General features: G+C 69.5%; 59 protein-coding genes and 1 pseudogene (1 of these 60 cut by a window edge). 35 read left to right on the top strand and 25 right to left on the bottom strand.

What is annotated here, in order from left to right:
- The 3 genes in view from ACWD3C_RS27490 to ACWD3C_RS27480 are tightly spaced (at most 49 nt apart) and all read right to left on the bottom strand, a layout consistent with a single transcriptional unit that may run on beyond the window.
- On the bottom strand, window positions 1-356 hold the start of the coding sequence (locus tag ACWD3C_RS27490) for a hypothetical protein (RefSeq protein WP_451148424.1). 847 nt of this gene lie to the left of the window's left edge; the window shows 356 of its 1,203 coding nt (coding positions 1-356); it begins with the start codon at window positions 354-356; its stop codon lies beyond the left edge, outside the window.
- 10 nt (window positions 357-366) lie between these two features.
- Window positions 367-621, bottom strand: a complete 255-nt coding sequence (locus ACWD3C_RS27485; RefSeq protein ID WP_451148422.1) for a MoaD/ThiS family protein — start codon at window positions 619-621, stop codon at window positions 367-369.
- 49 nt (window positions 622-670) lie between these two features.
- Window positions 671-1,552: an alpha/beta hydrolase gene (locus tag ACWD3C_RS27480; protein WP_451148420.1), complete on the bottom strand. Its 882-nt coding sequence runs from the start codon at window positions 1,550-1,552 to the stop codon at window positions 671-673.
- A 305-nt stretch (window positions 1,553-1,857) separates the two neighbouring features.
- On the opposite strand from ACWD3C_RS27480, the gene ACWD3C_RS27475 reads away from it, so the two are divergent.
- Window positions 1,858-2,637, top strand: a complete 780-nt coding sequence (locus ACWD3C_RS27475; RefSeq protein WP_451148418.1) for a response regulator transcription factor — start codon at window positions 1,858-1,860, stop codon at window positions 2,635-2,637.
- 138 nt (window positions 2,638-2,775) lie between these two features.
- Window positions 2,776-3,798, top strand: coding sequence for a LacI family DNA-binding transcriptional regulator (locus tag ACWD3C_RS27470; RefSeq protein WP_451148416.1), 1,023 nt, complete (start codon window positions 2,776-2,778; stop codon window positions 3,796-3,798).
- 105 nt (window positions 3,799-3,903) lie between these two features.
- On the opposite strand, the gene ACWD3C_RS27465 is transcribed toward ACWD3C_RS27470, so the two are convergent.
- Window positions 3,904-5,721, bottom strand: coding sequence for a trypsin-like serine protease (locus ACWD3C_RS27465; RefSeq protein WP_451148414.1), 1,818 nt, complete (start codon window positions 5,719-5,721; stop codon window positions 3,904-3,906).
- A 273-nt stretch (window positions 5,722-5,994) separates the two neighbouring features.
- On the opposite strand from ACWD3C_RS27465, the gene ACWD3C_RS27460 reads away from it, so the two are divergent.
- The 4 genes from ACWD3C_RS27460 (at window position 5,995) to ACWD3C_RS27445 (ending at window position 9,798) form a co-directional block, all read left to right on the top strand.
- The gene (locus ACWD3C_RS27460; RefSeq protein WP_451148412.1) at window positions 5,995-7,251 is read left to right on the top strand and encodes a S1C family serine protease; all 1,257 of its coding nucleotides are present in this window, start codon (window positions 5,995-5,997) and stop codon (window positions 7,249-7,251) included.
- A 47-nt stretch (window positions 7,252-7,298) separates the two neighbouring features.
- Entirely contained in the window at window positions 7,299-7,499 is a 201-nt protein-coding gene (locus tag ACWD3C_RS27455; protein WP_451148410.1) for a hypothetical protein, read from the top strand.
- A gap of 95 nt (window positions 7,500-7,594) precedes the next feature.
- On the top strand, window positions 7,595-8,332 hold the full coding sequence (locus tag ACWD3C_RS27450; protein WP_451148408.1) for a response regulator transcription factor: 738 nt from the start codon (window positions 7,595-7,597) through the stop codon (window positions 8,330-8,332).
- Complete coding sequence (locus ACWD3C_RS27445; RefSeq protein ID WP_451148406.1) at window positions 8,329-9,798, top strand: sensor histidine kinase; 1,470 nt, start codon at window positions 8,329-8,331, stop codon at window positions 9,796-9,798. Before ACWD3C_RS27450 ends, ACWD3C_RS27445 begins: the two co-directional genes overlap by 4 nt.
- Here the strand turns inward: ACWD3C_RS27445 and ACWD3C_RS27440 are convergent.
- The 7 genes from ACWD3C_RS27440 to ACWD3C_RS27410 all read right to left on the bottom strand — a co-directional run bounded on the left by ACWD3C_RS27440 (window position 9,773) and on the right by ACWD3C_RS27410 (window position 12,256).
- On the bottom strand, window positions 9,773-10,132 hold the full coding sequence (locus ACWD3C_RS27440) for a hypothetical protein (protein WP_451148404.1): 360 nt from the start codon (window positions 10,130-10,132) through the stop codon (window positions 9,773-9,775). The genes ACWD3C_RS27445 and ACWD3C_RS27440 overlap by 26 nt on opposite strands.
- Window positions 10,129-10,476 carry a DUF6247 family protein gene (locus ACWD3C_RS27435; protein WP_451148402.1) on the bottom strand — a complete coding sequence of 116 codons (348 nt, stop codon included), beginning with the start codon at window positions 10,474-10,476 and terminating at the stop codon, window positions 10,129-10,131. The genes ACWD3C_RS27440 and ACWD3C_RS27435 overlap by 4 nt, the downstream gene beginning before the upstream one ends.
- A 47-nt stretch (window positions 10,477-10,523) precedes the next feature.
- Entirely contained in the window at window positions 10,524-10,772 is a 249-nt protein-coding gene (locus ACWD3C_RS27430; protein ID WP_451148400.1) for a hypothetical protein, read from the bottom strand.
- A 66-nt stretch (window positions 10,773-10,838) separates the two neighbouring features.
- Window positions 10,839-11,039, bottom strand: a complete 201-nt coding sequence (locus ACWD3C_RS27425) for a DUF397 domain-containing protein (RefSeq protein WP_451148398.1) — start codon at window positions 11,037-11,039, stop codon at window positions 10,839-10,841.
- Window positions 11,036-11,233 (bottom strand): DUF397 domain-containing protein, encoded by a 198-nt coding sequence (locus tag ACWD3C_RS27420; RefSeq protein ID WP_451148396.1) that lies wholly within the window; start codon window positions 11,231-11,233, stop codon window positions 11,036-11,038. Before ACWD3C_RS27420 ends, ACWD3C_RS27425 begins: the two co-directional genes overlap by 4 nt.
- On the bottom strand, window positions 11,230-11,433 hold the full coding sequence (locus ACWD3C_RS27415; protein WP_451148394.1) for a DUF397 domain-containing protein: 204 nt from the start codon (window positions 11,431-11,433) through the stop codon (window positions 11,230-11,232). Before ACWD3C_RS27415 ends, ACWD3C_RS27420 begins: the two co-directional genes overlap by 4 nt.
- On the bottom strand, window positions 11,417-12,256 hold the full coding sequence (locus ACWD3C_RS27410; protein ID WP_451148392.1) for a helix-turn-helix domain-containing protein: 840 nt from the start codon (window positions 12,254-12,256) through the stop codon (window positions 11,417-11,419). The genes ACWD3C_RS27415 and ACWD3C_RS27410 overlap by 17 nt, the downstream gene beginning before the upstream one ends.
- Before the next feature lie 136 nt (window positions 12,257-12,392).
- Here ACWD3C_RS27410 and ACWD3C_RS27405 point away from each other — a divergent pair, with 136 nt between their 5' ends.
- Window positions 12,393-12,677, top strand: coding sequence for a hypothetical protein (locus ACWD3C_RS27405; RefSeq protein WP_451148390.1), 285 nt, complete (start codon window positions 12,393-12,395; stop codon window positions 12,675-12,677).
- Complete coding sequence (locus ACWD3C_RS27400; RefSeq protein ID WP_451148388.1) at window positions 12,674-13,003, top strand: hypothetical protein; 330 nt, start codon at window positions 12,674-12,676, stop codon at window positions 13,001-13,003. Before ACWD3C_RS27405 ends, ACWD3C_RS27400 begins: the two co-directional genes overlap by 4 nt.
- A gap of 24 nt (window positions 13,004-13,027) precedes the next feature.
- Here the strand turns inward: ACWD3C_RS27400 and ACWD3C_RS27395 are convergent, their stop codons facing one another.
- On the bottom strand, window positions 13,028-13,768 hold the full coding sequence (locus ACWD3C_RS27395; protein ID WP_451148386.1) for an SDR family NAD(P)-dependent oxidoreductase: 741 nt from the start codon (window positions 13,766-13,768) through the stop codon (window positions 13,028-13,030).
- A 98-nt stretch (window positions 13,769-13,866) separates the two neighbouring features.
- Here ACWD3C_RS27395 and ACWD3C_RS27390 point away from each other — a divergent pair, with 98 nt between their 5' ends.
- The 4 genes from ACWD3C_RS27390 to ACWD3C_RS27375 all read left to right on the top strand — a co-directional run bounded on the left by ACWD3C_RS27390 (window position 13,867) and on the right by ACWD3C_RS27375 (window position 18,076).
- Complete coding sequence (locus tag ACWD3C_RS27390) at window positions 13,867-14,214, top strand: darcynin family protein (RefSeq protein ID WP_451148384.1); 348 nt, start codon at window positions 13,867-13,869, stop codon at window positions 14,212-14,214.
- Window positions 14,207-14,794, top strand: coding sequence for a TetR/AcrR family transcriptional regulator (locus tag ACWD3C_RS27385; RefSeq protein WP_451148382.1), 588 nt, complete (start codon window positions 14,207-14,209; stop codon window positions 14,792-14,794). The genes ACWD3C_RS27390 and ACWD3C_RS27385 overlap by 8 nt, the downstream gene beginning before the upstream one ends.
- Window positions 14,795-15,009: 215 nt before the next feature.
- On the top strand, window positions 15,010-15,882 hold the full coding sequence (locus tag ACWD3C_RS27380) for a hypothetical protein (RefSeq protein WP_451148380.1): 873 nt from the start codon (window positions 15,010-15,012) through the stop codon (window positions 15,880-15,882).
- A gap of 115 nt (window positions 15,883-15,997) precedes the next feature.
- Window positions 15,998-18,076 (top strand): pectinesterase family protein, encoded by a 2,079-nt coding sequence (locus tag ACWD3C_RS27375; protein WP_451148378.1) that lies wholly within the window; start codon window positions 15,998-16,000, stop codon window positions 18,074-18,076.
- Between the two features lie 114 nt (window positions 18,077-18,190).
- Here the strand turns inward: ACWD3C_RS27375 and ACWD3C_RS27370 are convergent, their stop codons facing one another.
- Window positions 18,191-20,002: a bifunctional metallophosphatase/5'-nucleotidase gene (locus tag ACWD3C_RS27370; protein WP_451148376.1), complete on the bottom strand. Its 1,812-nt coding sequence runs from the start codon at window positions 20,000-20,002 to the stop codon at window positions 18,191-18,193.
- Between the two features lie 286 nt (window positions 20,003-20,288).
- Here ACWD3C_RS27370 and mshD point away from each other — a divergent pair, with 286 nt between their 5' ends.
- The 8 genes from mshD (at window position 20,289) to ACWD3C_RS27330 (ending at window position 28,821) form a co-directional block, all read left to right on the top strand.
- Window positions 20,289-21,224 carry a mycothiol synthase gene (gene mshD, locus ACWD3C_RS27365; protein WP_451148374.1) on the top strand — a complete coding sequence of 312 codons (936 nt, stop codon included), beginning with the start codon at window positions 20,289-20,291 and terminating at the stop codon, window positions 21,222-21,224.
- Window positions 21,225-21,363: 139 nt separating this feature from the next.
- Complete coding sequence (locus ACWD3C_RS27360; protein WP_451148372.1) at window positions 21,364-21,780, top strand: GntR family transcriptional regulator; 417 nt, start codon at window positions 21,364-21,366, stop codon at window positions 21,778-21,780.
- On the top strand, window positions 21,777-22,679 hold the full coding sequence (locus ACWD3C_RS27355; RefSeq protein WP_451148370.1) for an ABC transporter ATP-binding protein: 903 nt from the start codon (window positions 21,777-21,779) through the stop codon (window positions 22,677-22,679). Before ACWD3C_RS27360 ends, ACWD3C_RS27355 begins: the two co-directional genes overlap by 4 nt.
- Window positions 22,676-23,692 (top strand): ABC transporter permease, encoded by a 1,017-nt coding sequence (locus ACWD3C_RS27350; protein ID WP_451148368.1) that lies wholly within the window; start codon window positions 22,676-22,678, stop codon window positions 23,690-23,692. The genes ACWD3C_RS27355 and ACWD3C_RS27350 overlap by 4 nt, the downstream gene beginning before the upstream one ends.
- Window positions 23,689-24,633: a hypothetical protein gene (locus tag ACWD3C_RS27345; protein ID WP_451148366.1), complete on the top strand. Its 945-nt coding sequence runs from the start codon at window positions 23,689-23,691 to the stop codon at window positions 24,631-24,633. The genes ACWD3C_RS27350 and ACWD3C_RS27345 overlap by 4 nt, the downstream gene beginning before the upstream one ends.
- A 345-nt stretch (window positions 24,634-24,978) precedes the next feature.
- Entirely contained in the window at window positions 24,979-27,204 is a 2,226-nt protein-coding gene (locus tag ACWD3C_RS27340) for an RNA degradosome polyphosphate kinase (RefSeq protein ID WP_451148364.1), read from the top strand.
- A complete protein-coding gene (locus ACWD3C_RS27335) occupies window positions 27,185-28,381 on the top strand; it encodes a CHAD domain-containing protein (RefSeq protein WP_451148362.1) in 1,197 nt (398 codons plus the stop codon). The genes ACWD3C_RS27340 and ACWD3C_RS27335 overlap by 20 nt, the downstream gene beginning before the upstream one ends.
- On the top strand, window positions 28,378-28,821 hold the full coding sequence (locus tag ACWD3C_RS27330; protein ID WP_451148360.1) for an NUDIX hydrolase: 444 nt from the start codon (window positions 28,378-28,380) through the stop codon (window positions 28,819-28,821). The genes ACWD3C_RS27335 and ACWD3C_RS27330 overlap by 4 nt, the downstream gene beginning before the upstream one ends.
- Before the next feature lie 70 nt (window positions 28,822-28,891).
- Here ACWD3C_RS27330 and ACWD3C_RS27325 read toward each other — a convergent pair whose 3' ends face one another.
- Entirely contained in the window at window positions 28,892-29,056 is a 165-nt protein-coding gene (locus ACWD3C_RS27325; RefSeq protein WP_451148358.1) for a hypothetical protein, read from the bottom strand.
- Between the two features lie 118 nt (window positions 29,057-29,174).
- Here ACWD3C_RS27325 and ACWD3C_RS27320 point away from each other — a divergent pair, with 118 nt between their 5' ends.
- Together ACWD3C_RS27320 and ACWD3C_RS27315 are read left to right on the top strand one after the other, a co-directional pair.
- Entirely contained in the window at window positions 29,175-30,002 is an 828-nt protein-coding gene (locus ACWD3C_RS27320) for a hypothetical protein (protein WP_451148356.1), read from the top strand.
- A 139-nt stretch (window positions 30,003-30,141) separates the two neighbouring features.
- A complete protein-coding gene (locus ACWD3C_RS27315) occupies window positions 30,142-30,333 on the top strand; it encodes a hypothetical protein (protein WP_451148354.1) in 192 nt (63 codons plus the stop codon).
- A gap of 118 nt (window positions 30,334-30,451) precedes the next feature.
- On the opposite strand, the gene ACWD3C_RS27310 is transcribed toward ACWD3C_RS27315, so the two are convergent.
- Window positions 30,452-30,808, bottom strand: a complete 357-nt coding sequence (locus ACWD3C_RS27310; protein ID WP_451148352.1) for a metal-sensitive transcriptional regulator — start codon at window positions 30,806-30,808, stop codon at window positions 30,452-30,454.
- 268 nt (window positions 30,809-31,076) lie between these two features.
- On the opposite strand from ACWD3C_RS27310, the gene ACWD3C_RS27305 reads away from it, so the two are divergent.
- Window positions 31,077-31,697 (top strand): DUF47 domain-containing protein, encoded by a 621-nt coding sequence (locus tag ACWD3C_RS27305; RefSeq protein WP_451148350.1) that lies wholly within the window; start codon window positions 31,077-31,079, stop codon window positions 31,695-31,697.
- Window positions 31,698-31,706: 9 nt separating this feature from the next.
- The gene (locus ACWD3C_RS27300) at window positions 31,707-32,705 is read left to right on the top strand and encodes an anion permease (RefSeq protein WP_451148349.1); all 999 of its coding nucleotides are present in this window, start codon (window positions 31,707-31,709) and stop codon (window positions 32,703-32,705) included.
- Window positions 32,706-32,862: 157 nt separating this feature from the next.
- Here ACWD3C_RS27300 and pstB read toward each other — a convergent pair whose 3' ends face one another.
- The 4 genes from pstB to pstS all read right to left on the bottom strand — a co-directional run bounded on the left by pstB (window position 32,863) and on the right by pstS (window position 37,049).
- Window positions 32,863-33,639: a phosphate ABC transporter ATP-binding protein PstB gene (gene pstB, locus ACWD3C_RS27295; protein ID WP_451148347.1), complete on the bottom strand. Its 777-nt coding sequence runs from the start codon at window positions 33,637-33,639 to the stop codon at window positions 32,863-32,865.
- A 75-nt stretch (window positions 33,640-33,714) separates the two neighbouring features.
- Window positions 33,715-34,779, bottom strand: a complete 1,065-nt coding sequence (pstA, locus tag ACWD3C_RS27290) for a phosphate ABC transporter permease PstA (RefSeq protein ID WP_451148345.1) — start codon at window positions 34,777-34,779, stop codon at window positions 33,715-33,717.
- Window positions 34,776-35,786, bottom strand: coding sequence for a phosphate ABC transporter permease subunit PstC (gene pstC, locus ACWD3C_RS27285; RefSeq protein ID WP_451148343.1), 1,011 nt, complete (start codon window positions 35,784-35,786; stop codon window positions 34,776-34,778). Before pstC ends, pstA begins: the two co-directional genes overlap by 4 nt.
- Before the next feature lie 135 nt (window positions 35,787-35,921).
- Window positions 35,922-37,049, bottom strand: coding sequence for a phosphate ABC transporter substrate-binding protein PstS (gene pstS, locus ACWD3C_RS27280; RefSeq protein WP_451148341.1), 1,128 nt, complete (start codon window positions 37,047-37,049; stop codon window positions 35,922-35,924).
- Between the two features lie 531 nt (window positions 37,050-37,580).
- On the opposite strand from pstS, the gene ACWD3C_RS27275 reads away from it, so the two are divergent.
- Window positions 37,581-39,131, top strand: a complete 1,551-nt coding sequence (locus ACWD3C_RS27275; RefSeq protein ID WP_451148339.1) for an FAD-binding oxidoreductase — start codon at window positions 37,581-37,583, stop codon at window positions 39,129-39,131.
- 266 nt (window positions 39,132-39,397) lie between these two features.
- Here ACWD3C_RS27275 and ACWD3C_RS27270 read toward each other — a convergent pair whose 3' ends face one another.
- The 3 genes and pseudogenes from ACWD3C_RS27270 to ACWD3C_RS27260 form a co-directional block, all read right to left on the bottom strand.
- The gene (locus tag ACWD3C_RS27270; protein WP_451148337.1) at window positions 39,398-40,126 is read right to left on the bottom strand and encodes a phosphatase PAP2 family protein; all 729 of its coding nucleotides are present in this window, start codon (window positions 40,124-40,126) and stop codon (window positions 39,398-39,400) included.
- A gap of 220 nt (window positions 40,127-40,346) precedes the next feature.
- On the bottom strand, window positions 40,347-41,291 hold the full coding sequence (locus tag ACWD3C_RS27265; protein WP_451148490.1) for a C40 family peptidase: 945 nt from the start codon (window positions 41,289-41,291) through the stop codon (window positions 40,347-40,349).
- Window positions 41,292-41,430: 139 nt separating this feature from the next.
- Window positions 41,431-41,799, bottom strand: a pseudogene (locus tag ACWD3C_RS27260) (ATP-binding protein); the annotation flags it as partial.
- Between the two features lie 215 nt (window positions 41,800-42,014).
- Between ACWD3C_RS27260 and ACWD3C_RS27255 the strand changes: the two are divergent.
- The 4 genes from ACWD3C_RS27255 to ACWD3C_RS27240 all read left to right on the top strand — a co-directional run bounded on the left by ACWD3C_RS27255 (window position 42,015) and on the right by ACWD3C_RS27240 (window position 44,426).
- A complete protein-coding gene (locus tag ACWD3C_RS27255) occupies window positions 42,015-42,860 on the top strand; it encodes a helix-turn-helix domain-containing protein (RefSeq protein ID WP_451148335.1) in 846 nt (281 codons plus the stop codon).
- 11 nt (window positions 42,861-42,871) lie between these two features.
- Window positions 42,872-43,129 carry a DUF397 domain-containing protein gene (locus ACWD3C_RS27250; protein WP_451148333.1) on the top strand — a complete coding sequence of 86 codons (258 nt, stop codon included), beginning with the start codon at window positions 42,872-42,874 and terminating at the stop codon, window positions 43,127-43,129.
- On the top strand, window positions 43,122-43,379 hold the full coding sequence (locus ACWD3C_RS27245; protein ID WP_451148331.1) for a DUF397 domain-containing protein: 258 nt from the start codon (window positions 43,122-43,124) through the stop codon (window positions 43,377-43,379). Before ACWD3C_RS27250 ends, ACWD3C_RS27245 begins: the two co-directional genes overlap by 8 nt.
- Before the next feature lie 63 nt (window positions 43,380-43,442).
- Window positions 43,443-44,426 carry an ArsR/SmtB family transcription factor gene (locus ACWD3C_RS27240; RefSeq protein ID WP_451148329.1) on the top strand — a complete coding sequence of 328 codons (984 nt, stop codon included), beginning with the start codon at window positions 43,443-43,445 and terminating at the stop codon, window positions 44,424-44,426.
- A 169-nt stretch (window positions 44,427-44,595) separates the two neighbouring features.
- On the opposite strand, the gene ACWD3C_RS27235 is transcribed toward ACWD3C_RS27240, so the two are convergent.
- Together ACWD3C_RS27235 and ACWD3C_RS27230 are read right to left on the bottom strand one after the other, a co-directional pair.
- Window positions 44,596-45,273: an SRPBCC family protein gene (locus tag ACWD3C_RS27235; protein WP_451148327.1), complete on the bottom strand. Its 678-nt coding sequence runs from the start codon at window positions 45,271-45,273 to the stop codon at window positions 44,596-44,598.
- Window positions 45,274-45,284: 11 nt separating this feature from the next.
- Entirely contained in the window at window positions 45,285-45,665 is a 381-nt protein-coding gene (locus ACWD3C_RS27230) for an ArsR/SmtB family transcription factor (RefSeq protein WP_451148325.1), read from the bottom strand.
- A gap of 454 nt (window positions 45,666-46,119) precedes the next feature.
- Between ACWD3C_RS27230 and ACWD3C_RS27225 the strand changes: the two genes are divergently transcribed.
- The 6 genes from ACWD3C_RS27225 to ACWD3C_RS27200 all read left to right on the top strand — a co-directional run bounded on the left by ACWD3C_RS27225 (window position 46,120) and on the right by ACWD3C_RS27200 (window position 53,392).
- Window positions 46,120-46,428, top strand: a complete 309-nt coding sequence (locus ACWD3C_RS27225) for a hypothetical protein (protein WP_451148488.1) — start codon at window positions 46,120-46,122, stop codon at window positions 46,426-46,428.
- Window positions 46,429-46,653: 225 nt separating this feature from the next.
- Entirely contained in the window at window positions 46,654-47,508 is an 855-nt protein-coding gene (locus tag ACWD3C_RS27220) for a hypothetical protein (RefSeq protein WP_451148323.1), read from the top strand.
- Window positions 47,498-48,877, top strand: a complete 1,380-nt coding sequence (locus tag ACWD3C_RS27215) for a hypothetical protein (protein WP_451148321.1) — start codon at window positions 47,498-47,500, stop codon at window positions 48,875-48,877. Before ACWD3C_RS27220 ends, ACWD3C_RS27215 begins: the two co-directional genes overlap by 11 nt.
- Complete coding sequence (locus tag ACWD3C_RS27210) at window positions 48,874-50,439, top strand: SCO6880 family protein (protein ID WP_451148319.1); 1,566 nt, start codon at window positions 48,874-48,876, stop codon at window positions 50,437-50,439. The genes ACWD3C_RS27215 and ACWD3C_RS27210 overlap by 4 nt, the downstream gene beginning before the upstream one ends.
- A 14-nt stretch (window positions 50,440-50,453) precedes the next feature.
- Window positions 50,454-51,878, top strand: a complete 1,425-nt coding sequence (locus ACWD3C_RS27205; protein WP_451148317.1) for an ATP-binding protein — start codon at window positions 50,454-50,456, stop codon at window positions 51,876-51,878.
- A gap of 14 nt (window positions 51,879-51,892) precedes the next feature.
- Window positions 51,893-53,392, top strand: coding sequence for a type IV secretory system conjugative DNA transfer family protein (locus ACWD3C_RS27200; RefSeq protein ID WP_451148315.1), 1,500 nt, complete (start codon window positions 51,893-51,895; stop codon window positions 53,390-53,392).
- Here the strand turns inward: ACWD3C_RS27200 and ACWD3C_RS27195 are convergent.
- Complete coding sequence (locus ACWD3C_RS27195; RefSeq protein ID WP_451148313.1) at window positions 53,381-53,965, bottom strand: GNAT family N-acetyltransferase; 585 nt, start codon at window positions 53,963-53,965, stop codon at window positions 53,381-53,383. The two genes, ACWD3C_RS27200 and ACWD3C_RS27195, sit on opposite strands and share 12 nt — an antisense overlap.
- Window positions 53,966-54,118 lie beyond the last annotated feature (153 nt).

Here is a 54,118-nt window from a genome sequence, read left to right as displayed (position 1 = left end):
GGAGGCTGGGCGGCAGCCTCGTACTGCTGCCGCCACGGCTGCTGGTGCGCCGACGGCTCCCCGTATCCCTGCAACGCCTGCGACCCCTGCGACCCCTGTGACGGCAGATACGCCGTCTCCGCCACGTTCGCCGCGGGGGCGACCGGCGCCTGGACCTGCGTCTCCCAGGTCTGGCCCTGCCACTGCTGGGTGTACTGGTCCTGCTCGCCGTACTGGTACTGCTGCTGAGCCGAGGCCGGGCTCTGCCCCTGGGCCTGGGCCGGGGCCGGGGTCTGGTCGTACCCCTCCCAGCCAGGCTGTTGCTGCTGATACGGGTCGTACCCGTCGTACGACGATCCGTACGGCTGGTTGCTCATGATCTGGGGGTCACCCTCCTGCGAACGGCGGGAGCACCTCGACCGTGCCGCCCTCGGCCAGCCGTACCGTCTCATGTTCACGCGTGCCCACGGGGTCACCGTCGATGAGGAACGAGCATCGCCGCAGGACGCGCGCGAGTTCGCCGGGGTGTCGCTCGCGGGCCGCGTCGAGCGCCTCGGCGAGCGTGTCCGCCTCGTACGGTTCCTCGGCGACCCCGGCGGCGGCCTTGGCGGCGGCCCAGTAGCGCACCGTGCCCTTTGGCATCTCTGGGTTCCTCAATCAATCGGCCGGACGGTAGTGAACACCGCCCAGGCTAGGCCCTGCTGCGGCCCGCCCGCGAAACAGCCCACTCCCCGATCCTGCGGAGCAGTTCGTCCTCCGCCGCGTGCTCGGCGTGGCCCATGCCCGGCTCCAGCCAGAGTTCGCCGTGGTCACCGGCGGCCTCGGCCAGCATCCAGGGGTGGTCGACCGGAAAGTAGCCGTCGAGTTCGCCGTGGACGATCAGCAGCGGGGTCGGGGCGATCATGGGCACCGCCTCGACCGGGGAGAGCGGCACCGGGTCCCACTCACGGTGGTGGATACGGGTACGGAAGCCGTAGCGGCCCACGAGACGGCCCTCGGGGCGGGTGACCAGCCAGTGGAGGCGCCGCATGGGGGCCGTACCCCGGTAGTACCAGCGGGCCGGGGCGCTGACGGAGACCACGGCGTCCGTTCCCCTGCCCGCTTCCGTGCGCCCCGCGTGCACCCGCCCGTGCAGTGCCGCGTGCCGGAGCACCACCGAGCCACCCATCGAGAAACCGACGGTCGCCACGCGCGCGTGCCCCAGTTCCCGTGCCCACGCCACCGCGGCGGCCACGTCGAGCACCTCGCGGTCGCCGACCGTGGAGCGGCCCCCGGAGGCGCCGTGGCCCCGGAAGGAGAATGTGACCACAGCCCCGTACTGCGCGAACGCGCTCGCGATTCGCCGCACGTGCGGGCGGTCCACGTCCCCCGTGAAGCCGTGCGCGACGACGAACACCGGGTGACCGGAAGGTGGCGCCCCGGCGTCGTATACGACCGCCCCCGGGTCGTATACGGCATCGATCGTCACTCCGTCGTCAGTGGTCAGAAACCTCCGCAGAGGGGTGTCGTTCACCGTCTCAGAGTTCGGGACGCCGGAAGATCGCGTCACATGACCTGCCGCACCAGTGCTCATGTGGGCTATTCTGCTGGGCAGAGGACTCGGGCAGCGTAGCCCCCGGGTCCTTTTGTGCTTTCGCAGGCGTTGTATACGACGCGGGAAACCGCAGGTGACGGGGCCGTCGGACGCATAGTGGCTCCTCCTCGGAGCCACGGCGGGTCCCAGGGGCGCGGGGGCCGCAACCGCACCAGTAGTACCGAGCAGTACCCGGCAGTACCCAGCAGTGCCGCAAACGTCCTCGCAGGGACCGAGGAGGAACCAGACGTTATGGGCGAGCGAACCGTGCACGAACGTATGACGACCCGGGCAGGTGGGGTGCGATGAGTTCTCTGCTGCTCCTGACCAATGCCCTCCAGCCGTCGACGGAGGTGCTTCCCGCCCTCGGCCTGCTGCTGCACAACGTGCGCGTGGCTCCGGCGGAGGGACCCGCTCTCGTCGACACCCCGGGCGCCGACGTCATCCTCATCGACGGCCGCCGCGACCTCCCGCAGGTGCGCAGCCTGTGCCAGCTGCTGCGCTCCACCGGACCCGGCTGCCCCCTCATCCTCGTCGTCACCGAGGGCGGCCTCGCGGCCGTCACCGCCGACTGGGGCATCGACGACGTGCTTCTCGACACCGCCGGTCCGGCCGAGGTCGAGGCCCGGCTGCGGCTCGCCATGGGCCGCCAGCAGATCGTCAACGACGACTCCCCGATGGAGATCCGCAACGGCGACCTGTCCGTCGACGAGGCGACCTACAGCGCCAAGCTCAAGGGCCGGGTCCTGGACCTGACCTTCAAGGAGTTCGAGCTCCTCAAGTACCTCGCGCAGCACCCGGGCCGCGTCTTCACGCGCGCGCAGCTGCTGCAGGAGGTCTGGGGCTACGACTACTTCGGCGGCACGCGGACCGTCGATGTCCACGTACGACGGCTGCGCGCGAAGCTCGGGCCCGAGCACGAGTCGCTGATCGGGACCGTACGGAACGTCGGTTATCGATTCGTTACGCCGGAGAAGGGCGACCGCGCCGCCGACGAGACGAAGACCCAGGCAACCCCGGCAAAGGCGGAGGATGCGGACGAGACGACCGCTCTGGACGCCACCGAGGTCACGGCCGAGGCCTGACCGAGGCCTGACCGAGACCTGAGGGGTCCGGCCGCGCGCAGGGCGTACACGGCTTCCGCACAAGGGAGCGACAGGGGAGCGGTAAGGAAGCTCCCGTACGCCCTGCCCAGAGCAGGTCCATCCGCGTAGACTCCGCGCGTGGCCAAGGTGACTCGGGATGATGTGGCGCGGCTGGCGGGGACATCCACCGCCGTCGTCAGTTATGTCATCAACAACGGACCCCGGCCGGTTGCCCCGGCCACGCGCGAGCGTGTCCTCGCCGCCATCAAGGAACTGGGGTACCGGCCCGACCGGGTCGCCCAGGCCATGGCGTCACGGCGTACCGAGCTCATAGGCCTGATCGTCCCGGACGCGCGCCAGCCCTTCTTCGGGGAGATGGCGCACGCGGTCGAACAGGCCGCCGCCGAGCGCGGCAAGATGGTCCTCGTCGGGAACTCCGACTACATCGCCGAGCGCGAGGTCCACTATCTGCGGGCCTTTCTCGGGATGCGCGTCTCCGGGCTGATCCTCGTCAGCCACGCGCTCAATGACAACGCTGCCGCCGAGATAGACGCCTGGGACGCCCGGGTCGTCCTGCTGCACGAGCGGCCCGAGGCCATCGACGACGTCGCCGTCGTCACGGACGACATCGGTGGCGCCCAGCTCGCCGTGAGCCACCTCCTGGAGCACGGCCACCCCTACGTCGCCTGTCTGGGCGGCATCGCGGAGACCCCCACCGTCGGCGACCCGGTCTCCGACCACGTCGAGGGCTGGCGGCGCGCGATGAGCGACGCCGGGATCTCCACGGAGGGGCGCCTCTTCGAGGCCCCGTACAACCGTTACGACGCCTACCAGGTGGGCCTGCGGCTGCTCTCCGGGCCGGACCGGCCGCCCGCCATCTTCTGCTCCACCGACGACCAGGCCATCGGCGTCCTGCGCGCCGCGCGCGAGCTGCGCATCGACGTGCCGGGAGAGCTGGCGGTGGCCGGGTTCGACGACGTCAAGGAGGCGGCGTTGACCGATCCGCCGCTCACGACTGTGGCTACGGACCGTACGGGGATGGCGCGGGCGGCCGTCGACCTCGTTCTCGATGACGGACTGCGCGTGGCTGGGTCCCGGCGTGAGCGGCTGAAGCTGTTTCCGTCCCGGTTGGTTGTGCGGCGGTCCTGCGGCTGCGCGTAGACAGACGCATGGGCTGAACGGCCGCGTGGGCCGGACAGCCGCGTGGGCTCGTACCGTACGGCTTGTACGGTACGAGCCCACGACAGAGCTCAGAAGCTCAGGTGCTCAGAACAGCAGGTTGTACTGGTTGTAGCCCGTGCCCAGCTTGATCCGGCTCGCGAAGATCTTGCTGGACGCCTTGCCCGTGCCCCGGTACAGCCACAGGTTGCCCTTCTTGTCACGGGTCATGACGTCGGCCTTGCCATCACCGTTGACGTCGCCGCTGGTGACGTACTGGGTGAAGTTCCAGCCCGTGCGGACCGTGAGCCGCGACATCCACGGCTTCTTCGTCTTACCGGTGCCGCGGTACAGGAACAGCTTGCCGCTACCGGAGCGGACCAGCAGGTCGGCCTTGCCGTCGCCGGAGAAGTCGCCGTGGCCCAGCAGCTTCGCGGTCTTCCATGCCTTGTTGACGACCTTGACCCTGGAGTTGAACTGGCCGTTGCCCTTGCCCGGGTACAGGTACACCGAGCCGTCCTTGGCCCGGGCGACCATGTCGGGGCGGGCGTCACCGGTCAGGTCGCCGGGGATGGCGTACGACTTGTAGCCGCCCCAGACGTTGACGCCCGTCCAGGCGAACTTCTGGGTGTTGTGGTTGAAGTAGCTGCGGCGCAGCTTGCCGTTGCGCTTGTCGCGCACGATCAGGTCCTGGTAGAAGTCGCGGTCCAGGTCGGCCTGGATGGCCCAGCTGAAGTTCTGCCAGCCGCTGCCCTGGGCCACGCGCCGCTTGAGCGAGGTGCCCTTGCTCGCACGCAGGAACAGCTTGCCGGCGGTCCCGCGGGCCATCAGGTCGGCGCGGCCGTCGAACGTCAGGTCGGTGTCGTCGATGCGCGGCTGGGCGGCCCAGGTGTACGACTTGACCTTGGTGAACACCGGGTAGGCGCCCTTGGCGGTGCAGCCCGCGACGCCCCAGGAGACGATGCCGGCGATCTTGCCGTTCACGACCAGCGGGCCGCCGGAGTCGCCGTTGCAGGGGCTCTTGGTGCCCCCGTCGGTGCCGGTGGCCGGGGTGCCCGCGCAGACCATCGAGCCCTCGATGAAGTAGTCCGCGCCGAGGAGCGACCTCATGGAGCTGTTGCAGGTCGAGTCCTTGACCATCGGCAGTCGGACCTTGCGCAGCTTCGAGGACAGCTGGGCGTCGTCGCCGCCGGAGGTCAGGCCCCAGCCGTACACCGTGCCGGTGGTGCCGGGGGTGTAGAGGGCGTTGTCGTTGCTGGCCGCGAGGCGCAGCGTGGGCCTCTTCATCAGGGGGGCGTTGAGAGTGAGGACCGCGATGTCGTTCCTGAGGGTCCGAGCGTTGTAGTTCGGGTGCTGCCACTTGCGATGGATACCGACGACCGTTCCGTTCACGTCGTCGTACAGGTTGGTGGCGCCGGCGAAGGCCACGCCGTTGGCGCGCCAGTTGAGGCCCGCGACGCAGTGGGCGGCGGTGAGGACCTTGTTCGGGGCGACCAGTGCGCCGCCGCAGAAGTAGCCCTCGTCGGTGGCCTCGTTGTAGTACCCGAGCTGGATCATCCACGGGGCGCGGGAGATCGTGGTCTCGGTGCCGCCGATGATGAACGGGGTCACCTTCGACGGCTCGCTGGACTCGCCCGACGCGCTCGACTCGGTCGAATCGCTGGACCCGGAGGAGTCGGAGGAGTCGGTGACCTCGGTGGCCTGGGTCTTCGCCGCCTTGACAAGGCGGTCGCGCAGTTCGGCCTCGGAGGCCTTGGGCGTCGGGGCCGCCTCCTCGGCGACCCCCGGCTCGGGCAGGGCAGGGGCGTCCGCAGCCGTCGCGGGCTGCGCCGCGAGGACGCCGGCGCAGCTCAGCACCAGCGCGAGAGCGGCCGCGGGCAGGGCTGTGACAGCACGTCTGTGACGGCCACGCAGGGCACGTATCACTGGAAAGCTCCTGAGATGGGTGTCATCGTCGGGCCCGAGAAGGGCGTACCGACGCGCAGGCCCGTCCCGAGCCGCGGAGCCCCCCTCCGGCCCCGCGAGCCTAGTTCCCAATTGCCCCGACACGCGCAGGATTTATAGAAGAGATACCAACTTTCGTTCGAAGCCTGCTGGGAGAAGCCGCGCGAGCGTCTTTATTTCGGGCATACGAGGTTCTGCTCGGCTTCTCAGGGAGGACTCAGGGAGCTCTCATGGACGGGGGACAAGCTCTGAGACATGACCGAGAGCATCCGCCGCAGCGGCGAGTACGAGAACCCCCAGGGTCACGGACACCAGCCCGCGTACCCCGAGCAGCAGCACGCCTCCTCCCCCGTGAACCCGGAGTGGCCGCCCCCGCCGGTGTACGAGCCGGTCGCCGAGCCCCAGACGCAGGTCCTGCCCCAGACACCGGACGCGCTCCGGACGGCAGCCGAGCCTCAGGCGGGAGCCGGGCGTCAGGCGTCAGCCGGGCCCCAAGCGACAGCCGAGCCCCAGATGGCAGCCGGGCCCCAGACGGCATACACGGCCCAGACGTCATACGCGGCCGACGGCGGCGGAGGCAACGGCGGCGATACGGCTCTCCTCACCGCCGCCCCCACCAACCCGGCGGAGCCGGCCCCCGCCCCCGTCGCCAAGAAGCGCGCCCGTGGTCCCGTGGCCCTCCTCGCCGCCGTGGCGATCGTGGCCGCGGCGATAGGCGGCGGCACCGCGTACGGCATCCAGGAGCTGACCGGCACCGACACGACCTCCACGTCCACCTCCACGAGCGTGGTGCCCACCAGCCAGAAGGGCACCGTCGCCGGGGTCGCCAAGGCGGTCAGCCCGAGCATCGTGGAGATCAACGCCAGGTCGAACACCGGTGAGGCCACCGGTTCCGGCGTGATCATCACCAGCGACGGCGAGATCATCACCAACAACCACGTCATCTCCGGCGCCTCCTCGATCACGGTGACGACGGACGACGGCAAGGAGTACACCGCGCAGGTCGTCGGCACTGACAGCGCGAAGGACCTCGCCCTCATCAAGCTGGACAACGCCTCCGGGCTGACGGCCGCGAGCCTCGGCGACTCGGACAACGTCCAGGTCGGCGACGAGGTCGTGGCGATCGGCTCCCCCGAGGGCCTGACCGGCACGGTCACCAGCGGCATCGTCTCCGCGCTCGACCGGGACGTCACGGTCGCCACGGACCAGGGGCAGCAGCAACAGCAGCAGGGCGGCGGCTGGCCGTTCGAGTTCGGCGGTCAGCAGTTCAACGGCGACACCGGCTCGTCCACCACGACGTACAAGGCGCTCCAGACCGACGCCTCGCTCAACCCCGGCAACTCCGGCGGCGCGCTGATCGACATGAACGGCAACATCATCGGCATCAACTCGGCGATGTACTCGGCGAGTTCGGCCTCGTCGGACGCCGGAAGCGTCGGCCTCGGCTTCGCCATCCCGATCAACACGGTCAAGTCCGACCTGAGCACGCTGCGGGCGGGCGGCAGCGACTGACGCCCTGCCCTCTTTCCCTCTCCCCTTGATCGACTCTGGAGGTCGACATGATCAAGCAGGTTTCCCACGAGAACATGACCGTCGGTGACCCGTCCGGCCTGACCCTCGCCCTCGCGGTGGCCGCCGAACTGCACCCGCCGGTGAAGCGGGCCCCCGAGGTGGCGGTCACCCGCGCCGCCGCCCGCCGGAACACCACCGCACGTATGCACCGCCGTACCGGCAGCCGTACCGCCGCCGCCAGAGGCTGATCCTTTCTGCCCGGCCCTGGAACGTGCGAGGCTGAAGCCCTCCGAGGCTTGAAACTCCCGTCCACGACCCATCGCACCCGAGGAACAACACCACCATGAGCCCCGCCGAAGGCGACCGTGACCCCCAGCGCATCCTCATCGTCGACGACGAGCCGGCGGTGCGCGAAGCACTTCAGCGCAGTCTGGCCTTCGAAGGCTACGACACCGAGGTCGCCGCGGACGGCGTGGAGGCGCTGGAGAAGGCCACGGCGTACCAGCCCGACCTGCTGGTCCTGGACATCCAGATGCCCCGCATGGACGGCCTGACCGCCGCCCGCCGCATCCGCGGCGCGGGCTCGACCACGCCCATCCTGATGCTCACGGCCCGCGACACGGTCGGCGACCGCGTGACCGGCCTGGACGCGGGCGCGGACGACTACCTGGTCAAGCCCTTCGAGCTGGACGAGCTGTTCGCCCGCGTCCGCGCCCTCCTGCGGCGCAGCTCGTACGCGGCGTCGGCCGGGGCGGACACGGACCAGGAGGACGACGCCCTCACCTTCGCCGACCTGCGCATGGACCTCGGCACCCGCGAGGTCACGCGCGGCGGCCGGCCGGTGGAGCTGACCCGTACGGAGTTCACACTCCTGGAGATGTTCATGGCCCACCCGCGCCAGGTACTCACCCGTGAGCAGATCCTCAAGGCGGTCTGGGGCTTCGACTTCGAGCCCTCGTCCAACTCCCTCGACGTCTACGTCATGTACCTGCGCCGCAAGACCGAGGCCGACGGCGAGCCCCGGCTCGTCCACACCGTGCGGGGCGTCGGCTACGCCCTGCGGGCGGGCGGCACGGAGTGAGAAGGGTCGTGCGCCGGTTCCGGTCCCTGCCCCTGCGGGCCCGGCTGTCGCTCCTGGTCGCGGCGGCTGTGGCGTTCGCGGTGGCGGCGGTTTCGGTGAGCTGCTGGTTCGTGGTGCAGGGGAAGTTGTACGACGAGGTCGACAGCGATCTGCAGAAGGCCCTCCACAAGAAACCGACGGTCACGACCGTCAACGCCCTCATCGAGAGCTGTCCCCAGGAGCCGGCCGACCAGTCCGGCGTCAGCGACTGGGGCCCGCCCAGATTCCAGTACTACCAGGTGGTCAGCGCGGACGGCACCGCGTGTGTCTTCTCGGACTCCGCGGGTGTCGTGAAGGTCTCCGACAGTGACAAGGAGGTCGCCGAGAACCCGGTGTACGACGAGGGGACCCTCCGCAACGGAACCGACGGTGAGGGCAACTCCGTACGGATCCTGACCACACCCCTGATGGCCAAGCAGGGCCCTCTGGGGGAGCCGATCCCGTACGAGGGCTATGCCTTCGTCGTCGCGACTCCCCTCGAAAGCACCACGAACACCCTCAACGAACTCGCCCTGCTCCTCCTCTTCGTCTCCGGTATCGGAGTCGTGGGCGCCGGAGCGACCGGTCTGTTCGTGGCCCGCGCGGCCCTGCGCCCCGTCGACAAACTCACCGAGGCCACCGAACACATCGCACGCACCGAGGACCTGACGATACGCATCCCGGTGGAGGACGACTCGGAGGACGAGATCGCGCGCCTGTCCCGTTCCTTCAACTCGATGACGTCCTCCCTGGCCAGCTCACGCGAGCTGCAGCAGCAACTCATCGCGGACGCGGGCCACGAACTACGCACCCCCCTCACCTCCCTGCGCACGAACATCGAACTCCTCACCCGCAGCGAGGAGACGGGCCGCCCGATCCCGGCGGCGGACCGCAAGGCCCTGATGGCCTCGGTGAAGGCCCAGATGACCGAACTGTCCTCCCTGATCGGCGACTTGCAGGAACTGTCCCGCTCCGAGGGCCAGCGGGGCGAACGCGTCCAGGTCGTGGCCCTGGAGGACACCGTCGAGGCGGCCCTCCGCCGCGCCCGCCTGCGCGGCCCCGAGCTGACGATCACGGCGGACATCCAGCCGTGGTACGTCCGCGCCGAACCGGCCGCACTGGAGCGCGCGGTGGTCAACATCCTCGACAACGCGGTGAAGTTCAGCCCGGAGGGCGGGACGATCGAGGTCCAGCTGACCAAGGGCGTCCTCACGGTCCGCGACCACGGCCCCGGCATCCCCGCCGAGGAACTCCCCCACGTCTTCGACCGCTTCTGGCGCTCCCCGAGCGCCCGGGCCCTGCCGGGCTCGGGCCTGGGTCTGTCCATCGTGGCGCGGACGGTGCAGCAGGCGGGCGGACAGGTGACCCTGGCCCGCGCGGAGAGTGGGGGGACGGTGGCGACAGTGCGGTTGCCGGGGGCGCCTACGGCTCCGCCGGAGGTTCCGTAGGAGGTTCGTAAACCTGCCAGAAGACCTCTACCACCAGGATCTGCGGATCCGCAGAGCGTCGAACGAAGGTGTAGACCAGCCAGCCATTGTGATTGTCGAAGTACACGATGCGCGGACCCTTGGGATCGCTGGACCGTACCGGCTCGACATACATGGTCTCCGGGAGGTCGCGATCGGTGTCGATCCCACGGAAATACGGGTCCTTCGCGGTGACCAGCTCGGCGCGAACCTCGTCAACCATCTTCCGCACATGCTCCGGCAGTGCATCACGGCTGGCGAGGGCATCGAGCCGCCAGTCCATCTGCCAGGGCGGTCCCATGAACTCGTCGGTCACTCGCCAGGGTCCAAGTCCCGCATGCTGTAGCGAATCTTCGCCACCTCTTCGAGGAGAGCCTTGGCCTCAGCGATGTCGGTCGCCTCTGCCGCACGGTGCTGAAGCTCGGTCACGTGAGCGTCGAGCTTCGGATCACGTGCAATTGCGTATTCGCACCACCAGCGGGCCAGGAACGCGGACACGGGACCAACGTCATACGTGTCGCCGATCGCCCGCCTCCAGTGCGCGTCGAAGTCGGGGAGGAGGTGGGGGGCGTCTTCGGCGATGGCCCTGCGCAGCGCCTTCGGCGTCCGCTCGGGCATGGGGGGGACGACGGGATCGAGTTCCGCAGCATGGGCAGCCATGATCGATGTCCTCCTTGGACGCGCCGTGTCTACGACCATAGCCGCGCTCACCGTCCCCGCGCGGATCGTCCGCACACCGGCTCCGACCGGGGCAGCAGGCCCTGGGCACGGATCTTCTCGGCGGCCAGGGCGTACAGGTTGGCCAGTACGTCCGGCCCTTGATCAAATTCCTCGTCGGTCAGCGAGCAGCCCATCCGCTCGCGCAGTACCTCGCGAGGGGCAGCGACACGTTCGGCGAGCCGATCGGCGGTGAGCTGCTGAGCCGCAGAGGGGTCTGTAGTCGTGATCTCTGGCATGGGATCACCGTGACCGGACCGCACGCCTTCCCGTCCCGGTTTCGCGTCCGCTTCACCCGGAGGTGTTCACCACGCCCCGACCTTGACCCGCTCCACGAACGCCGACCAAGAGGGCGCCCCGAAGACCAGCACGCGGCCCTCCGGGACCTTGCTGTCGCGGACGGGAACCATGGCGGGGTGGCCGTCGGCGACCTCGACGCAGTTGTTGTCTCCCCCGTCGCTGTAGGACGACTTGCGCCAGACAGCGGTGCCGAGGTCCGGAGTCACGCCGTCTCCCGTACGTTGCTCACGAACGCGGACCAGGAGACGGCGGAGAAGACCAGCGGGCGGGATGTCGGGGTCTTGCTGTCGCGGACGGGGACTATGTCGGGGCAGCCATCGGCAACCTCAACGCAGTTTCCGTCGCCCCCATCGCTGTAGCTCGACTTACGCCACACGGCAGTACCGAGGTCGGGAGTCACGCCATCTCCCGTACGTTGCTCACGAACGCGGACCAGGAGGCGACGGAGAAGACCAGCGGGCGGGCGGCCGGGGTCTTGCTGTCGCGCACGGGGACTATGCCCGCGTAGCCGTCGGCGACCTCGACGCAGTCGTTGGCTCCCCCTTCGCTGTAGCTCGACTTGCGCCACGCGGCGGCGGTGAGGTCAGGGGTGGGCTTCATGGTGTCTGTGCTCCTTCAGTACGGCCCTGATGAACTTCAGCGAGTCCGACGGGGACAACGCCAGGTCGCGGAGCCGATCGTAGGACAGTCGGTTCCGCAGGACCTCGTCCGGATCTTCGATCAGCCGACTGCAACCGTTGCCTTCCTTGTAGGCAACGGCACTTCCGTCCTGCTGCCACAGCAACGTCAGCGACCCGTTCATATGGTGGTGCGCTCCCGCCGAGAACGGCAGTACCTGGATCGTCATGTTGGACCACATCGCGGCGGCCTCAAGGTGCGCCAGTTGGTCGTGCCAGGTCTGGGAGTCGGCGGCGGGACGCCGGAGTGCGGTCTCGTCCAGGATGACGCGGACATCGGGCTGCGGTTCCTGCCGTAGCAGGTACTGCCGTCCCAGTCGCGCCGCGACCTGCTCCTCGACCCACTCGTCGCCATCAGCCGTTGTCTGGGCCTTGGACAACACCTCCCGCGCGAAGTCCTCGGTCTGCAGGAGACCAGGAATCCCCGGCGCGAAGAGCCACATGATCCGCGCCGTCGCCTCCAGCTTCATGAACTCCTTGTACTGGTCCTTGAACGCATCCAGCCGTGCGATCTTCCAGTGACTCACCAGCAGGTCACCGGCCCCGTAGTACCCGTCCAGGTCCTCCATGACCGTCACCTTGGACAGCCGCTGCCCCGACTCCATGCGGCTCAGGTAGCTCTTGTCGTACCCCGTCTCGTCGGCGAGCTGCCCCAGCGACTTCCCCGCCTTCTCCCGCAGGAACCTCAGCGTCCGGCCCAACACAGCGCGCCCCGACTCCCGTTCCCCGTCAACCTCTTCGGCCACGTCACACCTCCTCGTTGCCTGGGGCCGCAGACAACGCCGACCCCCTTCCGCAGCGTACGCGCAAGCAGTGACGATCGAGGCACGAACGGTAATCACCGCTCGCCAGCACCCCAGGAATCCAGGAAGGGACACCGACATGCGCGTACCCCTCGCGAAATTCTGCGAGTCGGTCCTGCTCACCCTCGTACGGCTACTACTCCCCACCCAGGGACGCCACCGAGCCGCCATGCCCCAACCGCCGGACAGGGAACACCCCTTGACGCCCCCACCCCACTCCCCACCGGTACGCCCTCACCACCCCCTCCACGCACTCCCCTTCGAACTGGACACCCCCCTCGTACGCCCCTACCTCTTCACCCCGGAGGAACGACGCGACTACACCAGCCCTCGCCACATCCACGGAGTGGAGGTCTCCGCATGAACGCCCCGGAGGAACTCCCGGAGGAACCCCTGACGCCCGGCACGCTGCGTCTCCTGCCCTGGACCGGCCCCGAAGGCAAACCCGCCTACCTCAGCACCGACAACGGACACAGCAAGCTCTCCCTGCTCGCCGACGACGTGGAGGCGGCCCAACTCAGTTCCGGGGAACAGGTACTGGCGGGAGCCAGGGCCGTCCTCGCCGACCGCAGGGCAGGCGAGCGCGCGGTGCGCTTCGCGCTGACCAGGGCGGTGGAGTCGCTCGGAGACGTACTCCGTATCGCGGTCAGCCGGGGGCAGCGCCTCGGTACGGGTACGGACGAAGGCTGATGCGGCGGTCGCGACTCCTGCTGCTCAGCCCTCTCGGAGCAGGCGGGCCACGAGCGCGGGGGACAGGCGGTGAAGGGCTGTCAGGGCGCGGATCTTGCCCACGTGGACGACGGGGCGGTTGCGGTCGAGGCCGCGCAGCAGTTCCGTGGCGGCCCGTTCGGGGCTGATCTTGCCGCTGCCCCGGCCGGCCGTCATGGCCGTGTCCACGAGCGGGAGCATGGCCTCCGTCACCCGGATGCCCCGCTCGTCGTCGGCGAGTTGGTAGCGCAGGGCGGTGGTGTAGCTGCGCAGGGCGGCCTTGGTGGCGCAGTACAGGGGAGCGGAGCGCTTGGGGGTCAGGGCGAGGGCCGAGGTGATGTTGACGATGGCGCCGCCGGGCAGCATCAGCGGCAGGGCCAGCGCGGTGAGCTTGACCGGACCGGTCAGATTCGTGCCGATCTCCGTGTCCGTGTCCCGCAGCAGGTCGTCACGGTCGCGATCGGTCAGCCGGTAACTGAACTGCACGGCCGCATTGTTGACCAGCAGGCGGATGGCTCCCCTTTCCCGTATCCGCTCCGTCAGAGACGCGACCTCGCTCTCCACGGCGAGGTCGCACCGGATGGCCTCGATACCCGGGATGGCACCGGCGGCGGCCACTCGCTCCCGGTCGCGGCCGCAGACGACGACCCGCTCACCGCGTCCGGCGAGCAGCCGCGCCAGTGCCAGGCCCACTCCGGCGGTACCGCCGGTGATCACGGCCAGCCCCACGCGCTCCGTGCCAGACACGTTTCCCTCCTCGCCTCAGGATTTCATTACAGCACAGTACTGTAATCTAATATGAGTTCTCGGTGGGTGTCCGCGCACAAGGCACAAGAGGGAGCGTCGTGACGTACGTGGTGATGAACATGCTGCAGTTCCAGCCCGCCTGGCTGCGGTTGGAGCGGGATGAGAGGGCTCGTGTCTGGGCCATGGTCAAGGATCTGGCCGCCCGCGCCGAGGGGGTCGGGCTGCGCTGGTTCGACGCGGAGGCGTTCTGCGCCGACTACAGCGACATCCTGTTCGTCGAGACCGAAGACCTCTCCGCGTACTACATGTTCTGGGAAGCGGTCCGGGACACCGAGCTGTTCTCGGTGCCCTATGTCGAGGTGAAGCAAGTGGCCATGGGGATCGAAGACGGGTTCGCCGCGCATGACAGTGCCCTCGCCGCCCGCGAGCAGGTGACCGGTGCCTGAGCGGACGTCGGCAGCGGGCCGCCCGCGCAGCGGTGAAGCCTCGGTGCGCATCCTGCGGGCCACCATCGAACTGCTGGCGGACAGCGGCGCGGCCGGGGTGTCGGTCGACGCGGTGGCCTCCCGCGCGGGCGTCTCCCGCCCCACGGTCTACCGGCGCTGGAAGAACCGTACGGAGCTGATCGCGGCCGCGATCCGGGACGCGTTCGCCCAGGCCAACCCCGAAGCCCCGGACACAGCCGATGTATGGGCGGACCTGGTCACCGTACTGTCCAACACCATCCGCCTCCTCACCGGCACCGACCTCGGACGCGTCCTCGCCGGGCTGGTCAGCGAACTGCCCAGATCGCCCGAACTCGCCGCCGCTCTGCACATGGTGGAGCGCGAGCGGCGCCAGATCCTGCGCCAGGTACTCCAGCGCGCCGAGGAACAGGACCGGCTGCGCCTGACCGATATGGACCTGGCCGTCGACGCACTGCTCGGCCCGGTCTACCTCAGGCTGCTCGTCACGGGTGACCCCGTCCCCGGCGAACTCGCCGCACAACTCGCCACCCTGGTGGTCGGTCCTCCGGTTCCGAAGTGACCGTGACCGTGGAACTGCCTTGCCATGGGGCCGAGTTCGGGAAGTTGATCACGATCGGTCACGCCCCTGAACAGTAAGTTTCGTAAGTATTCAAAGACCCCTGTTATCTTCTGCTCACTTCTGATGCTGCTGGGTCCCCTGTGAAGCCGTGTACTCACTGCAGCCGGCATCCCCCACTCACGATCGCTCACGATCCGAAGAGCAGGAGCGTGCACATGCGCCTCGCGCTGAAGTCGACGCTGAAGAAGAGTGCCCTGATCACCGCCTCCACCGCCCTGGCCCTCACCGGCCTGATAGCAGGCTCCGGAACCGCCCAGGCGGCCGGACCGGGCGGGGCGACCAACATCCGGGGCACTGACCCCGGCGACACCGATCTGATGATCGAGCGGCTCTGCAGCCAGAAGACAAGCCTGACCGGCGTCTACGGCGCCTACAACGTCGAGACCGGCGAGTTCAAGACCTGGGACGAGTACCTGGACGACGTGTTCCCCTTCTGGGAGCCCATCGGGCCGTGGGAGACGTTCCGCGGCTGGTGCGGTTACGCGGAGGCCTCGACGTGGTCCATCAAGGGCCAGACCGTGCGCACTTCACCGTGGATCGGCAACCGCGGTTCGAAGGACGACAAGGAGACCTTCGTCAGTAGCTACAGCACCAAGACGTTCGCCAAGAAGAGCGTCGGGGCCTCGATCAACCTGTCCCTCGCCAAGAGCATCTTCACGGGCGGCGTGGGAGGCAGCGCCGGTTACGAGTGGGGCTGGGAGAAGGAGTCCCGGTTCGAGCGGCGCAGCGAGAAGACCATTCCGCCGTGCACTCAGGTCGCCGTGACGTGGACGCCGTACCAGCGCGTGGTGCGGGTGAACCCGATCTTCTACGTCGAGGACTACCAGTGGAACAAGGAGCCCAGCAGCAGGAAGAACATGCAGACCGTGCACACCTGGCGCGGCCGTGGGTACAACACGATCTACTCGTACGGCTACTACATCGACGGCATCTCCGACAAGCTGCTCCCCAACGGCCAGCCCGACGGCCGTGAGGACAAGGTGGAGGAGAACCTCGACCCGGCGACCTGCGCCCAGCCAGCCGAGTAGGCCAAGTAGCAAGTAGGCCGAGTAAGCCGAGCGTTCCGGAATTCGCGGCAACCTTTCCGTACGGGGTGACGACTCACCAGCGGTTCAAGTCCCCCGTACGGAAACGGAATGCCGCATGAGTGAGCACCGCTCCACGCCGACCAAGGTCAAGGCTCGCCACCGCAGAAGGAGAACCGCGCTGGCGATCGGCCTCCCTCTCACCCTGACCGCCGCCGGCACCCTCGCCTACGGCACGGACTTCGGGCTCTTCGGCGAGGACGCCCAGCAGACGGCCTCGGCCGCCACCCCCTCCTGGGCCACCGAGACCGCCGACGGCTTCGCCTCCGTCAACGCCCTTGGCCAGAATGGGACTTACGGCGGCCGGGGCGGAAAGACCGTCACCGTCCGCACCCTCGCGGACCTGGAGAAGTACGCGACCGCGTCCGAGCCGTACGTCATCGTCGTCGCGGCCACCATCAACATGAACCCCGTCGGGAAAGAGATCAAGGTCGCCTCCGACAAGACGATCGTGGGCTCCGGCACCTCCGGTCACATCGTCGGCGGCGGTTTCTTCCTCGGCCAGGGCGTGCACAACGTCATCATCCGGAACCTCACCATCCGGGACTCGTACCAGGGCACCTGGAACGACAAGGACCACGACTTCGACGCCATCCAGATGGACGGCGCCCACCACGTCTGGATCGACCACAACGACCTGCGGCACATGGCCGACGGGCTCATCGACAGCCGCAAGGACACGACGTACGTGACGGTGTCCTGGAACAAGCTGAGCGACAACAACAAGACCTTCGGCATCGGCTGGACCGACAACGTCACCGCGGACCTGACCATCCACCACAACTGGTTCCGCGAGACCGAGCAGCGCAACCCGTCCGCGGACAACATCGCCCACGCGCACCTGTACAACAACTACCTGCAGGACGAGCCGGGCACCTCCATCAACTCCTCCTACGGCAACTACGCGCGCGGGAAGACGAAGATGGTGCTGGAGAACTCCTACTTCGAGGGCATGAAGAACCCCGTCATCAAGGACAGCGCCGCAGCCCTCGTCCAGCGCGGCAACGTCTTCTCGGGCACCAGCGGGCGCAACGAGAGCGGCGGTACGGCCTTCGACCCGAAGTCGTACTACTCCTACACGCTGGACAGGGCCGCCGATGTGCCCTCACTGCTCAGGTCGGGCGCGGGCCCGCGTACGTCGATCGGCACGAGCACGACCGCCGGTACGGCCGCCGCCGCCACCACCCTCACCGTCGCCAAGGACGGCTCCGGGCAGTACACGAGCGTGCAGAAGGCCGTCGACGCCGTCCCGGCCGGTAACAGCTCCCGCGTGGTCATCAAGGTCGCGCCGGGCACGTACCGCGAGACGGTCAAGGTCCCCTCGAACAAGCCGTACGTCACCATCCAGGGCACTGGTGGCAGCCGTAAGGACACGGTGATCGTCTACAACAACGCGGCCGGGACGCAGAAGCCCGACGGATCGGGGACGTACGGCACGAGCGGCAGCGCGACCGTGACCGTGCAGGCGGACGAGTTCCAGGCCCGCAACCTGACGATCACGAACGACTTCGACGAGGCGAGGAACCAGGACCTCTCCGGCCACCAGGCGGTCGCCCTGCGCACCGCCGCCGACAAGGTCTTCCTCGACAGCATCATCGTCAACGGCGACCAGGACACCCTGCTCCTGGACACGGCCGCCAAGGACAAGCTCGGCCGCGTCTACATGACCAACTCCTACATCATCGGCAACGTCGACTTCATCTTCGGCCGGGCGACGGCAGTGATCGACCGGTCGATCATCACGCTCAAGAAGCGCTGGAACGGCACCTCGGCCGGCTACATCACGGCCCCCAGCACGGCCGCGAACCGCAAGGGCATCCTGATCAACCGCTCCACCGTCAACGGTGACGTGTCCGACCGCAGCTTCTACCTCGGCCGCCCCTGGCACGCCGGCGGGGACGCGACCCTCGACCCCCAGACGACGGTCCGCAACACCACCCTCAGCGCGGCGATCCGCACCACGCCCTGGACCGACATGAGCGGCTTCTCCTGGAAGGACGACCGCTTCGCCGAGTACGGGAACAAGGGTCCGGGCGCGGGCAGCGAGAGCAGTGACCGGCCCCACCTGACGGACGCCCAGGCCGCCGACCAGCAGGTCGCGGACTGGCTGGCGGGCTGGACGCCGACGGCGTCCTGACGGCTCCACCATCGAGAAGGGTCCGGGGGTACGAGCGTCGCTCGTACCCCCGGACCCTTCAAGGCCGTTCCGTCCCGCAGCTACTACTGCTGCTGCTACTACTTGCTACTGCTGCTACTGCACAACCGTGATCCGGTCCGCCGCCGGCGGTGCGATCGGGCTGGTGGCGGAGGAGTTGGCCAGCAGGTACTGCTCCAGCGCGGCCAGGTCGTCGCCGCCGACGAGGTCGTTGGTGCCCTCGCCCAGGGTGGGGAAGCCGTCGCCGCCGCCCGCGAGGAAGCTGTTCGTCGCGACGCGGTAGGTGGCCGCCGGGTCGATGGCCTCGCCGTTCAGCCGGATCGAGTCCACGATCACACGGTCGGCGCCCGTCTTCGTCAGGTCCAGCGTGTACGTCAGACCGGACGAGACCTGGAGGACCTTCGGGGCGGCGGCGTTGGTGCCGCTGACCTGCTCCTGGAGGACCGAGATCAGCTGGGCGCCCGTGAAGTCCTGGAGGTTCACCGTGTTGGAGAACGGCTGGACCGTGAAGCCCTCGGCGAAGGTGACCACACCGTCGCCCTCCGTCCCCGAGGCCGCGAAGGTCAGCGAGGCACGGATGCCGCCCGGGTTCATCAGGGCGAGGTCGGTCTCCGGGTCGAGTGTCCTGCCGTACGCGAGCTGCGCGTCGGCGATGAGGTCGCCGAGCGGGGACTCGGTGCCGTCCCTGACGATGTCACCCGAGATGTGGCCGATGGCGCGGCCCCCGATCGGGGCGGCGAGGGTGTTCCACTTGTTGATGAGGGCCGTCATGTCAGCGGCTTTCTCGACGTCACGGGTCACCACGTGGTTGGCCGACTCGACGGCCGTACGGGCGATGTCACCCGTCCAGCGGTCGTACGTCAGCGTCGTGTCCGTGTAGAGGCGGCCGAACGACGCGGCCGAGGTGACCGTGCGCGGCTTGCCCGACGGGTCGTTGATCGTGCAGGCGTACGCGGTGTGCGTGTGGCCGGTGACCAGCGCGTCGACCTTCGGCGTGATGTTCTCGGCGATGTCGACGATCGGGCCGGAGATGCCGTCACCGGCGCCGGGCGAGTCGCAGTCGTAGTTGTACGCCGTCGAGGCGGGGAAGCCGCCCTCGTGGATCAGCGCGACGACCGACTTGACGCCCTTGCGCTCCAGCACCTTGGCGTACTTGTTGATCGTCTCGACCTCGTCCTTGAACTTGAGGCCCTTGACGCCCTCGGCGGAAACGATGCCCGGAGTGTCCTCCAGGGTCACGCCGATGAAGCCGATCTTGACGCCGTTCTTCTTCCACACCCAGTACGGCTTGAGGATCGGCTTGCCGGTCCTCTCGTTCAGCACGTTCGCGGCCAGGTACGGGAACTCGGCGCCGCCGAACTTCTCACCCTCGACGTAGCAGCCGTCGACGGGGTGGCAGCCGCCCTTCTGCAGGCGGGCCAGCTCCCTGGCACCCTCGTCGAACTCGTGGTTGCCGACCGAGGTGACGTCGAGGTCCAGCTTGTTCAGCGCCTCGATGGTCGGCTCGTCGTGGAACAGGCCGGAGATCAGCGGGGAGGCGCCCACCATGTCGCCGCCGGCGGCGGTGACGGAGTACTTGTTGCCCTTGCGCGCGTCGCGCAGGTGCGTCGCCAGGTACTCGACACCACCGGCGTCGATCGTCTCGGTGTGGCCGTCCTCGTGCACCTCGGTGACGCGGCCGGAGGAGCCCGCCGGCGGCTCCAGGTTGCCGTGCAGGTCGTTGAACGACAGCAGCTGCACGTTCTGGTAGCGGCTGAGCTTGTGCTTGCCCGGCTTGTGCGCCGTCTTCGCCTCACCGGCCATCGCCGGCAGCGCGGCGGCCAGGGCGCCGACCGTGGCGAGGCCCGCGGCGGCGACGAGCATGCGGCGCGTACGGCGTCTGCGGTGCGCGTGGGGTGTGGCTGACATGTGCCCCCCTGTGAGTCCTGAGTTTTGGGTGAGAAATAGGCCCCGTCCGGCCGAAGCCTAGGGTCAACGCGCGTAGCGCGACAGGGGGTTGTCGGTTACGAGCTGATTGCTGTCAAGAGCACTTCAGGACGAAACGGTCAGGTGGGCACCCCCGAAGGGGCGCGGGGCTGTGACATTGTGCGGCTCCGTCGCGTGGGCGCGACCAGCCACATCGGACCCGCACCAGCAAGACCACAACAACCCGGCAGACGAGATGGAACCCCGCACACACCTTTACGCTCGATCTATGAGCAGCAGCCAACCCCCAGCCGGAGGCCCCCGCCTCATCGAAACCCTCCCGTCCCTGACCGGCGACCAGGCCGAAGCCGTCCTCACCCTCCTCGCCGAGGCCGCCCGCTCCGACGGCCAGCAGGCCGTCTCCGAACAGGGCCGCCTCCAACTCCGCGGCGCCCCCCGCGCAGGGGCCCGCGCAGGGGTCCGGCACCTGCTGCTCACCGTCGGCGGCGAACTCCTCGGCTACGCCCAGCTGGAGGACACCGACCCCGTGGAGGCCCCGGCCGCCGAGCTGGTCGTCCACCCGGCGCACCGCGGCCACGGCCACGGCCGGGCGCTCGGCGCCGCGCTGCTCGCCGAGTCGGGCAAGCGGCTGCGGGTGTGGGCGCACGGCGGACACGCGGCGGCCCGGCACCTCGCCCAGGTCCTCGGCCTCACCCTCTTCCGCGAACTGCGCCAGATGCGGCGCCCGCTGGCCGACTTCGACCCGCCCGAGCCGGTGCTCCCCGAGGGCGTCACCGTGCGCACCTTCGTACCCGGCGAGGACGACGCCGCCTGGCTCGACGTGAACGCCGACGCCTTCGCCCACCACCCCGAGCAGGGCTCCCTCACCCAGCGCGACCTCGACGACCGCAAGGCCGAGCCGTGGTTCGACCCGGCGGGCTTCTTCCTCGCCGAACGGGACGGCGAACTCATCGGCTTCCACTGGACCAAGGTCCACGCCGAGGAGCAGCTCGGCGAGGTGTACGTCGTCGGCATCCGTCCCAGCGCCCAGGGCGGCGGCCTCGGCAAGGCCCTGACGACCATCGGCCTGCGCCACCTCGCCGCCCAGGGCCTGCCCACCGCGATGCTCTACGTCGACGCCGACAACAAGGCGGCGGTGACGGTGTACGAGCGGCTGGGCTTCACGACGTACGAGACGGACCTGATGTACCGGACGGAGACCTGAGCCGACGCGGCCGTCGAGTTATCCACTTATCCACTTATCCACAGGAGCGTTATCCACAAGTGGGGGCGGTGATGTTGACACCGCCCCCTCTCTTGTACCACCCTTTCACTACTCAATTAGTGAAAGGGTGGTTATCCGGGTGGTCGAGTACCGCATAGACCGGCGAAGCGGTGTCGCCACGTACGTCCAGATCGTCCAGCAGACCAAACAGGCCCTGCGGCTGGGCCTGTTGGAGCCGGGCGACAAGCTGCCCACGGCCCGCGAGGTCGTGGAAGCCACCGCCATCAACCCGAACACGGTCCTGAAGGCCTACCGCGAACTGGAGCGCGAGGGCCTGGTCGAGGCACGCCGCGGCCTCGGCACCTTCGTACGGAAGTCGCTGGGCACCGCGCCCGCCGACTCCGCACTGCGCACGGAGCTGTCCGCATGGACCGCACGCGCCCGCGAGACCGGGCTCGAACGGGACGACGTGGCGGCGCTGTTCCACTCCGTACTCGACGAGCACTTCAAGCCGGACGAACACATCAAGGAACACATCAAGGGGGACGACGCATGACCGACACCGCCATCGAGGCGGCCGCCCTGGGCAAGAGGTTCGGGCGGCGGGGAGGCTGGGCGCTGCGCGAGTGCGCGTTCCGGCTTCCGGCGGGGCGCATCTGCGCGGTCGTCGGACCGAACGGCGCGGGCAAGTCGACACTGCTCGCCCACGCGGCCGGCCTGCTCAGGCCGACCGAGGGCACGATCAGCGTGCTCGGCACGAACCCGGCGGCGGCCCGCGAGCGCTTCGCGTACGTCGCCCAGGACAAGCCGCTGCACCCCCAGCTCACCATCGCCGGCACCCTCCGTCTGGGCCACGAGCTCAACCCCCGGCACTGGGACGCGGCCGTCGCCGAGCGGGTCGTGGCCGAGGGCGACCTCGACCCGGGCCAGAAGATCCGCACGCTCTCCGGCGGCCAGCGCACCCGGGTCGCCCTCGCCCTCGCGCTCGGCAAACGGCCCGAACTGCTGCTCCTGGACGAGCCGATGGCCGACCTCGACCCGCTCGCCCGGCACCAGCTGATGGGCACGCTGATGGCCGACGCGGCCGAGCGCGGCACCACGGTGGTGATGTCCTCGCACGTCGTCGCCGAACTGGAGGGCTCCTGCGACCACTTGCTGCTCATCGGCGGCGGCCGCGTCCGCCTCGCGGGCCCGCTGGACGAACTGCTCGCCGCGCACACCCTCGTCACGGGTCCGACCGGTGGCCTCGGCCCGCACACCGTCGTGGAGTCCCGCACGACCGGACGTCAGCTCACCGCGCTCGTACGGCCGCGGGGGCCCGTCGGCGACGGGTGGCAGACCTCCGAGCCGACCCTGGAGGAACTGGTCCTCGCCCATCTGCGCACCCCGGAGGCCCCGGCGCTGACGCTGACCGCCGAAGGCGCCGAGCCGGACGCCCAGGAGGCCGCCGTATGACCGCCACCGCCGTGCACCCCGGACAGACCGGACAGACTGGGCGGACCGGACGCCTGACCCGTTCGCTGGACCCCCGCCAGGGCCTGCCCTGGACGATACTGCGCCTGCACCGCGCGGCGCTGTGGTTCTGGGCACCGACGGTGACCGTCGGCGCGGCGGCGCTGCTGTGGGCGTACGGGCCGGGCGCGGACGCCGCCTGGGCCGAGCACCAGAAGAACAGCTGCGCCGCGATCATGGTCGACTCCTGCGACACGGGCTTCGCCTACGTCCGGTACAACCTGGCCGTCACCTTCGGCGCCGGTCTCCTCATCGTCGCGCCCGCGCTCGCCGCGGCCTGGGCGGGCGGCTCCCTGATCGGCCGGGACATGGAGAACGGCACCGCCGCGCTGCTGTGGACCCAGTCCGTCTCCCCCACCCGCTGGCTCGCCGCCAAGCTCGCCGTCCCGGCCGTACTGCTCGTCTCGGGGACGGTCGCCCTCACCCTGCTGCACCGCCTGACGTGGTACGGAAACACCGACGTACGGGATGTGATGGGAGCGGCGGAGTGGTACGACGCCACCGCCTTCCTGCCCAACGGCATCCTCGCCACCGCCTACGTCCTGCTCGGCCTCGCCCTCGGCGCCCTCGCCGGACTGCTGCTGCGCCGCGCCCTGCCCGCGCTCGGCGCCGCCCTTGCCGGCCTGATCGCCGTCAGGGCCGCACTCGAAGCCCTGCGCCCGTCCCTGTGGCCGGTCGAGACCGTCGTCATGAAGGACGACGAGGCCCCATCGTGGTCCGGCATGTACGTCGAGCACGGCGCCGTCACCTCCACCGGCGACCATGTCCCCGACCGCGCCTGCCTGGACGGCGCGTGCTCCGGCCACGAGATCGTCGGCTACTACGCCGACTACCACCCGGAGTCCCACTACTGGCCCCTCCAGCTGGTGGAAACGGGCATCGTCCTCGCCCTCACCGCCCTGCTCGTCCTGGCCGCCTTCCGGCTGCTGAACCGCCGTACGGGAGGAGTGAAATGAGCACGCCCGCCCTCATGAAGGGCCTGCCCTGGACGGTGCTGCGCCTGCACCGCGCGGCGCTGATCGTGTGGGGTGCCTTCGTCGTCCTCGCGATCGGAGTCCTCGCCTGGACGATCACGGTCACCGCGGACACCGCCCTGCGTGAACTGGCGGCCTGCGAGCTACGCGGCGCCTGCGGCATCGCTTCGACGGTCTCCTACAGCGAGCGCATAGGCTTCGTCGGCCTCGCCGTCGGCTACGCGTTCCTCGCCGTGGCCGCCTGGACGGGCGCCGCGCTGATCGGCCGCGAGCTGGAGAACGGCACGGCCGCCCTCGCCTGGACCCAGTCCGTCTCCCCTGCCCGCTGGCTCGCCGCCAAGCTCGCGATGCCCGCGCTGCTGCTCACCCTCGGCGGCACGGCCCTCGTCCTGGCGTTCCGCTGGGGCTGGTCGGCGCACCGGGAGCTGATGGGCGACAGCTGGGACTTCGGCCACGTCTTCCTCGCGCGCGGCCCGGCCATGGTGGCCTACACCCTGTGCGCGCTGGCCGTCGGGGCGCTCGTCGCGATCGCCGTCCGGCGCCCCCTGCCCGCGCTGGGCCTCTCCCTGGCCGCGATGTTCGCGCTGAACTTCGTCCTGGACACGTTCCGCTGGGACCTGTGGCCGGCGGTCACGCGTACCGGCGCGACGGAGCTTCAGCTGCCCGACAACGTGCGGGGCCTGCAGAACGGGGTGATCATCGACGGCCGGAGGACCGCCGACGTCGAGTACTGGGCGTGCGACGGGACCCCCGCCGAGGTCCAGCGCTGCGTCGACGATCTGGGCGTCACCGGCTACTACGCGGTCTACCACCCGCAGTCCCACTACTGGCCCCTGCACCTCGTGGAAACGGGCATCGTCCTCGCCGTCACCGCCGCGGCGACCACTGCCGCGTTCATCCTGCTCCGCCGACGCACGGTCTGACCGACCGTCCCGCATCCGGTACGCCCCTCGCGGGGGGAGGGGCGTACCCCGGGATGTACTACGGGATGTACCACGGGATGCACCCCGAGGTGTGCCCTGGGGCACACACCGGGCCGCACACCGGGCCGTACCCCCTTGAGTCTCCCCCCGCTATCCCGCACGTCATGTCGCCGTAACCAGTGATTCAGGTGACCTTGCGACGCTCGGGCAATGAACCCCGCCGTGCCCGAGCCCTCACCGCCCCCACGGAACGGGCAGAGCGCAGGGAGCGGCCGCAGTGTCCCCGCGCTGCCGCCCGCCCTCTCCGACGCGCCTGTCCCGCTCTCGGCGCGGAACAATGGGGTCATGAGCCAGCCCAACCCCCAGGCACAGGTCCAGCACCCACAGCCGTCCGTCGGCTCCATAGCCGCGCACCGGCCGCACACGGTGGCGGCCGCGGTCTCCGACCTGGAGCCCGACATCGACGCCGACCTCGATGTGTATGAAGAGGCCGACGGCGCCCAGCTCCCGCAGGGCCGCTTCCTGGACCGGGAGCGCAGCTGGCTCGCGTTCAACGAGCGCGTGCTCGAACTCGCGGAGGACCCGAGCACCCCCCTCCTCGAACGCGCGAACTTCCTCGCGATCTTCGCCAGCAACCTGGACGAGTTCTTCATGGTCCGGGTGGCCGGCCTGAAGCGCCGTATCGCCACCGGCGTCGCCACCCGCTCCGCCTCCGGCCTCCAGCCCCGCGAGGTGCTGGAGATGATCTGGGCGCGCTCGCGCGAGCTGATGGCCCGGCACGCGGCCTGCTTCCAGGAGGACGTCGCCCCCGAGCTCGCGGAGGAGGGCATCCACCTGGTCCGCTGGAACGAGCTGACGGAGAAGGAGCAGGCCCGCCTCTTCACGCTGTTCCGGCACCAGATCTTCCCGGTCCTGACCCCGCTGGCCGTCGACCCGGCGCACCCGTTCCCGTACATCTCGGGTCTGTCGCTGAACCTCGCGGTCGTCGTACTGAACCCGGTCAGCGGCCACCGGCACTTCGCCCGCGTCAAGGTGCCGCCGCTGCTGTCCCGCTTCCTGGAGGCCTCCCCGAACCGGTACGTGCCCATCGAGGACGTCATCGCCGCGCACCTCGAAGAGCTGTTCCCCGGCATGGAGGTGCTGGAGCACCACGCGTTCCGCATCACCCGGAACGAGGACCTGGAGGTCGAGGAGGACGACACCGAGAACCTGCTCCAGGCCCTGGAGAAGGAGCTCATGCGCCGCCGCTTCGGGCCGCCGGTGCGGCTGGAGGTGGAGGAGTCCATCGACCGGTACGTCCTCGACCTGCTGGTACGGGAGCTGAAGATCTCCGAGGCCGAGGTGTACCCGCTGCCGGGCCCGCTGGACCTCACCGGCCTCTTCGGCATCGCCAAGCTCGACCGTCCCGAGCTGAAGTACCCCAAGTTCATCGCGGGCACCCACCGCGACCTGGCCGAGGTCGAGTCGGCGTCGGCGCCCGACATCTTCGCGGCGCTGCGGGAGCGGGACGTCCTCCTGCACCACCCGTACGACTCCTTCTCCACCTCCGTCCAGGCCTTCCTGGAGCAGGCGGCAAACGACCCGGACGTCCTCGCGATCAAGCAGACCCTGTACCGGACCTCGGGCGACTCCCCGATCGTGGACGCCCTCATCGACGCCGCCGAGTCCGGCAAGCAGGTCCTCGTCCTGGTGGAGCTCAAGGCCCGCTTCGACGAGCAGGCCAACATCAAGTGGGCCAGGAAGCTGGAGGAGTCCGGCTGTCATGTCGTGTACGGGCTGGTCGGGCTGAAGACCCACTGCAAGCTGTCCCTCGTCGTCCGCCAGGAGGGCGACACCCTGCGCCGCTACTCCCACGTCGGCACGGGCAACTACCACCCCAAGACGGCCCGCCTCTACGAGGACCTCGGCCTGCTCACCGCGGACCCGCAGGTCGGCGCCGACCTCTCCGACCTGTTCAACCGGCTCTCCGGCTACTCCCGCCGCGAGACCTACCGCCGCCTCCTCGTCGCCCCCAAGTCCCTGCGCGACGGCCTGATCGTACGGATCAACAAGGAGGTCCAGCACCACCGTGCCGGACGCCCCGCGTATGTCCGTGTCAAGGTCAACTCGATGGTCGACGAGGCCCTCATCGACGCCCTGTACCGGGCCTCGCAGGCGGGCGTGCCGGTCGACGTCTGGGTGCGCGGCATCTGCGCCGTACGGCCGGGCGTCACGGGCCTGTCCGAGAACATACGCGTACGGTCCGTCCTCGGCCGCTTCCTGGAGCACTCCCGGATCTTCGCCTTCGGCAACGGCGGCGAGCCCGAGGTGTGGTTCGGCAGCGCCGACATGATGCACCGCAACCTCGACCGCCGTATCGAGGCGCTGGTCCGCGTCACCGACCCGGCCCACCGGGCGGCGCTCAACCGGCTCCTGGAGAGCGGCATGTCCGACACGACCTCCTCCTGGCACCTGGGCCCGGACGGCGAGTGGACCCGGCACTCGGCCGACTCCGAGGGCCAGCCCCTGCGGAACATCCAGGAGACGCTCATAGACGCCCGGAGGCGCCGGCGTGGCAAAGCGACACCTTGACCCCACGGACCACAGGGACTCCACAGAGCGCGCTGACCCCACAGACCGCATGGACCGCATGGACCGCACGGCCGGGCCCGTATCCGCCGGGCCCGTATCCGCGGACACCCTCGCGGGCTACCTGCGGGCCCAGGCCACGGAGTTCCTCCGCGCGCTGCGTGCCCACCGGGAGACCGGCGGCGCGTCGGGCGGCGCCGACGAGCCGGCCGACGCGGCCCGCGCCCTGCGCCGCTCGGCCCGCCGTATCAGCGGCACCCTGCACACCTACCTGCCGCTGCTCGACGCCGGATGGTCCGAGGCCATGCGCCCCGAACTCGCCTGGCTGTCCGGCACGCTGGCGCGCGAGCACGCGTACGCGGCCCGCCTGGAGCGGCTGGTCGCGGCCCTGAACCGGTTGTCGGGTTCGGCTGCCTTTCCCGCCCAGTCGGCCGCCGGCGCCGACCGGTCCTCCGCGGGCGCGGCCGTGGGCAGCCGTTCCGCCGGGGCCGAGCCCGCCCCCCTGAGAACGGCGCCTACGACCACCGGCCCACGGACCCAACCCGCCCAGGAACGCGGCAACCTGACCGTGGGCGCCGCCAAGGCCGGAGCCCTCCTCGAACGCCAGCTCACCCTCGCCCGGACCCGCGCCCACTCCGCGGCCCTCCAGGCCCTGGGGTCGAGCCGCTTCCACGCGGTCGCGGACAGCGTGGCCTTACTCGCCAGCGAGGTCCCGCTGACCCCGGCGGCGGCCACCGCCGACCTGCGCCCCCTCGCCGCCGCCGCGCACGAGCGGCTGTGCGACGCGGTCACCGGGCTGCCGCTGATCACCGCGGGCCACCCGTACAACGCCGAGGCCCTCGTCCACGGCCTCTCCCCCGAGACCACCCCGCACCCCCAGGACGCCCCCTGGCACCAGGTCCGCCTGCTGCTGCGACTGCACCGCTACGCCCGCGAGGTCCTGTACGGCGAGGACGCGCCCGTCGACGTACGCCTCCTCGCGGCCGGCCAGGCCCTGAACCGGCACCGTGACGCCTCCGAGGCGGCCTCGGCGGCAGCGGCGGCGGCCCGCACCCCGCGCATCGCCCCGGCGACGGCGTACGCCCTCGGTGTCCTGCACGCCGATCAGCGGCACGAGGTGGAGGCGGCCAGGTTCGCGTTCCAGCAGTCGTGGCAGAAGGAGGCGGTGAGCACGCCATGACCGACGACGAGACCGGCACGGAGATCGTCCGTGCGGCGGGCTGCGCCCTGTGGCGCCGGTCGCCGTCCGGCCCGGGGATCGAGCTGGCCCTCGTCCACCGGCCGAAGTGGGGGGACTGGTCACTCCCCAAGGGCAAGCTCAAGCGCGACGAGGAAGCCCGTGACGGAGCCGTTCGCGAGGTATTCGAGGAAACCGGCATGACCTGCGTCCTCGGGCGGGAACTCCCCACCGTTCACTACCTCGACGCCCAGCACCGCCCCAAGCAGGTGCGCTACTGGGCGGCCGAAGCGACCGGCGGCACCTTCACCCCCAACCACGAGGTGTCCCGCCTCCTCTGGCTGCCCCCCGAGACCGCGAGGCGGCTCCTCACGCAGGAGAGGGACCGGGAGTTGGTCCTCTCGCTCCTGGACGCGCTCCGCGAGGCAGGCGTGGAACGCTGAACCCGTTCCTCAACCCTGAACACTCTTGATGTCCGCGACAGGCCGGGATCCTCAAGAGTTCCAGAGACGCTCAACCGCCGTCCTCGTGCCCGGCCCCGTCCGCCCGCGCCAGGCTGCGCGCGCGGCGGGCCGGGCCTCTCCAGCCGCAGACGCAGCGAGCATGGCAGAACGGCCCCTGCTCGACGGTCGTCGTGCGGTGTTCCTGCGTGAGACCGGGGTCCTCCTGCTGCGCCACACCGACAACGTTACCCAAGGCAAGTAAAGCCATCCCCACGTGACGGCCGCACCCACCCGTCGTTAACCCGACGACAGGAGGGCCCGGGACGGACCGGCGGCTTGGGGGTTGGCAGGCGATGATGGCGCGGCAGCAGAGACGGACGGGCGCGGCGGTCGTCGCGGCGGGGCTCATGGCGTGCACCGCCGCCGCCTGCGGGCAGGACAGGGCGTCCGACGACGCACGCCCGAGCGACCCCGTCGAGGTATTGCGCCAAGCGGCCGGCGCCCTGGTCGAAGCGGGCAGCTCCAAGGCCCGTACGTCGATGGAGATGGCCACCGGCGGCACCCGCGTGACCATCCGGGGCGAGGGCGTCTACGACTACGGAAAGCAGCTCGGCCGCCTGAAGGTGCTCCTCCCGCAGGACCCCGCCGGCACCAGCGAGCACCGCCCGATCACCGAACTCCTCGCACCGGGCGCCCTGTTCATGAAGAACCGCGGCGCCGGAGTCCCCGCCGACAAATGGGTCCGCGTCGAGACGGCGACCCTGTCGGACGGCAACCTGGTCACCGGCGGCGTCACCGACCCGTTCGCCGCGGCCGAGGTACTGCTCGGGACGCGCACGGCGACGTACGTGGGCGAAACCCGGGTCGCGGGCACGCCGGTACGCCACTACCGGGGCACCGCCGACCTGGCGGTGGCGTCGGAAACGGCCTCGCGGGGCAACAGGGCACCCTTGGCGGCGGCGGCGAAAGGGTTCGCCACGGCGCGGGTCCCGTTCGACGCGTACCTCGACGACGAGGGCCGCATCCGGAAGGTCCGCCACCGGTTCAGCTTCGTCAACGGGCAGCAGCCGGGCACGGTCGCGGTCGCGTCGACGACCCTGCTGTACGACTTCGGGGTCCCCGTCTCCGTACGGCTGCCGCGGCCGGAGGACATCTACGCGGGGAAAATCGCCGAAAACTGACTGGCGCACCGGCCCGTGAGGACCCCTGGCAGGGGTCGGCGGCCCGTCCGGGCGGGTGGCAGGAATAGCCCGTTGGTGCCATGCGCGGTGTGTAGGGCGGTCCCTACTCTAGGAAGTCGGTGACGGCAGAGAAGAGGTGATGCACGTGGCTCCGGCAGGCGGTACGGCAGTTCAGGACCACGTGGCCCTCGCCGAGATCGAGCTGTGCGGCGATCTGATCATCGCGGCCTCGGCCGCCGACGAGGACCGGCTCAGCCCGGCCCGTATCGACGAGGTCCTGCGGGTGTGGGAGGAACGCGCCCACGGGGACGGTCACGAACCGCCCCGCTGAACGCGCATGAACGCGAACGGCCCCCACCATGGTGAGGGCCGTCGGACAATCGCGGCGCGGCCCCCCGGCCGCGAACATGACCGAAAACCACCCCTGGACATACGGCCGTTGCACCTCCTCAGGTGCGCAGCAGCCGCCCGATCGCCTTCGTCGCCTCCTCCACCTTCGCGTCGATCTCGGCACCGCCCTTGACCGCGGCGTCCGCGACGCAGTGGCGCAGGTGCTCCTCCAGGAGCTGGAGGGCGAAGGACTGCAGGGCCTTGGTGGAGGCGGAGACCTGGGTGAGTATGTCGATGCAGTAGACGTCCTCGTCGACCATCCGCTGCAGGCCCCTGATCTGGCCTTCGATCCGGCGCAGCCGCTTGAGGTGCTCGTCCTTCTGCTTGTGGTAGCCGTGAATCCCGCGGTCGTGGTCGGTCACCACGGCCGAGGGGTCCTCGGAGGGCGCCGTCGCGCCGGCCTCGGTGGTCGTCATCGCGTCCTCCTCCTGACATGTGCCGACATCTTCGGGCGGCACATACGACAGATACCCCAGGTGGGTATATCGTAACGAACTTTGCTGGGTATGGGGCCTGTGGCCGCTGCCTCGGATGCCGCCCCACACGGCGCCCGCCCGGGGGCCGCCGTGCCCCCGTGCCGACCACTTTGCCCGATGGGTGACACTGGGGGGCGGCCCATAGCCGTGGCCGGATGGTGCACTTAGCATCAGCCTGACCGAAACCGAAGCATCCCGAGGACCCCACGTGCGCTTTCGTCTGACCCCCAGGGAGACGAGCTTCTACGACATGTTCGCCGCGTCCGCGGACAACATCGTCGCGGGCTCGAAACTCCTGATGGAACTGCTCGGGGCGGACATGTCCGACCGGGCCGAGATCGCGGAGCGGATGCGGGCAGCGGAGCACGCCGGTGACGATGCCACACACGCGATCTTCCACCAGTTGAACTCCTCGTTCATCACGCCGTTCGACCGTGAGGACATCTACTCCCTCGCATCCTCCCTCGACGACATCATGGACTTCATGGAGGAGGCCGTCGACCTGGTCGTCCTCTACAACATCGAGGAGCTGCCGAAGGGGGTCGAACAACAGATCGAGGTGCTGGCGAGGGCGGCCGAGCTGACGGCGGAGGCGATGCCCAACCTTCGCACGATGGACAACCTCACCGAGTACTGGATCGAGGTCAACCGGCTGGAGAACCAGGCCGACCAGATACACAGAAAGCTTCTTGCACACCTTTTCAACGGCAAATACGACGCGATCGAGGTCCTCAAGCTCAAGCAGATCGTGGATGTGCTGGAGGAGGCGGCCGACGCGTTCGAGCATGTGGCGAACACGGTGGAGACCATCGCCGTCAAGGAGTCCTGAGGCCCGTCCATGGACACCTTCGCCCTGGTCGTGACCATCCTGGTCGCGCTCTTCTTCACGTACACGAACGGCTTCCACGACTCCGCGAACGCGATCGCGACATCGGTGTCGACGCGGGCGCTGACGCCGAAGGCCGCGCTGGTGATGGCCGCGGTGATGAACCTCGCCGGCGCCTTCCTCGGCAGCGAGGTCGCCAGGACCGTCAGCGAGGGTCTGATCCAGACGCCCGAGGGCTCGAAGGGGATGGGCATCCTCTTCGCGGCACTCGTCGGCGCGATCACATGGAACCTCATCACGTGGTACTTCGGCCTCCCCTCGTCCTCCTCCCACGCGCTGTTCGGCGGCATGGTGGGCGCGGCGCTGGCGGGCGGCACGACGGTGTACTGGGACGGTGTACTGGAGAAGATCGTCATCCCCATGTTCGTCTCCCCGGTCGTCGGCCTCCTGGTCGGCTACCTGGTGATGACGGCCATCATGTGGATCTTCCGCAAGGCGAACCCGCACAAGGCGAAGCGCGGTTTCCGTATAGCCCAGACGGTGTCTGCGGCGGGCATGGCGCTGGGGCACGGCCTCCAGGACGCCCAGAAGACCATGGGTGTCGTGGTCATGGCCCTGGTCATCGCCGATGTCGAGGACTACGGCGGCGCGATCCCGCTCTGGGTGAAGATCGCCAGCGCGGTGATGCTGTCCCTGGGCACGTACGCGGGGGGCTGGCGCATCATGCGGACGCTGGGCCGCAAGATCATCGAGCTGGACCCGCCGCAGGGGTTCGCGGCGGAGACCACCGGTGCCTCGATCATGTTCACCACGGCCTTCATCTTCACCGCCCCCATCTCCACGACCCACGTCATCACGTCCGCCATCATGGGCGTCGGCGCCACCAAGCGCCTCAACGCGGTCCGCTGGGGCGTCGCCAAGAACATCGTCCTCGGCTGGTTCATCACCATGCCGGCCGCCGCCGCGGTGGCAGCGACCAGCTTCTGGCTGATCAACCTGGCCTTCCTCTGACCCACCCTTCCCTCGCCCCCGCGAGAAACAACCCGCTCGACCACCCGCAGGTACAACACAACACAACGGACCCGTCCCCCGGGAGCCAGGGGACGGGTCCTTGTTGGCCTCGCGGTGGCACCGCCATGCAGCACCGCGAGGGGACTTGGGGGGAGGATCAGCCGAAGCGGCCCGAGATGTAGTCCTCGGTGGCCTGGACGGACGGGTTGGAGAAGATGCGCTCCGTCTCGTCGATCTCGATGAGCTTGCCGGGCTGCCCGACAGCCGCGAGGTTGAAGAAGGCCGTCCGGTCGGACACCCGCGCAGCCTGCTGCATGTTGTGCGTCACGATGACGATCGTGAAGCGCTCCTTCAGCTCCCCGATCAGGTCCTCGATCGCGAGGGTCGAGATCGGGTCCAGCGCGGAGCACGGCTCATCCATCAGCAGCACCTTCGGCTCGACGGCGATCGCCCGCGCGATGCACAGCCGCTGCTGCTGACCACCCGACAGCCCGGACCCCGGCTTGTTCAGCCGGTCCTTCACCTCGTTCCAGAGGTTCGCCCCCCTGAGCGACTTCTCAACAACGCCGTCGAGCTCGGACTTCTTGTAGGAGCCGTTGAGCTTCAGCCCCGCCGCGACGTTGTCGTACACCGACATCGTCGGGAACGGGTTCGGCCGCTGGAAGACCATGCCGACCTCACGCCGCACGGCCACCGGGTCGACCCCGGCCCCGTACAGGTTCTCGTCGTCGAGCATGACCTTGCCCTCGACCCGCCCACCGGGCGTGACCTCGTGCATCCGGTTGAGGGTGCGGAGGAACGTGGACTTGCCGCAGCCGGAGGGGCCGATGAAGGCCGTGACGGAACGGGGCTCGACGGTCATCGAGATGTCCTCGATGGCCCGGAAGGAGCCGTAGTAGGCGGTGAGGCCGCTGACGTCGATGCGCTTGGCCATGTCAATCACTGCTTCTTTCGAACGAGAGGACTGGTCGCTGATGGGCCCACGCGGCGGTAGCCGCATATCGATGCTTTAGCGACCGGTCTTCGGGGCCTTCCAGCGGGCGATACCACGGGCCGCCAGGTTGAGAATCATGATGAAGGCGATGAGCGTCAGTGCCGCCGCCCAGGCACGGTCGTACGCCGCCCCCGAGCCTCCACTGTTGGTGTACTGCAGATAGATGTACACCGGCAGCGAGCCCTGCGGGTCGGAGAACGGGTTGGCGTTGATGAAGTTCGTCACCCACACCAGCAGCAGCAGCGGCGCGGTCTCACCGGTGATACGGGCGACCGCGAGCATGACACCCGTGGTGATACCGCCGATGGAGGTCGGCACGACCACCTTCAGGATGGTCCGCCACTTCGGCACGCCCAGCGCCAGCGAGGCCTCGCGCAGCTCGTTCGGGACGAGCTTGAGCATTTCCTCGGTGGAGCGGACGACGACCGGCAGCATCAGGATGGTCAGGGCCATCGAGCCGGCGAAGCCGGAGTAGCCCATGCCCAGGATCACGATCCACAGGCTGAGGATGAACAGGCCCGCGACGATCGACGGGATGCCCGTCATGACGTCGACGAAGAAGGTGACGGCCTTGGCGAGCTTGCCACGGCCGTACTCGACCAGGTAGATCGCCGTCAGCACACCGACCGGCACGGAGATCAGGGCGGCGAGGCCGACCTGCTCCAGGGTGCCGAGGATGGCGTGGTAGATACCGCCGCCGGGCTCGGTGTCGGAGACCAGGCCCATCGAGTGGCTGAGGAAGTACCCGTCGAAGACCTTCACCCCGCGCTTGACGGTCTCGTACACGAGGGAGGCCAGCGGGATGACGGCCACGATGAACGAGACCCAGACCAGGCTGGTCGCCATCCGGTCCTTGGCCTGCCGGCGGCCCTCGACGCGCGCGGCGATGCCGTACGACCCGACGATGAACAGGACCGCGGCGATCAGACCCCACTGGACGGAGCTGTCCAGCCCGGCCACGATGCCGATGCCGATACCGAGGGCGATGGAGCCCGCGGCGGCCGCCCACGGGAACCACTTGGGCAGGCGGGCGCCGTGCAGGCCGCTCGGGCGCTTGGCGGAAACAGTCGCGTTGCTCATGCGTTGGCCCCCGAGAACTCCTTGCGGCGGGCGATGATCATGCGCGCCGTGCCGTTGACCAGCAGGGTGATGACGAAGAGGACCAGACCGGAGGCGATGAGGGCGTCACGGCCGTTCTCGGTGGCCTCGTTGAACTTGCTGGCGATGTTCTGCGCGAACGTGCCGCCGCCCGGGTCGAGCAGGCTGGCGTTGATGTCGAAGGTCGGCGACAGGACCATCGCCACGGCCATCGTCTCGCCGAGCGCGCGGCCGAGGCCCAGCATCGAGGCGGAGATCACGCCGGAGCGCCCGAAGGGCAGGACGGACATGCGGATGACCTCCCAGCGCGTGGCGCCGAGGGCGAGGGCGGCCTCCTCGTGCATCCGCGGGACCTGCTTGAAGACCTCGCGGCTCACGTTGGTGATGATCGGCAGGATCATGATCGCGAGCAGGATGCCGACGGTGAACAGCGAGCGGGGAGCGCCGCCGTTCCACTCGAAGATTCCGGTCCAGCCGAAGTATTTGTCCAGCCAGCCGTAGAGGCCGTCCAGATGCGGTACGAGGACGAGGGCGCCCCACAGGCCGTACACGATGGACGGCACGGCGGCGAGCAGGTCGATCACGTACGCGATGGTGCCGCCCAGCTTGCGCGGGGCGTAGTGCGTGATGAACAGGGCGATGCCGACCGCGACCGGAACCGCGATGGCCATGGCGATGACCGACGAGACGAGCGTGCCGAAGGCCAGGACGGCGATGCCGAAGACCGGCGGGTCGCCGGTGGGGTTCCACTCGAAGGTGGTGAAGAAGTTGCCCTCGTCCTTACTGATCGCACTCGCGGCGCGGATGCTGAGGAACACGGCGATGGCCGCCATGATCGCCAGCAGGAAGATGCCGGAACCGCGGGAGAGGCCGAGGAAGATCCGGTCTCCGGGACGGGTGGCTCCACGGGCGGCGCGCTTCTGCTCGGTCGCCGTGGGCGGCTCGGGAGTCGAGGGAGGAGAGGTGGGGTTCTCTGTCGATATGTCCATCAAGGTTCTCCGGTCTGCGGAGCCGTCAGGGGTGGCGGCTCTGTAGCGGAGCCACCGCGGGTCGGCGGCGGCTCCTGGCGGCGGTGCACCGGACGGTGCGGCCCGCTCCGGTGGGGAGGGGGCCGCACACTCAGGTCAGCTCAGGCCCGAGACGGTGTCGCGAACCTTGGTGATGATCTCTTCGGGCATCGGCGCGTAACCGGCGTCGGTCAGCAGCGCCTGGCCGTCCTCGGAGGCGATGTAGTTGAGGAAGGACTTGGTGGCGGGCAGGGTCTCCGCCTTGTTGCCCTTCTCGCAGACGATCTCGTACGTCACCAGCACGATCGGGTAGGCACCCTCGGTGGCCGGCGTGTAGTCCAGCTCCAGCGCCAGGTCCTTGCCGGTGCCGACGACCTTGGCCGCGCCGATGGCCGCGGTGGAGTTCTCGATGGTCGCCTCGACCGGGTCGGCGGCCTCGGTCTTCAGGTCGACCGTGTTGATGCCGTCCTTGGCGTACGAGAGCTCGAAGTACGAGATCGCACCCTCGGTCTGCGTCACCTGCTGCGCCAGACCGGAGGAGCCGGACGCGGACTGACCGCCCTTGGCCTCCCACGCCTTGCTGGGCTCGTACGTCCAGTCGTCGGGCGCGGCGGCCTGCAGGTACTTGGTGAAGTTGTCCGTGGTGCCGGACTCGTCCGAGCGGTGGAAGGCCTGGATCTTGAGGTCGGGAAGCTCCGCGTCGGGGTTCAGCTCCGCGATGGCGTCGTCGTTCCAGTTGGTGATCTTGCTGTCGAAGATCTGGGCGAGGGTCGCGGCGTCCAGGATGAGGTTGTCGACACCCGGCACGTTGTAGCCGACGGCGATCGGGCCGCCGACCGCGGGCAGGTCGATGGCCTGGCTGCCCTCGCAGACCTCCTTCGACTGCTCGATCTCCTCGGAGTCCAGCGCGGAGTCCGAACCGGCGAACGCGGTCTGGCCCTGGAGGAACGCGGTGATACCCGCGCCCGAACCGGTCGGGTTGTAGTTGAGCTGCACGTCCGGGCACGCGGCCGAGTACTGCTTGATCCACGCGTCGATCGCGTTCTTCTGCGCGGAGGAGCCGGAGGCCTGCAGCTGACCGCTGGCGTCACCGCAGTCGATGTTGCTGTTCGCGGCCGTCGGGCTGTCGCCGCTGCCGGTGTCGCCCGTGTCGTCGGAGCCGCACGCCGTCAGGGCCAGGGCGCCGGAGACGGCGATGGCGCCGAGCGAAAGGGCGCGAAGCCGGTTCTTGCGCTGAAGCTTCACTTTCGGGAGTTCCTTCCAGGAGCCGCCGTTCACGTGGCGGCGTGCGAAGTCGTTGTGTTCGGCCTTCGGAACGTGCCGGTCGGCTGTCCCTCAGACTGCTGGTCATAGGTGGCACACGAGTGCTGTCCGTGCCGCACTCCGCACCGGGTAAGGCCGAAATTAGGCAGATCAGGTGAAGCCGCCGATGGCCATAAGTGAACGGCGAGTGAACCCCTGCCGTCCGTGTGGTGAGGTCACGGAACGCTTACGCCAAGGACACGACCCGGTCCCGATGAACGCGCCCCGGCACGACAGCGCTCAGCAATCGCACGCATGGCCAGATTCGACCGGAGCCAAGGCTTCCGCCACGCGGGCTTCCCGCGACGCCCGGACGGAGAACACCCGTGTACCGGACGGAGAACACCCGTGTACCGGACGGAGTACGCCCCTGTAATCGTCGGACGCCCGTGTCATCGTCACGCCGCCCAGGGAACCCTCGTGCCTGAAGCACCGTCTCGTTCCACGGAACCAACCGTAGGCCGGGAGGCACATATGGAACGGCGCATGTTCATCGGCGGTGGCGTGGCCGCACTCGCGGTGGCGACGACGGCCGGATGCACAGAGAGCGCCGGCGGGGGAACCGCCCGCAGCACCACCGGCACTCCCGTCCGTACGGCGACGACCAGCACCCGCGCCGCCGCCAACTGGAGGGCCCTGGCCCGCGACCTCGACGGCCCGCTCATCCGCCCCGGTGACCGCTCCTGGGCCACGGCCCGCCAGCTGTACAACACCCGCTTCGACGGCCTGAAGCCCGCGGCCGTGGCGTACGCCTCCCACGCGGAGGACATCCGCACGCTCCTCGCCTACGCCAGGGCCCACGACATCCGCGTCTCGATCCGCAACGGCGGCCACTCCTACGCGGGCTGGTCGAGCGGGAACGGCCGGCTCGTGGTGGACGTCTCGAAGCTGAGGAGAATCCGCGCGAGCGGAAACGAGGCCGTCATAGGCGCCGGCTCGAAGCTGATCGACGTGTACCGCACTCTGGCCGCGAAGGGCGTGACGATCCCCGCGGGCTCGTGCCCGACGGTGGGCGTCTCGGGCCTGACGCTGGGCGGCGGCCACGGGGTGGTGTCCAGGGCGTACGGCCTGACGTGCGACAGCCTCACCCAGGCGACGCTGATCACGGCGGACGGCAAGCGCCTCGTCGCGAACGCCACCGAGAACAAGGACCTCTTCTGGGCGCTGCGCGGCGCCGGGAACGGCAACTTCGGCGTGGTCACGGAACTCCGCTTCCGCACACACCCGGCCCCCCAGGGCGTCTCGGCGCACATGAGCTGGCCGTGGTCGAGGGCGGCGGCGGTCATCGCGGCCTGGCAGGAGTGGGGGCCGAACCAGCCGGACGAGATCTGGTCCTCGTGCACCGTGGGCAACGCGGCGGGAGGCACCCCCACGATCTCGGTCTCCGCTTTCTCCCTGGGCACGTACCGCGAACTCCAGAACGCGGTGGACCGCCTGGCGGACCGGGTCGGCGCCCCGGCACGCAGCGTGTCGCTGAAGCGCCGCTCCTACGAGGAGTCCATGGAGGTCTACGCGGGCTGCTCGTCCTTCTCCACGGACGCCCAGTGCCACCTGCCGGGCAGGACCCCCGGCCGCACGCCCACCGGCGCACTGGGCCGCGAAACGTACGCGGCCCGCTCGGACTTCTTCGACCGCTCGATCTCCCGCGCAGGCATCCAAACCCTCCTGAACCAGATCTCATCGGTCCGGGGCGGCGCGGGCAGCATCGCCCTCACAGCCCTGGGCGGCGAGGTGAACCGCGTCTCCCCCACCGCCACGGCCTTCGTCCACCGCCGCTCCCGCATGCTGGCCCAGTACATCGCCTCGTGGCGCGCGGGCACGTCCGGCGGCCCGTCCCGGTCCTGGCTGACGGAGGCCCACAGGTCGATGCGCCGCCACGCCTCCGGCGCCGCCTACCAGAACTACACCGACCCCACCCTCCCCAACTGGCGCAAGTCCTACTACGGCGACGCGGCCCCCCGCCTCACGACCCTGAAGAAGCGCTACGACCCCAACAACTTCTTCCGCTTCCCCCAGTCGCTGTAGGGGCCGAGGGGGCTGCACCCCGTAAGGGGCGCGGGGCTGTATCGATATGCGGCTCCGCCGCGTGGGCGCGACCGGCCACACACAACTCGCACCCACCCAACACCCCACACCACCCACCCCCGACCAACACCCACCCACCCGGAACTCCCCCACCCACCCCTGACACTCCCAGCGGGGGCCTGGGGGCGCAGCCCCCAAGAAGCGAGGTCGAAGGGGCGGCAGCCCCTGGGGATGGGACGGGTAGGGGCGGCGGGGGCGAAGAACCCTCAGGCCGCCAGATCCCGCTCCTCCGCAACCCCCTCCATCCGAGCCCGAGGAGGAATCACCGCCCCCTGCCCGTCCCCCCCTCGCGCACGGATCACCCACCCCACCCGAGGCGACCGCTCAACCGCCCGCATCACCGGCGTCAACAAGGCCATGGCCACCGGCGACAGCAACAACGCCACCGCCGTCCCGAGCGCGAACCCCCCGACCACGTCCGTCGGATAGTGCACGCCCATGTACACCCGGCAGAAGCCCTCCAACAGCCCGAGCCCCAGCCCCACCAGCCCGAACCGCCGGTTGACGACGAACAACGCCACCGCCATGGCCATGGTCAACGTCGCATGGTCGCTCACGAACGAGTAGTCGGTCTTGCCGGAGACCAGAACCTCAAGCCCCTCATGGTCGACAAAGGGCCGAGGCCGCTCCACAAAGCCCCGTATCGGAATGTTCACGAGAACAGCGACCCCGGCAGCCAACGGCGCCCACACCAGCGCGGCCACGGACGAGGCGGCATCCTCGTCCCCCCGCCGCCGCACCCCGCACCAGCACCACACCACCAACAGCACCATGGCGAGCAACAACCCGTACTCGCCCACGAACTCCATACCCCGGTCGAACCAGTGCGGCGCGTCCTTGGCCAGCCCGTTGACGTCGTAGAGCAACTCGACGTCGGGGTTCGACCCGGACTCGGCGAGATACGCCCCGGATCCGGCTACGGCGACTCCAGCCATCGTCCAGCGGCCCCTTCGTCGTCAGTTCCCGCGACCGCACCCGTACGTGCGCCGCACCTACCACCCCCGTGGCCCGTAGCGCATCGAAGCGCTTCAAGCAAAGGAACGCACAGTCCCCTTCTCTACGTTCCACCCTCCACCAAATGATCACGCAGACGTTATCGAAGAGAGATACGTCTCCGCAGTTCAGGGCAGGGGTTCACAGAGAATTACGGATCGATCAGACCGCCGTGGGCAACGCTTTCGCGCCATCTTCGGTCACCCGCGTCGCCCCGAAGTAATCCGGAGTGTCGATGGGGTCGAAACGGATCACAGCCCCCGTCCGAGGCGCGTCGATCATGAATCCGCCACCGACATAAATCCCCACATGCCGAATGGCCCGCGAGTTCGTCAGGTCGTCCGAGAAGAACACCAGATCACCCGGCAACAGCTCATCCCTCCCGGGATGCGGCCCGGCGTTGTACTGGTCATTGGCAACGCGCGGCAACGTGATCCCCACACTCTCGTACGCCGCCTTCGTCAGCCCCGAGCAGTCGAAGCGTCCGCCCTGGTCAGCGGTACCGTTCCCGCCCCACAGATACGGCGTCCCGAGCTTCGTCTGCGCATACTCGATCGCCCCCGCCGCCTGCTCCGACGGGTCGACCCGCGTCACCGGCGCCGCGAAACTCTCCTGCAGCGTCGTAATCGTCTTGACGTAGTTCTGCGTCTCCGAGTACGGCGGCACACCCCCGTACTTGATGACCGCGTACGCCCCCGCGTTGTACGACGCGAGCATGTTCTGCGTCGGGTCGCCGGGTACGTCCTTCACGTACTTCGCGAGCGTGCAGTCGTACGACGCGGCCGACGGAATCGCGTCATTCGGGTCCCAGACGTCGCGGTCCCCGTCCCCGTCACCGTCGATCCCGTGCGTGGCCCAGGTCCCCGGAATGAACTGCGCGATCCCCTGCGCCGCCGCCGGACTCTGCGCCCGCGGATTGAACCCGCTCTCCTGGTACAACTGCGCGGCCAGCAGAGCGGGGTTGATGGCGGGGCACAGATTGCCCCACTTCTGCACGAGCGCCTGATACGCGGCCGGCACGGCCCCGGTGGCGAGCTTCACGGCTCCGCCTCCCACCCCGCCCGCGAGGTTCCCGGCGACCATGTACACCCCGACGACGAGCAGCATGACGAAACTCAGCCCGGCACCGAGGGCGGCGCCCGCCGTGATCCACGCCTTACGCACCGTCAACCGCCCCTCGCCGCCAAGGAGTCCACCGACGAGAAGTGTAAAGGCGGACCTGCCACAACGGAATGATCACGGCCCATCACTCTAGGCCACCCCGCTGACACTCGGCCCACAACAACTTCCCGCCCTCCCCCACCACGGACACACCCACGTCGTCGGCACACGCCCGCACGAGCCGCAACCCGCGACCGGATTCGGCCTCTTCCTGCGCTACGCCGACGGGGGCACCCTTCTTGAACCCGGGCGGCACGGTCGGGTCCGCGTCCCACACGGCCACGCGCAGCCGTCCGGCACGGTCGAGGAGGCGGAGGGCGTACGGCCCCTCGGTGTGCAGGTGCGCGTTGGTGAGCAGCTCGGAGGCCAGCAGCTCGGCGGCAGGGGTGTGTTCGGACAGGTCGTGCGCCGCGAGAACGGCCCGGAGGGTGGCGCGGGCGACGCCGGGGGCCCTGGGATCGCGGGGAAGGCGAAGGGTGCAGTTCCAGGACGGGGTTACGGTTGCCGTGGAAGTCTCCGGTCACAGAGGGGAGTTGGGTGGTGCCACCGGGTGGTGGCGCACTTCGAAGGTAGCGGAGAGTTGTAAGTTGTTAGACCTGAGTGCCTGAAGTGCTTCAGTGTTCATGCGTGTGGGTGACATAGCAGCGCCGAAGGAGAACCACGTTGGCCATGAGAGGCACTCCGACCGGGCGTCAACTCCGGTTGGGGACCGAGCTGCGCAAGATGCGCGAGCGGGCAGGCCTGACCTCGACGCAGGCCGCACAGCTCCTCGGCATCAAGCAGAACCAGGTCAGCAACATCGAGGCCGGCCGCCACGGCGTGAGCCCCGAGCGCCTGCGCGTGATCGCCGCCCACTACGACTGCTCCGACAGGGACCTCGTCGAGGCACTCACCACGATGACCCCGGACCGCAAGCGGGGCTGGTGGGAGGAGTACCGCGAACTCCTGCCCAACAGCCTGCTCGACCTGGCGGAGGTGGAGCACCACTCGACGGGCCTGCGCGCCGGGACTACAGCCCACATTCCCGGGCTGCTCCAGATCCACGACCACGCCCGCGAGGTCTTCCGCCAGGTCGTGCCCGAACTCTCGCCGCCGGACATCGAGCACCGCCTCTCGTTCCGCATCAAGCGTCAGGCCATCCTCTTCAGAGACTCCCCGACCCGGTACCGGGCGGTCATCCATGAAGCAGCCCTGCGCATGCAGTTCGGCGGTCCCGCCGTCACCAAACGGCAGTTGCAGCACATCCTCGACATGGGCGAGCGCCCACACATCACGGTCCAGGTGATCCCGTTCACCGCCGGGGGCTATCCCGGGTCGGGACAGTCGACCCTGTACGCCACCGGCCCAGTACCGCGGCTGGACACAGTGCATCTCGACCAGTCCCATGGCTCTGCGCTCATCTACGCCGAAGCCCAGCTCGACAAGTACCGCGTCCTTCTGGAGCGTATGGAGACGACGGCCCTCGGTCCCGAAGAGTCGCGCGACTTCATCCGGACCATCGTCCAGAGCCTGTGAAAGGAACCGCGATGCCCCCCGCCCTCTGGCAGAAGTCCTCGTATTGCGGCGAAGGCGAAGCCTGCGTGCACATAGCCCGCACCTGGCAGAAGTCGTCCCACTGCGGTGCGGGCCACTCCTGCGTACACGTCACCTCCAAAGACAACCCCCTCGCCATCCACCTCACCGAATCCAGCGACCCCACCCAAGCGATACTCAACACCACCCCCCGCACCTTCGACGCCCTCCTCCAGACCCTCAAAACACCCAAAAAGGACTCCCATGTCTGACATCCCCCCCAACCTCGACTGGATCCGAGCCGCCCCCGAGGACGCCACCGGCCCCGGCCCCTGGATCGAGATCGCCTTCGGTGAGGGTGAGGGCGAGGACGACCCGGAGGCCCCCGTGTACATCCGCGAGACCAGCGACCCCGACAACGTGGTGACAACCAACCGCCGCAAGTGGGACGCGTTCGTACTGGGCGTACAGGCCGGCGAGTTCGACCACTTCGTGGAGGGCATCGAACTGGACGCCCACTGACCCCCACCCGAGAGGCACCCAGAGACACCGAGAGGCACCGAAAGGCCCCCGAAAGGCAGAGAGATGCTGCGCATCCATTTCACCGGCGAGGACCTGCGCAACGTCACCTTCGCCGACGGCACCGACCCGCTGTGGGACGTCCTGCTGAGCCTGCACTCACTGCAGGAGGACGACGGTTCGCTCGTGTTCGGCGAATGGCGGCGCAGAACCCGCGCCGCGCTGCCCGGGTCGGTGCGGCTGCTGACGGAACTGGCGCGCCCGTGGGGATACTCGCCGGACTTCCTGACGCCGGGCCGCGGCGACGCGGACTTCGAGGCCCAGCTGGACCGCCTCCTGTCCACCCCACGGGACGTGATCCGCACCGACCTGACCCACCTGGCGAGGACCGCGCCGACGACCGCGTGGACACGGGAGCTCGCCGGGGCCGACCGCGAGGTGCTCGGGGTGCTCGGGGAGGCGCTGACGGCGTACCACCGGGTGGCCCTCGCCCCGTACCAGGACCGTATCCGGGCGCACACGGAGGCGGACCGGGCCGCGCGGGGCCGGGCGGTGCTGACCGGCGGTATCGACCGGCTGCTCGCGGAACTGCACCCGCGGGTGCGCTGGGAGGCGCCGGTGCTGCACATTCCGGTGTACGCGGACCAGGACCTGCATCTGGAGGGCCGCGGCCTCGTCCTCGTACCGTCGATTTTCTGCCGAATTCAGCCGATCACCCTCATGGACGGGAACCGGCCCCCGGTCCTGGTGTATCCGCTGGCACCGGGCCTGGGCTTCCTCTCAGGCGGACAGCCGGGCGGCGGTGGCGGCGGCTCCCCGCTGCTGGGCCTCATGGGGCGTACGCGCGCCGCGATCCTCGAAGCCGCCGTGACGGCCGGCACGACCACCGAACTGGCCGCCCGTGTCGGCGTAGCGTTGCCGGTGGTCAGCCGCCACGCGGCCGTCCTGCGCGCGGCGGGCCTGCTGGAGACCCACCGGGACGGGCAGGCGGTACGGCACAGCGCCACGGTCCTCGGCATGGCCGTACTGAACGGCCGACTGCCGGCCTGAGCCCGGCCTCGGTCTCGGCCGAACCCGGCCGAACCCCGCCCCAAAGGTTTTCCTCCTGCGGCAAAGCCTGGAACGCGCTCCGTTTGCACCGCAAAGTTGTCCTGTCCATGGTGGTGTCGCGCCCGCACCGGGGACGGGCGCGCCACCCCAGGGATGCCTTCGCCAGAGGTCAGCCCTCGCCAGGAGCCCCGCCCTCCGACGAGCCCTCTTCCGCCCCCGTTTCCACCCCCGTGTAGAACGCCGTCGTCCGGTCCGCCGCCTCCCGCGCGGCCGTCTCGTCCTCGCCCGCCTCGACGCTCGCCGCGCCCCAGGCCTCACTGCTGAGGGCCACGAAGCGGCGGCCGTCCTCGGAGACCATCCAGGCCGTGGTCTCCGGCGGGACGGCGGCCCCGGTTTCGAGGTGGACGGCGAGGCCCATGAGGCCCAGGTCCCAGCCGACGCCGACGGCCCCCGGCCCGAACTGGGCCCATCGCTCGTCGTCGACGTGGGCGATGTGCTCCAGCTCGAAACGCGTCCTGCCCTCGCCGTCCGGGTTCAGGCGCACCTCGATCCAGCTGACCTCACCGCCGTACTCCCAGGTCGCGAAGAAGCCCTTGGGCGGGTCGCAGCGCTCGATCGTGCCGCCCGCGTTGCCCTCCAGCTGGTAGCGCCCGCCGAGGCTGAGGTCGCCGGAGACGGGGAGGAACCAGCGGGGGATGCGTTCGGGGTTGGTGCAGGCGTCCCAGACGTCCTCGACGGTCGAGTCGTACGTCCGGCTCACGGTCACCACCCGCGCCTCGCCCGCCTTGAAGACACGGCGGCCCACCCGGCGCCGTACGGCATTGATCTCGTGGCTGACATCGATCATGGGGGTCCCTCTCAGGTGTGCGGCCGCTCCCCCTCGTCACGCTCACGCTCACGTTCCTCGCCGACGAGCCGGCGCTCGCGCTTGCCGCGGGCGATTTCCGTGGCCAGGGCGTCCAGGTGCGGGGTCCAGAAGCGGCGGAATCGGTCGAGCCACGCGTCGATGTCACGCAACGGCTCCGAGTTCACCGCGTACAGGCGCCGGGTGCCCTCCGGGCGTACGGTCGCGAAGCCGTTCTCCCGGAGCACCTTCAGATGCCGTGAGACACCCGGCTGCGATATCCCGAACTCCGCCCTGATGACCTCCGAGACCGCCCCGGAGGTCTTCTCCCCGTCGGCGAGCAGCTCCAGAATCCGCCGCCGGACGGGGTCTCCGAGTACATCGAACGCGTGCATGTGGCCAAAGTATCAGCTGAAGCTTATATAAGCGATGGGTGACGTAATCCGGCTCCCGGACCCCTGACAAAATCCCTACACCCCCATCCGGCACACTCGAAACCGCAGGACACCGACTCGACGTCCCGTCAGAAGCGGGGCGGAGGAAGGGAATAGGGAGGAATAGGGGGGATTAACGACGGAACCACACCACAGGTTCCGGTTCGACCTCATTGCCCGGCGTGACCTGCCGTGATACATAGAGTGACCATACGACCCTTCACATACCGTCCCGCGCTCCCCCATAGGGCCTCGCGAGGGCCGGCGACCAGGGTTCGGCAAGCGATACGTACGAAACCCGCCAATGAATGACGCCAAGTCGACATACGACGGCGTCATTGTCGGCGACAATGGGCCCGACCTCTGCGCACCCGCGCAGAGGGTGCAGAACGACCCACTAGGGGCGGTGACTTACATGTTCCTTGCAGCCGACGAGGGCGACATCACGACGATCATCGGCGGAATCGCCCCGGACTGGGGCCCGTTCGGAAGCCTCGGCAATGAGGCGCGCGTGATGATCGAGGTCGTGATGGCGGTCGCCATCCTGCTCTGCCTCGGCATCGCGATCTGGGGTGCGGCGAAGCAGCGCATCGGCGCGACGGCGCTGCGCGACACCTTCAGCGCCGAACAGGGGAAAGGTCTCATCATCGCGGGCCTGACCGGAGTCTTCATCATCGGTTCACTGGGCACGGTCTTCACGATCGTGTACGGAATGGCGGTGTAGCGCCCCGAGCAGCCGCCCGCCCGGCACGTGGCCCCTGTCACGACCCGTCAGTCCCCGGCCGGGCACGCCCGGTTCCCCACTACCCCACCTGTCCGTCGTGCCCACCGGCTGAGGTTGCGTTCCCTTGATGTCGAGTCACCACACCGCGCCCGCGCGGGAACCAGCACGGCTACCGTCGTACTGCGACACGTTGCACCGAGTCGAGGGCGAGGGGGCGTAGGCGGCATGAGTCTCGACAACGAGCAGGGCGCTCCACTGGGCGGTGACAGCGGAGCGTACGGCGGCAGCGGGCACACCCGCACGCGTCTGCCGGAGCGGGGCGACGACCCGTACGGCGGGGCGCGGCGCGGGCGTTCCGCGTCCTCCCGCAGCCTCGTGACCGTGGTGGGCGTGGTGGTGCTCCTCATTGCCGCCATTGCCTTTGCCAACCGTGGAAGCAACGATTCCGGGGACACCGCCGCCGGTTCGGGCGGCACGGAAGTGGCGGAGACCTCGCCGACGGCGGCTTCGGGGACCCGGCCGGTGGAGTCGAAGACGGACGGGATCCCGACGGGGTACGCCCATGACGAGCAGGGGGCCCAGAGCGCGGCGGCCAACTACGCGGCGGCCCTGGGCTCCGACGGTATGTTCAACACGGCCACGCGGCACGCGATCGTGCAGACCGTGGCCGACCCCGGTGCGCTCGACCGGCTCCAGTCCGGGCTGGACGCGGCCTACTCGGCCGACCTCCTGAGAAGCGTCGGCCTCGACGAGGACGGCACCGCGCCCTCGGGCAGCACTTTCGTCAACCGCACCCTGCCGGTGGGCACGAAGGTCACCGCCGCCGACGCCGACACGGCCACCGTCGAGGTCTGGTGCAACAGCCTGTTCGGGCTCACCGGCGAGAACACCACCAGCCCTGTGACCAGCAGCTGGTCCACCGTCACCGTGAAGCTGAACTGGACCGACGGCGACTGGAAGGTCGTCGAGACCAGCCAGACGACCGGCCCCACCCCCATCAGCGGAGACAACCCGGTCTCCGGGGCCGATGAGATCGGCAAGGCGGTCGAGGAGTTCGGAGGGTTCACCTATGCCCGGTAGTCCGCTCAGCCCGCGCGGTCCGCGTAACCCGCGCAGCCCCCGTCGCGCGCTCAGGCTCACCGGAGCCCTGGCAGCCGTCCAGCTCGGCGTCGTCCTGCTGGCGCCCCGGGCCACCGCCGCCGACGCGCCCACCCCGACCCCCACACCGTCCGACGACGCCTGCTCCCTGCTCACCGGCCAGGCCAAGGAGCACTGCGAGGGCGACAGCGGAGGCGACACCCCGGGCGCCGGCACGACCGGCCTCCCCGACTCCCTCGACCCCCTCTCCTCCCTGGCCAAGGGCTGCGCCGACGCCGCCTCCTGGACCATCGACAAGCTCTCGGCCGCCGTACAGGAGACCGCGAACGTCGACTTCACGAACGCGACGTTCCTCCAGCAGTACGCGGTGGTCTTCGCCGCGTCCACCATTCTCACACTGATCCTCTGGCTGCTGGCGGTGGCGAAGAGGGCGGTGCGAGGTGTCCCCCTGACGACCGCCATCTCGGAGGCGATCGGCTTCCTCTGGCTGACCGTGCTGGCCTCGGCCTTCACCCCTCTGATCCTCTACACGGTCGTCTCGGCCACCGACGGCGTCACCGAGGTCCTGGCGAAGGCCACCGGCGACCAGACGGGCACCTTCTTCGGCAACTTCTCCACCGCCCTCGAACAGGGCGAGGACATCGGCGGCGGCCCGATCATGCTGATCGTCGTGTCCCTGGTGTCGATCCTGGCGGCCGGCGTCCTCTGGCTCGAACTGGTGATCCGAGCAGCCCTCCTCTACGTCGGCGCACTCCTCGGCACCGTCGTCTACGCGGGCCTCGTCGACAAGAACCTGTGGGGCCACGTCCGCCGCTGGGCGGGCATCATGATCGCCGTCATCCTGATCAAGCCGGTGATCGTGATCGTGCTGGGCCTGGCGGGCGCGCTGTCGGCGGAGGAGGGCCCGGACGCGTTCTCGGCCGTCGTCTCCGGCCTGGCGATCATCCTGCTCGCCATCTTCGCGTCCGCGATGATCTACCGCTTCGTCCCGGGCTTCGGCGACGAGATCGCCAACTCGCGCAACAACCGCATCATGCAGGGCGCCGAGGGCAAGGCCGCGGCCGTCATCAGCTCCCCGGCCTCCCTCGTCGCCCAGGGCATCAAGACCCATAGCACCCGGGCCGACAGCAACAGCAACGGCGGCGGAGCGGCAGCGGCCTCCAGCCAGCCCCGCCCGTCCAACCCCGCGTCCGGAGGCGTGGCCGCGCACAGCGGCCGCCCCTCGTCGGGCGGTGGCGGCGGAACTGTCCCCTCCGCCGCACCCCCGCCCCGTACGAGCCCTGCCGACACGCCCCACGCCAGCAACACCCGCAACAGCAGTACCAACCGCACGGGAGGTGAAGGGCGTTGACGACCCAGTCCCACGTGTCCCATCCGCAACCGGTCACGCCCCGCCGTACATATCTGATCGGGCGCGCCCGCCCGAACGCGATCATCGGCCGCAACCGCGAGACCGGCGAGATCGCGCTGATCATCGCGGGCGCGTTCCTCGGCATGATGTGCGGGCTCCTGGTCCCCGTCCTCTCCCTGCGCATCGTGCTGCTGATGGGCTTCCCCCTGGTGGCCCTGGCCGCGGTGTACGTGCCGTACAAGCACCGCACGTTCTACAAGTGGTTCGAGGTCAACCGCAGCTACAAGCGCACCCTCCGCTCGGCCGCCGCCTACCGCAGCGGTGCCATGGAGGCCGGCACCCGCTTCGACGGCCGCGAGGTCGAGGTCGGGCCCCCGCCGGGCATCGGCCGCATCACCTGGCTGGCCGCCCCCTTCGGCCCGGACGAGATCGCCGTACTCCTCCACGCCGACCGCAAAACCGTCACCGCCGCCATCGAGATCGAGGGCCCCGGCGTCGGCCTGCGCGACTCCGAGGACCAGGAAGCCCTGGTCGACCGCTTCGGCACCCTCCTCAAGCACGTGGCCAACGGCGACGGCTTCGTCACCCGCATCCAGATGCTCGCCCGCACCCTCCCGGCCGACCCGGACGCCCACGCCAAAGACGTGGCCGTACGCGGCGACGAACGCGCCCCCGGCTGGCTCCAGCACTCGTACGACCAGCTCCAGTCCATGGTCTCCACCAGCAGCGAGCAGCACCGCGCGTACCTCGTCGCCTGTATGCACTACACCCGCGAACTCGCCGCCGAGGCCCACGCGATGGCCCGCGCGGCCCGCCCGCAGGGCGGCAGGAAGCTCGACCGGGACGCGGGCCTCGCGGTCGTCATGGCCCGCGAGCTGACCGACATCTGCTCGCGCCTCCAGGAGGCCGACATCCGCGTACGGCAGCCCCTGGGGCAGGGCCGCCTGGCCTCCCTCGTCCATTCCATGTACGACCCCGACCACCCCATCGACCACATCCAGGCCATGACCAAACGCAACGCCTGGCCGGCCGAGCTGGACGCGACGGCGCCGACGTACCTCCAGGCGAAGACCCGCGAGTCGTCCACCCGCGCCCCCTGGTGCCACTCCACGGCGTGGGTCAAGGAGTGGCCGATGACCCCGGTGGGCGTCAACTTCCTGGCCCCACTCCTGGTCCACACCCCGGACGTCATCCGCACAGTCGCCGTCACGATGGACCTGGAACCCACCGAGATCGCCATCGAACGCATGCTGACCGAGAAGACGAACGACGAGGCCGAAGCCAGCCGCGCCGCCAAGATGAACCGCACGGTCGACCCCCGGGACGTGGCCTCCCACTCCCGCCTCGACCAACGCGGCGAGGACCTCGCCAGCGGCGCGGCCGGCGTCAACCTCGTCGGCTACATCACCGTCTCCTCCCGCTCCCCGGAGGCCCTCGCCCGCGACAAGCGGACGATCCGGGCCTCGGCCGGGAAGTCGTACCTCAAGCTGGAGTGGTGCGACCGTGAGCATCACAGGGCCTTCGTGAACACGCTCCCGTTCGCGACCGGAATCCGAAGGTAGGGGCTGATGCACTGATGCGGGACCCGATGTCCGTCCTCACGGACGCCTTCACGTCCTTCCTCTTCGGCAAGGTCGAGACGACCCGGCTCCCGGTGCGTACGTCGACGGGACAGGCCCAGGCGGTCTACCTCCCGACCGCCGCCCCCGGCCTCGGCGACTCGGGCGTGATCATCGGCCGCGAGGTGTACTCCGGCAAGGGCTACATCTACGACCCCTTCCAGCTCTACGGCCAGCAGCTCCCGGCCCCGCACTGGCTGGTCCTCGGCGAGTCCGGCAACGGCAAGTCGGCACTGGAGAAGACGTACGTCCTACGGCAGCTGCGCTTCCGCGACCGGCAGGTCGTCGTACTCGACGCCCAGGGCGAGGACGGCGTCGGCGAATGGAACCTCGTCGCCCAGGAGCTGGGAATAACTCCCATCCGCCTGGACCCGACAGCCGCCCTGGACCACGGGATCCGCCTCAACCCCCTCGACCCCGCGATCACGACGACGGGCCAGCTGGCGCTGCTGCGCACCATCATCGAGGTCGCGATGGGCCACGGCCTCGACGAGCGCTCCGGCTTCGCGCTGAAGGTCGCACACGCCTACGTCAACGAGACGATCCTCGACCGCCAGCCGGTCCTGACGGACATCGTCGAGCAGCTGCGCCACCCCGAGCCGGAGTCGGCGGAGGCGATGAACGTCGCCATAGACGACGTACGGGCATGGGGCCTGGACGTGGCGCTGGTCCTGGACCGCCTGGTCGACGGTGACCTGAGGGGCATGTTCGACGGGCCGACGACGGTGGGCATCGACCTGGACGCCCCCCTGATCGTCTTCGATCTCAGTCACATCGACCGGAACTCGATCGCCATGCCGATCCTGATGGCGATCGTGGGCGTCTGGCTGGAGCACACCTGGATCCGCCCCGACCGGAAGAAGCGCATCTTCCTGGTCGAGGAGGCCTGGCACATCATCAACAGCCCCTTCGTCGCCCAGCTCTTCCAGCGCCTGCTGAAGTTCGGCCGCCGGCTCGGCCTGTCCTTCGTGGCGGTGGTGCACCACCTGTCGGACGTGGTCGACGGGGCTGCGGCGAAGGAGGCCGCGGCGATCCTCAAAATGGCGTCGACCAGGACGATTTATGCGCAGAAGGCGGATGAAGCACGGGCAACGGGCCGGGTACTGGGCCTGCCGAGGTGGGCCCAGGAGATCATCCCGACCCTGACCCCGGGCATCGCGGTGTGGGACGTCAACGGCAACGTCCAGGTGGTCAAGCACCTGGTGACGGAGTCCGAACGCCCACTCGTCTTCACCGACCGCGCGATGACCGAGTCGTCGAACGACCATCTGACCGACGATGCCCTGCGCGCCGCGGAGTTGGAGGCGGAGGAGCGGGCGGCGGCGTTCGTGGAGCAGCAGTTGGGCGACCTGGACGGCTCGTCCGAGTCGACGGTGGCGTGAGACGGTGACGTGAGATGAGACCGGACGAGCGGGCGCACGGCGGCGAACGGGGCATCCCCGACGGCCTGTTGATCGGAATCCTGGCCTTCCTCCTCGGCATGACGCTGATGGTGTGGTCGGCAACGGGACTGTCGGGCTGGTTCGCGCGCGGAACGTGGCCGGACGAGGTCACCTTCACCCGTACACCCCTGGCCATGCGCCACCTCATCGGCCAGCCCCACGACGTGGCGGGCGCCTGGCCGGACACACCCGCGGACCAGCTCTCCGGCTACGGCCTCTTCTGGGGCCTGTTCATCGGCCAGGTGATGGCGCTGGTGGTGCTGACGGTGTTCGTGATGGGCACGGTGGCACGCTGGAGGGCGGTGAGGGCGCGGAGGAAGGCGAGGGGGTACGCGGAGCCGGAGCGGACGTCTCCGCCCATGGCGAAGGCACCGGCGCCGCGGCCGGAGCCGGAGCCCACGGTGGCCGTGGAAGCCGTACGCCCCATAGAACCGGTGGAACCCGTAGGAACGGTGAAAGCGGTGAAAGCGGTGGAAACGGCGCTGAAGGAAGTACCGCCCCCATTCCCCGTCCCGTCCCCCCGCACCCCCCTCGGCCCCGTGATCCTGGGCTCGCCGGAAACCCGCCACCCTCTCGCGGTCCAGGCGGTCAGGGACGCCGAAGGCCCCGCCCTGGTGATCACCTCGAACCCGTCCCTCTGGTCAGAGACGAAGGACGCACGCTCGAAGCTGGGCCCGGTCCTCCTCTACGACCCTGCCCACCGCTGCGACACCCCGGCCCGCCTCCACTGGTCCCCCTCCAGGGGCTGCGAGGACAAGGAGGTCGCGGCGGCAAGGGCAGCCGCGCTCCTGGCCCCCGTCCGCCCCACGGCAAGGATCGACGCGGCGGTGGCGGACGTAGCGGAAACGCTCCTTCGGAGCTACCTGCACGCGGCGGCCGTGGACGGCCGGGCCTTCCGCCACGTCCACCGCTGGGCGCAGGGTCTCCAGGTCCAGGAGGCCGTACGGGCCCTCCGTACCCACCCCAAGGCCGCATCGGGCACGGCAGGCGAGCTGGAAGCAGCGCTGACATCGCATCCCGAACGCAAGGACATCGCCCAGGAATTGACGGCGAGGGCTCTCTCCTCCCTCTTCACGGTCAACGTCCGGGAATCCTGCACTCCCAACAGAGCGGACTCCCTGACACTGGATTCCTTCGTCGACGAAGGGGGCACACTTTATGTGGTCGGTGAACCCATCGAGGACCCCAAGGCGCACCCCGGGGCCATGCCCCTCCTGACGGCCCTCACCTCAAGCGTGGTCGAGCGCGGCCGGCGCATGGCCGAACGGTCATCCCTCGGCCGCCTCGACCCACCACTCACCCTCGTCCTCGACGACGTCGCGGCCGTGGCCCCGCTCCCCCAGCTCCCGGAGCTCCTGTCCACCGGAACGGACCGAGGCCTGCCCACCCTGGCCCTCCTCCGCTCCCGGGAACAGGCCCGCGCCCGCTGGCCACACGACGAGCTACCCGTGTGACAGCTCGTCCCGCTCCAACACGTACTCGATCTCGGCCTCCTCCGACTTCCCCACCAAGGAGACGGTCACCCCACTGGGCACGAACCCCACCTTGCGATAGAAGCGCTGGGCCCGCCCGTTGTCCTCGTGCACGAGCAGCCGCACCCGCTCCAGCCCGACCCCCCAGGCCCACTCCAGGCCCGCGTCGAAGAGCACCTCGGTCAGCCCGCACCCCCGGTGCTCGGGCCGCACGAACACCCCCACGACCTGCCCCTGCCGCCGCTCGACGGGAAACCCGGCCCAGTCCGTCGTCCCCGGCTCCTCCACGAGCACGGTCAGCGTCCCGACCCACTCCCCGTCGGGCCCCTCGGCGATGACCGTCTGAGCCCCGACCGCCCCCTCGGCGGCCCTCGCCGCCCGCTCCTTCCAGAAGGAGTCCGGCCTGGCCACGGCGTCCTCGTACGTCTCCAGAAAAGCAAGGTGCGCAACGGGATCCCGCAACGCGACAAGCCGCAACTCCCTCACCGCGGCCCACTCATCGCCCCGCACGGACCGGACGACGTACTGCTCCCCGTGGCTCGTGCTCGTACTCATAGCCGCCACCGTAATACCGTTCCTGTGCGAATTGGCCGGCGTCAGTCAACTCGGTGACAAACGCAGAAAACCCCGCACCTGATGGTGCGGGGTTTCCCTCAATATTTGTTCGGCGGTGTCCTACTCTCCCACAGGGTCCCCCCTGCAGTACCA

The organism is Streptomyces sp. NPDC002845 (assembly GCF_053591955.1).
The sequence above is the reverse complement of the archived record's forward strand: the minus strand, read 5'-3'. Positions and strand labels throughout refer to the sequence as shown.

What these genes read in the sequence shown, in the direction of transcription:
- ACWD3C_RS27485 (WP_451148422.1), bottom strand. Translation starts at nt 621, where the DNA reads ATGCCAAAGGGCACGGTGCGCTACTGGGCCGCCGCCAAGGCCGCCGCC.
- ACWD3C_RS27480 (WP_451148420.1), bottom strand. Translation starts at nt 1,552, where the DNA reads ATGAGCACTGGTGCGGCAGGTCATGTGACGCGATCTTCCGGCGTCCCG.
- ACWD3C_RS27475 (WP_451148418.1), top strand. Translation starts at nt 1,858, where the DNA reads ATGAGTTCTCTGCTGCTCCTGACCAATGCCCTCCAGCCGTCGACGGAG.
- ACWD3C_RS27460 (WP_451148412.1), top strand. Translation starts at nt 5,995, where the DNA reads ATGACCGAGAGCATCCGCCGCAGCGGCGAGTACGAGAACCCCCAGGGT.
- ACWD3C_RS27455 (WP_451148410.1), top strand. Translation starts at nt 7,299, where the DNA reads ATGATCAAGCAGGTTTCCCACGAGAACATGACCGTCGGTGACCCGTCC.
- ACWD3C_RS27450 (WP_451148408.1), top strand. Translation starts at nt 7,595, where the DNA reads ATGAGCCCCGCCGAAGGCGACCGTGACCCCCAGCGCATCCTCATCGTC.
- ACWD3C_RS27435 (WP_451148402.1), bottom strand. Translation starts at nt 10,476, where the DNA reads ATGGCTGCCCATGCTGCGGAACTCGATCCCGTCGTCCCCCCCATGCCC.
- ACWD3C_RS27430 (WP_451148400.1), bottom strand. Translation starts at nt 10,772, where the DNA reads ATGCCAGAGATCACGACTACAGACCCCTCTGCGGCTCAGCAGCTCACC.
- ACWD3C_RS27415 (WP_451148394.1), bottom strand. Translation starts at nt 11,433, where the DNA reads ATGAAGCCCACCCCTGACCTCACCGCCGCCGCGTGGCGCAAGTCGAGC.
- ACWD3C_RS27405 (WP_451148390.1), top strand. Translation starts at nt 12,393, where the DNA reads ATGCGCGTACCCCTCGCGAAATTCTGCGAGTCGGTCCTGCTCACCCTC.
- ACWD3C_RS27400 (WP_451148388.1), top strand. Translation starts at nt 12,674, where the DNA reads ATGAACGCCCCGGAGGAACTCCCGGAGGAACCCCTGACGCCCGGCACG.
- ACWD3C_RS27380 (WP_451148380.1), top strand. Translation starts at nt 15,010, where the DNA reads ATGCGCCTCGCGCTGAAGTCGACGCTGAAGAAGAGTGCCCTGATCACC.
- ACWD3C_RS27375 (WP_451148378.1), top strand. Translation starts at nt 15,998, where the DNA reads ATGAGTGAGCACCGCTCCACGCCGACCAAGGTCAAGGCTCGCCACCGC.
- ACWD3C_RS27370 (WP_451148376.1), bottom strand. Translation starts at nt 20,002, where the DNA reads ATGTCAGCCACACCCCACGCGCACCGCAGACGCCGTACGCGCCGCATG.
- mshD (WP_451148374.1), top strand. Translation starts at nt 20,289, where the DNA reads ATGAGCAGCAGCCAACCCCCAGCCGGAGGCCCCCGCCTCATCGAAACC.
- ACWD3C_RS27355 (WP_451148370.1), top strand. Translation starts at nt 21,777, where the DNA reads ATGACCGACACCGCCATCGAGGCGGCCGCCCTGGGCAAGAGGTTCGGG.
- ACWD3C_RS27350 (WP_451148368.1), top strand. Translation starts at nt 22,676, where the DNA reads ATGACCGCCACCGCCGTGCACCCCGGACAGACCGGACAGACTGGGCGG.
- ACWD3C_RS27345 (WP_451148366.1), top strand. Translation starts at nt 23,689, where the DNA reads ATGAGCACGCCCGCCCTCATGAAGGGCCTGCCCTGGACGGTGCTGCGC.
- ACWD3C_RS27340 (WP_451148364.1), top strand. Translation starts at nt 24,979, where the DNA reads ATGAGCCAGCCCAACCCCCAGGCACAGGTCCAGCACCCACAGCCGTCC.
- ACWD3C_RS27330 (WP_451148360.1), top strand. Translation starts at nt 28,378, where the DNA reads ATGACCGACGACGAGACCGGCACGGAGATCGTCCGTGCGGCGGGCTGC.
- ACWD3C_RS27320 (WP_451148356.1), top strand. Translation starts at nt 29,175, where the DNA reads ATGATGGCGCGGCAGCAGAGACGGACGGGCGCGGCGGTCGTCGCGGCG.
- ACWD3C_RS27315 (WP_451148354.1), top strand. Translation starts at nt 30,142, where the DNA reads ATGCACGTGGCTCCGGCAGGCGGTACGGCAGTTCAGGACCACGTGGCC.
- ACWD3C_RS27310 (WP_451148352.1), bottom strand. Translation starts at nt 30,808, where the DNA reads ATGACGACCACCGAGGCCGGCGCGACGGCGCCCTCCGAGGACCCCTCG.
- ACWD3C_RS27300 (WP_451148349.1), top strand. Translation starts at nt 31,707, where the DNA reads ATGGACACCTTCGCCCTGGTCGTGACCATCCTGGTCGCGCTCTTCTTC.
- pstB (WP_451148347.1), bottom strand. Translation starts at nt 33,639, where the DNA reads ATGGCCAAGCGCATCGACGTCAGCGGCCTCACCGCCTACTACGGCTCC.
- pstA (WP_451148345.1), bottom strand. Translation starts at nt 34,779, where the DNA reads ATGAGCAACGCGACTGTTTCCGCCAAGCGCCCGAGCGGCCTGCACGGC.
- pstC (WP_451148343.1), bottom strand. Translation starts at nt 35,786, where the DNA reads ATGGACATATCGACAGAGAACCCCACCTCTCCTCCCTCGACTCCCGAG.
- ACWD3C_RS27275 (WP_451148339.1), top strand. Translation starts at nt 37,581, where the DNA reads ATGGAACGGCGCATGTTCATCGGCGGTGGCGTGGCCGCACTCGCGGTG.
- ACWD3C_RS27270 (WP_451148337.1), bottom strand. Translation starts at nt 40,126, where the DNA reads ATGGCTGGAGTCGCCGTAGCCGGATCCGGGGCGTATCTCGCCGAGTCC.
- ACWD3C_RS27265 (WP_451148490.1), bottom strand. Translation starts at nt 41,291, where the DNA reads ATGCTGCTCGTCGTCGGGGTGTACATGGTCGCCGGGAACCTCGCGGGC.
- ACWD3C_RS27255 (WP_451148335.1), top strand. Translation starts at nt 42,015, where the DNA reads ATGAGAGGCACTCCGACCGGGCGTCAACTCCGGTTGGGGACCGAGCTG.
- ACWD3C_RS27250 (WP_451148333.1), top strand. Translation starts at nt 42,872, where the DNA reads ATGCCCCCCGCCCTCTGGCAGAAGTCCTCGTATTGCGGCGAAGGCGAA.
- ACWD3C_RS27245 (WP_451148331.1), top strand. Translation starts at nt 43,122, where the DNA reads ATGTCTGACATCCCCCCCAACCTCGACTGGATCCGAGCCGCCCCCGAG.
- ACWD3C_RS27240 (WP_451148329.1), top strand. Translation starts at nt 43,443, where the DNA reads ATGCTGCGCATCCATTTCACCGGCGAGGACCTGCGCAACGTCACCTTC.
- ACWD3C_RS27235 (WP_451148327.1), bottom strand. Translation starts at nt 45,273, where the DNA reads ATGATCGATGTCAGCCACGAGATCAATGCCGTACGGCGCCGGGTGGGC.
- ACWD3C_RS27230 (WP_451148325.1), bottom strand. Translation starts at nt 45,665, where the DNA reads ATGCACGCGTTCGATGTACTCGGAGACCCCGTCCGGCGGCGGATTCTG.
- ACWD3C_RS27225 (WP_451148488.1), top strand. Translation starts at nt 46,120, where the DNA reads ATGTTCCTTGCAGCCGACGAGGGCGACATCACGACGATCATCGGCGGA.
- ACWD3C_RS27220 (WP_451148323.1), top strand. Translation starts at nt 46,654, where the DNA reads ATGAGTCTCGACAACGAGCAGGGCGCTCCACTGGGCGGTGACAGCGGA.
- ACWD3C_RS27215 (WP_451148321.1), top strand. Translation starts at nt 47,498, where the DNA reads ATGCCCGGTAGTCCGCTCAGCCCGCGCGGTCCGCGTAACCCGCGCAGC.
- ACWD3C_RS27205 (WP_451148317.1), top strand. Translation starts at nt 50,454, where the DNA reads ATGCGGGACCCGATGTCCGTCCTCACGGACGCCTTCACGTCCTTCCTC.
- ACWD3C_RS27200 (WP_451148315.1), top strand. Translation starts at nt 51,893, where the DNA reads ATGAGACCGGACGAGCGGGCGCACGGCGGCGAACGGGGCATCCCCGAC.
- ACWD3C_RS27195 (WP_451148313.1), bottom strand. Translation starts at nt 53,965, where the DNA reads ATGAGTACGAGCACGAGCCACGGGGAGCAGTACGTCGTCCGGTCCGTG.